This is a genomic window from Agriterribacter sp., assembly GCF_035497235.1.
In the GTDB taxonomy this organism is placed as follows: Bacteria; Bacteroidota; Bacteroidia; order Chitinophagales; family Chitinophagaceae; genus Agriterribacter.
Genome location: NZ_DATJEB010000010.1, coordinates 1 through 52,073 on the forward strand (window position 1 = coordinate 1; position 52,073 = coordinate 52,073).

The 52,073-nt window shown below is 42.4% G+C and carries 58 protein-coding genes; 24 read left to right on the forward strand and 34 right to left on the reverse strand.

Annotated features, from left to right (window positions below):
* The 4 genes from VL121_RS02295 to VL121_RS02310 all read left to right on the forward strand — a co-directional run.
* Positions 1 to 198: hypothetical protein (locus tag VL121_RS02295; RefSeq protein WP_325401728.1), on the forward strand; the 198-nt coding region annotated here is incomplete at its 5' end.
* A gap of 170 nt (positions 199 to 368) precedes the next feature.
* Complete coding sequence (locus VL121_RS02300) at positions 369 to 1,646, forward strand: Gfo/Idh/MocA family protein (protein ID WP_325401730.1); 1,278 nt, start codon at positions 369 to 371, stop codon at positions 1,644 to 1,646.
* Between the two features lie 33 nt (positions 1,647 to 1,679).
* Positions 1,680 to 1,802: a hypothetical protein gene (locus VL121_RS02305; protein WP_325401732.1), complete on the forward strand. Its 123-nt coding sequence runs from the start codon at positions 1,680 to 1,682 to the stop codon at positions 1,800 to 1,802.
* A gap of 158 nt (positions 1,803 to 1,960) precedes the next feature.
* Positions 1,961 to 2,149: a hypothetical protein gene (locus tag VL121_RS02310; protein WP_325401734.1), complete on the forward strand. Its 189-nt coding sequence runs from the start codon at positions 1,961 to 1,963 to the stop codon at positions 2,147 to 2,149.
* A 79-nt stretch (positions 2,150 to 2,228) separates the two neighbouring features.
* Here VL121_RS02310 and VL121_RS02315 read toward each other — a convergent pair whose 3' ends face one another.
* A complete protein-coding gene (locus VL121_RS02315; RefSeq protein WP_325401736.1) occupies positions 2,229 to 2,675 on the reverse strand; it encodes a cold-shock protein in 447 nt (148 codons plus the stop codon).
* Positions 2,676 to 3,062: 387 nt separating this feature from the next.
* On the opposite strand from VL121_RS02315, the gene VL121_RS02320 reads away from it, so the two are divergent.
* The gene (locus VL121_RS02320) at positions 3,063 to 3,671 is read left to right on the forward strand and encodes a DinB family protein (RefSeq protein ID WP_325401738.1); all 609 of its coding nucleotides are present in this window, start codon (positions 3,063 to 3,065) and stop codon (positions 3,669 to 3,671) included.
* 16 nt (positions 3,672 to 3,687) lie between these two features.
* Here the strand turns inward: VL121_RS02320 and VL121_RS02325 are convergent, their stop codons facing one another.
* Positions 3,688 to 5,295, reverse strand: coding sequence for an OmpA family protein (locus VL121_RS02325; protein WP_325401740.1), 1,608 nt, complete (start codon positions 5,293 to 5,295; stop codon positions 3,688 to 3,690).
* A 159-nt stretch (positions 5,296 to 5,454) separates the two neighbouring features.
* On the opposite strand from VL121_RS02325, the gene VL121_RS02330 reads away from it, so the two are divergent.
* Together VL121_RS02330 and VL121_RS02335 are read left to right on the forward strand one after the other, a co-directional pair.
* Positions 5,455 to 6,225 (forward strand): porin family protein, encoded by a 771-nt coding sequence (locus tag VL121_RS02330; protein WP_325401742.1) that lies wholly within the window; start codon positions 5,455 to 5,457, stop codon positions 6,223 to 6,225.
* Positions 6,226 to 6,452: 227 nt separating this feature from the next.
* Positions 6,453 to 6,887 (forward strand): hypothetical protein, encoded by a 435-nt coding sequence (locus tag VL121_RS02335; RefSeq protein WP_325401744.1) that lies wholly within the window; start codon positions 6,453 to 6,455, stop codon positions 6,885 to 6,887.
* Positions 6,888 to 6,993: 106 nt separating this feature from the next.
* Here the strand turns inward: VL121_RS02335 and VL121_RS02340 are convergent, their stop codons facing one another.
* The 5 genes from VL121_RS02340 to VL121_RS02360 all read right to left on the reverse strand — a co-directional run bounded on the left by VL121_RS02340 (position 6,994) and on the right by VL121_RS02360 (position 12,303).
* Positions 6,994 to 7,491, reverse strand: a complete 498-nt coding sequence (locus tag VL121_RS02340; RefSeq protein WP_325401746.1) for a CHRD domain-containing protein — start codon at positions 7,489 to 7,491, stop codon at positions 6,994 to 6,996.
* A gap of 148 nt (positions 7,492 to 7,639) precedes the next feature.
* Positions 7,640 to 8,149: a bifunctional pyr operon transcriptional regulator/uracil phosphoribosyltransferase PyrR gene (gene pyrR, locus VL121_RS02345; RefSeq protein WP_325401748.1), complete on the reverse strand. Its 510-nt coding sequence runs from the start codon at positions 8,147 to 8,149 to the stop codon at positions 7,640 to 7,642.
* 29 nt (positions 8,150 to 8,178) lie between these two features.
* A complete protein-coding gene (gene pruA / locus VL121_RS02350; RefSeq protein ID WP_325401750.1) occupies positions 8,179 to 9,810 on the reverse strand; it encodes an L-glutamate gamma-semialdehyde dehydrogenase in 1,632 nt (543 codons plus the stop codon).
* 119 nt (positions 9,811 to 9,929) lie between these two features.
* Positions 9,930 to 11,393, reverse strand: a complete 1,464-nt coding sequence (locus VL121_RS02355) for an aldehyde dehydrogenase (NADP(+)) (RefSeq protein ID WP_325401752.1) — start codon at positions 11,391 to 11,393, stop codon at positions 9,930 to 9,932.
* A 157-nt stretch (positions 11,394 to 11,550) separates the two neighbouring features.
* Positions 11,551 to 12,303 (reverse strand): TrmH family RNA methyltransferase, encoded by a 753-nt coding sequence (locus tag VL121_RS02360; RefSeq protein WP_325401754.1) that lies wholly within the window; start codon positions 12,301 to 12,303, stop codon positions 11,551 to 11,553.
* 131 nt (positions 12,304 to 12,434) lie between these two features.
* Between VL121_RS02360 and tamL the strand changes: the two genes are divergently transcribed.
* Complete coding sequence (gene tamL, locus VL121_RS02365; RefSeq protein WP_325401756.1) at positions 12,435 to 14,846, forward strand: translocation and assembly module lipoprotein TamL; 2,412 nt, start codon at positions 12,435 to 12,437, stop codon at positions 14,844 to 14,846.
* 14 nt (positions 14,847 to 14,860) lie between these two features.
* Here the strand turns inward: tamL and truB are convergent, their stop codons facing one another.
* The 6 genes from truB to VL121_RS02395 all read right to left on the reverse strand — a co-directional run bounded on the left by truB (position 14,861) and on the right by VL121_RS02395 (position 21,129).
* Positions 14,861 to 15,562: a tRNA pseudouridine(55) synthase TruB gene (gene truB, locus VL121_RS02370; protein ID WP_325401758.1), complete on the reverse strand. Its 702-nt coding sequence runs from the start codon at positions 15,560 to 15,562 to the stop codon at positions 14,861 to 14,863.
* A gap of 184 nt (positions 15,563 to 15,746) precedes the next feature.
* On the reverse strand, positions 15,747 to 17,090 hold the full coding sequence (locus VL121_RS02375; protein WP_325401760.1) for a DUF58 domain-containing protein: 1,344 nt from the start codon (positions 17,088 to 17,090) through the stop codon (positions 15,747 to 15,749).
* A 3-nt stretch (positions 17,091 to 17,093) separates the two neighbouring features.
* A complete protein-coding gene (locus VL121_RS02380) occupies positions 17,094 to 18,071 on the reverse strand; it encodes an AAA family ATPase (protein ID WP_325401761.1) in 978 nt (325 codons plus the stop codon).
* Between the two features lies 1 nt (position 18,072).
* Positions 18,073 to 19,299, reverse strand: a complete 1,227-nt coding sequence (locus VL121_RS02385) for a DUF4350 domain-containing protein (protein ID WP_325401763.1) — start codon at positions 19,297 to 19,299, stop codon at positions 18,073 to 18,075.
* Positions 19,296 to 20,165, reverse strand: a complete 870-nt coding sequence (locus VL121_RS02390) for a DUF4129 domain-containing protein (RefSeq protein WP_325401765.1) — start codon at positions 20,163 to 20,165, stop codon at positions 19,296 to 19,298. The genes VL121_RS02385 and VL121_RS02390 overlap by 4 nt, the downstream gene beginning before the upstream one ends.
* 1 nt (position 20,166) lies before the next feature.
* Complete coding sequence (locus VL121_RS02395) at positions 20,167 to 21,129, reverse strand: stage II sporulation protein M (RefSeq protein WP_325401767.1); 963 nt, start codon at positions 21,127 to 21,129, stop codon at positions 20,167 to 20,169.
* A gap of 79 nt (positions 21,130 to 21,208) precedes the next feature.
* Here VL121_RS02395 and VL121_RS02400 point away from each other — a divergent pair, with 79 nt between their 5' ends.
* On the forward strand, positions 21,209 to 22,009 hold the full coding sequence (locus tag VL121_RS02400; protein WP_325401769.1) for an RDD family protein: 801 nt from the start codon (positions 21,209 to 21,211) through the stop codon (positions 22,007 to 22,009).
* Between the two features lie 157 nt (positions 22,010 to 22,166).
* Here VL121_RS02400 and VL121_RS02405 read toward each other — a convergent pair whose 3' ends face one another.
* Positions 22,167 to 23,612 (reverse strand): sialate O-acetylesterase, encoded by a 1,446-nt coding sequence (locus tag VL121_RS02405; protein WP_325401771.1) that lies wholly within the window; start codon positions 23,610 to 23,612, stop codon positions 22,167 to 22,169.
* Between the two features lie 80 nt (positions 23,613 to 23,692).
* Here VL121_RS02405 and VL121_RS02410 point away from each other — a divergent pair, with 80 nt between their 5' ends.
* Positions 23,693 to 24,187 (forward strand): DinB family protein, encoded by a 495-nt coding sequence (locus VL121_RS02410; protein ID WP_325401773.1) that lies wholly within the window; start codon positions 23,693 to 23,695, stop codon positions 24,185 to 24,187.
* Here VL121_RS02410 and VL121_RS21635 read toward each other — a convergent pair.
* From VL121_RS21635 to VL121_RS02430, 5 genes are all read right to left on the reverse strand, one after another.
* Positions 24,124 to 24,345, reverse strand: a complete 222-nt coding sequence (locus tag VL121_RS21635; RefSeq protein ID WP_414635396.1) for a UPF0175 family protein — start codon at positions 24,343 to 24,345, stop codon at positions 24,124 to 24,126. The two genes, VL121_RS02410 and VL121_RS21635, sit on opposite strands and share 64 nt — an antisense overlap.
* Before the next feature lie 165 nt (positions 24,346 to 24,510).
* Complete coding sequence (locus tag VL121_RS02415; protein WP_325401775.1) at positions 24,511 to 25,149, reverse strand: hypothetical protein; 639 nt, start codon at positions 25,147 to 25,149, stop codon at positions 24,511 to 24,513.
* An 83-nt stretch (positions 25,150 to 25,232) separates the two neighbouring features.
* Entirely contained in the window at positions 25,233 to 25,763 is a 531-nt protein-coding gene (locus tag VL121_RS02420; protein ID WP_325401777.1) for a class I SAM-dependent methyltransferase, read from the reverse strand.
* A 38-nt stretch (positions 25,764 to 25,801) separates the two neighbouring features.
* Positions 25,802 to 27,190, reverse strand: coding sequence for a serine hydrolase domain-containing protein (locus VL121_RS02425; protein ID WP_325401779.1), 1,389 nt, complete (start codon positions 27,188 to 27,190; stop codon positions 25,802 to 25,804).
* 442 nt (positions 27,191 to 27,632) lie between these two features.
* Positions 27,633 to 28,427 carry an NIPSNAP family protein gene (locus VL121_RS02430; protein WP_325401781.1) on the reverse strand — a complete coding sequence of 265 codons (795 nt, stop codon included), beginning with the start codon at positions 28,425 to 28,427 and terminating at the stop codon, positions 27,633 to 27,635.
* Positions 28,428 to 28,523: 96 nt separating this feature from the next.
* On the opposite strand from VL121_RS02430, the gene VL121_RS02435 reads away from it, so the two are divergent.
* The gene (locus VL121_RS02435) at positions 28,524 to 29,015 is read left to right on the forward strand and encodes a YajQ family cyclic di-GMP-binding protein (RefSeq protein WP_325401783.1); all 492 of its coding nucleotides are present in this window, start codon (positions 28,524 to 28,526) and stop codon (positions 29,013 to 29,015) included.
* 559 nt (positions 29,016 to 29,574) lie between these two features.
* Here VL121_RS02435 and VL121_RS02440 read toward each other — a convergent pair.
* Both VL121_RS02440 and VL121_RS02445 read right to left on the reverse strand, forming a co-directional pair.
* Positions 29,575 to 30,132 (reverse strand): NUDIX hydrolase, encoded by a 558-nt coding sequence (locus VL121_RS02440; protein WP_325401785.1) that lies wholly within the window; start codon positions 30,130 to 30,132, stop codon positions 29,575 to 29,577.
* 2 nt (positions 30,133 to 30,134) lie between these two features.
* Entirely contained in the window at positions 30,135 to 30,914 is a 780-nt protein-coding gene (locus tag VL121_RS02445) for a (Fe-S)-binding protein (protein WP_325401787.1), read from the reverse strand.
* A gap of 155 nt (positions 30,915 to 31,069) precedes the next feature.
* On the opposite strand from VL121_RS02445, the gene VL121_RS02450 reads away from it, so the two are divergent.
* Positions 31,070 to 31,615, forward strand: coding sequence for a YceI family protein (locus tag VL121_RS02450; protein WP_325401789.1), 546 nt, complete (start codon positions 31,070 to 31,072; stop codon positions 31,613 to 31,615).
* Between the two features lie 70 nt (positions 31,616 to 31,685).
* Here the strand turns inward: VL121_RS02450 and VL121_RS02455 are convergent, their stop codons facing one another.
* Positions 31,686 to 33,008: a (Fe-S)-binding protein gene (locus VL121_RS02455; RefSeq protein ID WP_325401791.1), complete on the reverse strand. Its 1,323-nt coding sequence runs from the start codon at positions 33,006 to 33,008 to the stop codon at positions 31,686 to 31,688.
* 90 nt (positions 33,009 to 33,098) lie between these two features.
* Here VL121_RS02455 and VL121_RS02460 point away from each other — a divergent pair, with 90 nt between their 5' ends.
* The 4 genes from VL121_RS02460 to VL121_RS02475 all read left to right on the forward strand — a co-directional run bounded on the left by VL121_RS02460 (position 33,099) and on the right by VL121_RS02475 (position 37,185).
* Positions 33,099 to 33,593, forward strand: coding sequence for a phosphoribosyltransferase family protein (locus VL121_RS02460; RefSeq protein ID WP_325401793.1), 495 nt, complete (start codon positions 33,099 to 33,101; stop codon positions 33,591 to 33,593).
* A 73-nt stretch (positions 33,594 to 33,666) separates the two neighbouring features.
* On the forward strand, positions 33,667 to 35,415 hold the full coding sequence (locus VL121_RS02465; RefSeq protein WP_325401795.1) for a phospho-sugar mutase: 1,749 nt from the start codon (positions 33,667 to 33,669) through the stop codon (positions 35,413 to 35,415).
* Positions 35,416 to 35,427: 12 nt separating this feature from the next.
* Positions 35,428 to 36,342, forward strand: coding sequence for a sugar phosphate isomerase/epimerase family protein (locus VL121_RS02470; protein ID WP_325401797.1), 915 nt, complete (start codon positions 35,428 to 35,430; stop codon positions 36,340 to 36,342).
* A gap of 240 nt (positions 36,343 to 36,582) precedes the next feature.
* Positions 36,583 to 37,185: a hypothetical protein gene (locus VL121_RS02475; protein ID WP_325401799.1), complete on the forward strand. Its 603-nt coding sequence runs from the start codon at positions 36,583 to 36,585 to the stop codon at positions 37,183 to 37,185.
* A gap of 69 nt (positions 37,186 to 37,254) precedes the next feature.
* Here VL121_RS02475 and VL121_RS02480 read toward each other — a convergent pair whose 3' ends face one another.
* The 4 genes from VL121_RS02480 to VL121_RS02495 are packed head-to-tail and all read right to left on the reverse strand — an operon-like array spanning position 37,255 to position 39,215.
* Complete coding sequence (locus VL121_RS02480; RefSeq protein ID WP_325401801.1) at positions 37,255 to 37,803, reverse strand: DUF1415 domain-containing protein; 549 nt, start codon at positions 37,801 to 37,803, stop codon at positions 37,255 to 37,257.
* A 9-nt stretch (positions 37,804 to 37,812) separates the two neighbouring features.
* A complete protein-coding gene (locus VL121_RS02485; protein ID WP_325401803.1) occupies positions 37,813 to 38,064 on the reverse strand; it encodes a VF530 family protein in 252 nt (83 codons plus the stop codon).
* Positions 38,065 to 38,089: 25 nt separating this feature from the next.
* Positions 38,090 to 38,728, reverse strand: coding sequence for a hypothetical protein (locus tag VL121_RS02490; protein ID WP_325401805.1), 639 nt, complete (start codon positions 38,726 to 38,728; stop codon positions 38,090 to 38,092).
* Complete coding sequence (locus VL121_RS02495; RefSeq protein ID WP_325401807.1) at positions 38,718 to 39,215, reverse strand: RNA polymerase sigma factor; 498 nt, start codon at positions 39,213 to 39,215, stop codon at positions 38,718 to 38,720. Before VL121_RS02495 ends, VL121_RS02490 begins: the two co-directional genes overlap by 11 nt.
* Before the next feature lie 202 nt (positions 39,216 to 39,417).
* On the opposite strand from VL121_RS02495, the gene VL121_RS02500 reads away from it, so the two are divergent.
* The 3 genes from VL121_RS02500 (at position 39,418) to VL121_RS02510 (ending at position 42,177) form a co-directional block, all read left to right on the forward strand.
* On the forward strand, positions 39,418 to 39,846 hold the full coding sequence (locus tag VL121_RS02500; protein WP_325401809.1) for an SRPBCC family protein: 429 nt from the start codon (positions 39,418 to 39,420) through the stop codon (positions 39,844 to 39,846).
* Positions 39,847 to 40,105: 259 nt separating this feature from the next.
* Positions 40,106 to 41,137 carry a PAS domain-containing sensor histidine kinase gene (locus VL121_RS02505; protein ID WP_325401811.1) on the forward strand — a complete coding sequence of 344 codons (1,032 nt, stop codon included), beginning with the start codon at positions 40,106 to 40,108 and terminating at the stop codon, positions 41,135 to 41,137.
* Between the two features lie 83 nt (positions 41,138 to 41,220).
* Complete coding sequence (locus tag VL121_RS02510; RefSeq protein WP_325401813.1) at positions 41,221 to 42,177, forward strand: 3-keto-disaccharide hydrolase; 957 nt, start codon at positions 41,221 to 41,223, stop codon at positions 42,175 to 42,177.
* A gap of 84 nt (positions 42,178 to 42,261) precedes the next feature.
* On the opposite strand, the gene VL121_RS02515 is transcribed toward VL121_RS02510, so the two are convergent.
* From VL121_RS02515 to asnA, 3 genes are all read right to left on the reverse strand, one after another.
* Positions 42,262 to 42,858: a hypothetical protein gene (locus tag VL121_RS02515; protein ID WP_325401815.1), complete on the reverse strand. Its 597-nt coding sequence runs from the start codon at positions 42,856 to 42,858 to the stop codon at positions 42,262 to 42,264.
* A 164-nt stretch (positions 42,859 to 43,022) separates the two neighbouring features.
* Positions 43,023 to 44,261 carry a PQQ-dependent sugar dehydrogenase gene (locus tag VL121_RS02520; protein WP_325401817.1) on the reverse strand — a complete coding sequence of 413 codons (1,239 nt, stop codon included), beginning with the start codon at positions 44,259 to 44,261 and terminating at the stop codon, positions 43,023 to 43,025.
* 80 nt (positions 44,262 to 44,341) lie between these two features.
* Positions 44,342 to 45,343, reverse strand: a complete 1,002-nt coding sequence (asnA, locus tag VL121_RS02525) for an aspartate--ammonia ligase (RefSeq protein ID WP_325401819.1) — start codon at positions 45,341 to 45,343, stop codon at positions 44,342 to 44,344.
* Between the two features lie 121 nt (positions 45,344 to 45,464).
* On the opposite strand from asnA, the gene VL121_RS02530 reads away from it, so the two are divergent.
* Positions 45,465 to 46,091 carry an endonuclease III domain-containing protein gene (locus tag VL121_RS02530; RefSeq protein WP_325401821.1) on the forward strand — a complete coding sequence of 209 codons (627 nt, stop codon included), beginning with the start codon at positions 45,465 to 45,467 and terminating at the stop codon, positions 46,089 to 46,091.
* A gap of 123 nt (positions 46,092 to 46,214) precedes the next feature.
* On the opposite strand, the gene VL121_RS02535 is transcribed toward VL121_RS02530, so the two are convergent.
* Together VL121_RS02535 and VL121_RS02540 are read right to left on the reverse strand one after the other, a co-directional pair.
* Positions 46,215 to 46,568 (reverse strand): hypothetical protein, encoded by a 354-nt coding sequence (locus VL121_RS02535; protein WP_325401823.1) that lies wholly within the window; start codon positions 46,566 to 46,568, stop codon positions 46,215 to 46,217.
* A gap of 67 nt (positions 46,569 to 46,635) precedes the next feature.
* Positions 46,636 to 46,890 carry a short-chain dehydrogenase gene (locus VL121_RS02540; RefSeq protein WP_325401825.1) on the reverse strand — a complete coding sequence of 85 codons (255 nt, stop codon included), beginning with the start codon at positions 46,888 to 46,890 and terminating at the stop codon, positions 46,636 to 46,638.
* A gap of 236 nt (positions 46,891 to 47,126) precedes the next feature.
* Between VL121_RS02540 and VL121_RS02545 the strand changes: the two genes are divergently transcribed.
* Entirely contained in the window at positions 47,127 to 47,300 is a 174-nt protein-coding gene (locus VL121_RS02545) for a hypothetical protein (RefSeq protein WP_325401827.1), read from the forward strand.
* A 63-nt stretch (positions 47,301 to 47,363) separates the two neighbouring features.
* Here VL121_RS02545 and VL121_RS02550 read toward each other — a convergent pair whose 3' ends face one another.
* Positions 47,364 to 47,786, reverse strand: a complete 423-nt coding sequence (locus VL121_RS02550) for a hypothetical protein (RefSeq protein WP_325401829.1) — start codon at positions 47,784 to 47,786, stop codon at positions 47,364 to 47,366.
* Positions 47,787 to 47,978: 192 nt separating this feature from the next.
* On the opposite strand from VL121_RS02550, the gene VL121_RS02555 reads away from it, so the two are divergent.
* The 3 genes from VL121_RS02555 to VL121_RS02565 all read left to right on the forward strand — a co-directional run bounded on the left by VL121_RS02555 (position 47,979) and on the right by VL121_RS02565 (position 50,123).
* The gene (locus VL121_RS02555) at positions 47,979 to 48,818 is read left to right on the forward strand and encodes an oxidoreductase (RefSeq protein WP_325401831.1); all 840 of its coding nucleotides are present in this window, start codon (positions 47,979 to 47,981) and stop codon (positions 48,816 to 48,818) included.
* A gap of 127 nt (positions 48,819 to 48,945) precedes the next feature.
* Complete coding sequence (locus VL121_RS02560) at positions 48,946 to 49,215, forward strand: hypothetical protein (protein WP_325401833.1); 270 nt, start codon at positions 48,946 to 48,948, stop codon at positions 49,213 to 49,215.
* Between the two features lie 56 nt (positions 49,216 to 49,271).
* The gene (locus VL121_RS02565) at positions 49,272 to 50,123 is read left to right on the forward strand and encodes a sulfite exporter TauE/SafE family protein (protein ID WP_325401835.1); all 852 of its coding nucleotides are present in this window, start codon (positions 49,272 to 49,274) and stop codon (positions 50,121 to 50,123) included.
* Positions 50,124 to 50,136: 13 nt separating this feature from the next.
* Here VL121_RS02565 and VL121_RS02570 read toward each other — a convergent pair whose 3' ends face one another.
* Positions 50,137 to 51,021, reverse strand: coding sequence for a bile acid:sodium symporter family protein (locus tag VL121_RS02570; protein WP_325401837.1), 885 nt, complete (start codon positions 51,019 to 51,021; stop codon positions 50,137 to 50,139).
* Positions 51,022 to 51,039: 18 nt separating this feature from the next.
* Positions 51,040 to 52,073 (reverse strand): hypothetical protein (locus tag VL121_RS02575; protein WP_325401839.1); only part of this gene is annotated, 1,034 nt, incomplete at its 5' end.

The window sequence follows — 52,073 nt, forward strand, 5'->3', positions numbered from 1 at the left end:
GAACCGGAAAAGATAAAAGGCGATTTGATAAAGCGGCTGATAGAAAAGAGGGTTTTTTACAATAATAAAATATCGGGGCATTATACGGTTGGCGTTGAAGGGAGCGGTGTGATAAGTTGCGATACCGACAGGTTTGGATGCAGATTAAAACAGGAATTATATAACCACTCTAAATTAATATACAACAAACAATCATAAGGGGAACAAGTAACAGCCGTATTATTAACATAAGTGCTGATCAACGAAGCCTTGCCCAGAGTTTTCAAGACTATCAAAGCTGGTTGAAATAATTTACTCGCAGAATCGCTGGTATTCCTGCGCTATCCAAAATGTCTTATATTTAGGGTTCAATCCTAAACGTTATACAAATGCAGAGAAAGACATTTATAAAAAATACATTACTTGGAGCAGCGGCATTTACCATTGTGCCCCGGCATGTTTTAGGTGGCAGGGGCTATATAGCGCCCAATGATCGTATTAACCTTGGCTTTATTGGACTTGGTAAACAGGCAAGAGGTTTATTAAATGGAATGTCGGCTTTGCCGGAAGTGATGACCCTTGCTGCCAGTGATGTAGATAAAAAAAAGCTGGATTATTTTATACAACTTGCAAAAGCTGCCAATGCTAAAAAGGCAAATACTGATGTATCATCGTATGGTCATTACCGGGAGTTACTGAATAGAAAGGATATTGATGCGGTGGTAGTAGCTACTCCCGACCACTGGCATGCCCAGATAACTATTGATGCGGCAAAGGCAGGCAAAGATATATATTGCGAAAAGCCGCTTGCCTTAACCATTGCTGAAGGCAGGGCCATGGTTGAGGCGGTGCGAAAATACAGGCGGGTGCTGCAAACCGGCAGTATGCAGCGCTCTCAGAAATATTTCAGGCAGGCAAGTGAACTGGTGCGGAATGGATATATAGGACAGGTAAAAGAAATTAATGTGTCGGTTGGCGAGCCGGTAAAAGAATGCGATCTGCCTTCCCTGCCCGTTCCGGAGTACCTCGACTGGAATATGTGGATCGGCCCGTCACTATACCGGGGCTACAATCCCGTATTATCGCCACCTATTGAAGATAATTCCTGGGCCTGGTGGCGCGGCTACAAAGGTTTTGGCGGCGGGTATATTACAGACTGGGGCGCCCACATGTTCGACATTGTGCAATGGGCTTTGGACATGGACCATTCCGGCCCAGTGGAATTTAATCCGCCTTCAGCCCCGGGCGCTCAAAGTGGTCTGTCTTTTACTTATGCTAATGGAATTGTGGTTAATCATAAGCAATGGGGAGAGAGCAATGCCATCCAGTTTATTGGTACAGAAGGTACCATAGAAGTATCCAGATCTTTTTTACGCTCCAACCCGGCGAATATTGTTAGTCTGCAGCTTAGGTCATCCGACAAAAAACTATACCACAGCGATAACCATCACCAGGATTGGATTAATGCCATTAAAAAAAGAACAAGACCTGTTGCGGATGTGGAAATAGGACACCGTACAGCCACCGTGTGTAATGCGGTAAATATCGCATATGAGCTGCAAAAGCCGCTGAAGTGGAATCCCAGGAGGGAAAAATTTGATGACGACTCGGCTAACCTGATGATCTCAAGACCTTACCGTGCTCCATGGAATTTTAATGATTTTTAAAAGAAGTACTGGCTGCCGATCAAGCTGTATGTAATGACTTTGGGGATAAGGGTAAGCTTCCTATGCCGCCCGGAAGAAGATTTGCCATCCTTACCTGTGAAGACCGGCGAACTGATGGAAGTTAAAGAAGCAACAAAAGCAGGACGGGCAATATAAATAATCAGGACAAAAGATAATGTAATACCTCAACACCATTACGGATGCGCCTATGTGAAGCTGTGTACCTATCACCCTATGTGTTCAAAGAGGAAAACACATAGACACAGTGGGCACATAAAAACACAATAGCAAAAACAAAACCTAAAGAAACGGCTATGCTGTATAATGAGCCAAGAGATTGGCCGCATCCGGCAGGGCAGTACCTGGGTCGTGTTTTGCTGAAAGCTAAACAATATGTAGCCGCTGAAAAAGTATACAGGGAAGATCTGACTGTAAATCCCAATAATGGATGGTCGCTTACCGGACTGGCAGATGCATTACAGCAGCAGGAAAATATTCCCTGATGCCCGAATTATAATGGTGCTAATAACAGGTTGAACAACCATACTGGTAAAAGCAGTGATAAAAAGAAGAACTCAAGTATTAAGTAGAAAGCTTCACATTAACGGCATTAGCGCCTTTAGGTCCCATTTCAACTTCGAACGTTACTTTGCTGTGTTCTTTAACCGGTTCTAACAATGAATTGATATGCACAAAAACACTTTCCTGTGTTTCTTTATCCTTAATAAACCCGTAGCCCTTCGACTCATTGAAAAAAGTTACAATCCCCTTCCGGATCAAATCTGCCGGATCAATATCTGCCTGTTTGCGAACGCCAATTTCAATGTCTTCTACGTTAATCTTTACTTTTTTCCGTGGATCAGGAGGTGTAGATGAGAAATGACCATTTTCATCTACATAGGCGAGCATGTCATCCAAACTCTTGCCCGATTTTGAATTTTCCTTTCGTTCTTGTTTGCGTTCAGCTTTTTCTTTCTTGTTTTGTTGTTTTTTCTTTTCTCTTTCTTTTTTACTCCAGGTTTCTGCCATAAATATAATTTTACTTAATGTTTAACTGATTGTTTTTTCAGGTGAAGAGATTGCAGGAAAAGTAACGAAGCCTTTCACGTATCCTTTCAAAAGTACGAAATTTCCTGCTATTTACAGGCAGATGTTTGTAAGTCAGGCCTGGCCTTGGTTTTACAATTCGGCATGGCCGAATGCAGGTTGCTGCCCGGAACTGCTTTTAAAGGAAAAAAAAGTAATAGCTGCAGCAAATACTATTTACAGGCCGGTACACAAAGAACTATGTTTTAAAAAAGTGTATTGTTCCCTTATCGCTAATGAAATTTATATGTTCTTATTTTTAAATGTATTAACTTAACGGAAGGTTTTCTTTCGTATTTAGTCTTTTTATTCATCCACTCAATTTTTTTTATGAAAAAGATATTTTTGTTTGTTGCCTCAGTAATGGTGCTTTCATTTGTTGCTCCCGAAAAAGGCATTTCAAAAAAAGAGAGAAAAGATGCCGTCAAATTTTTAAAAGAAACGGAAATGGGAGTATATGCTTCTGTTAAAAACCTGAGCGAAGCGCAATTAAAATTTAAGCCTGCAGAAGATAAATGGAGCATAGAAGAATGTCTGAAACATATTGCAGCTTCTGAAACGATGTTATGGCAAGCCGCCAACGGTGCGATAGAACAGGCTGCCAACCCGGAAAAAAGAACGGAAATTAAAATGACAGATGAGGAAGTAAAGATTAAAATTGCCGACCGTTCACATAAGGTGAAGACCGCGCCCCCGCTTGAACCTCAGAATATTTCTTTCAAAAATGCGGAGGAAGCGTTAGCTTCCTTTAAAGAAAACAGGGCAAAACTTATTATCTACGTTAATAATACCGAAGCCGACCTGCGCAATCACGTTGCTGCATTTCCATTTGGCAGCCTTGATGCCTACCAGGTAATTTTATTTATTGGCGCCCATAGCAGGAGGCATACCCTGCAAATCGAAGAGGTGAAAATGGATCCAAATTTTCCAAAGGAGTAGTATTTTTCAATTGACACTAATTCTTTAAAATTTTAAATTCAACTCTTCTGTTCAACTGCCTCCCGTCATCCGTATCATTTGTGGCTACGGGTTTTGTTTCGCCATATCCCTGCGAAATGATCTTACTTTCGGCTATGCCTTTAGAAAGGATGTAATCCTTTACAGACCTGGCTCTGTTGTCGCTTAATGTAAAATTATATTCATCGGAGCCTTTACTGTCGGTGTGGGCGCTCATTTCTATTTCAATGGCAGGGTTCTCTTTCAGCAGCTTTACCACCCTGTCTAATTCTACGTAGGATTCAGGGCGCAGATCCCATTTATCAAAATCAAAGAACACATTGTTCAAGCGTACTACCTGCCCAATTTCGATAGGAAAAAGATACAGGTCTTTATGTATCTCTTTATATCCGGCTTTGGTTAAAGAGTCTAAGTTCAAGTTTTCTGACTGCGCAAAAAACTTATCCGCGGTTGCTCTTATGAGGTAATTCTTATCATAGGGTAACACTATTTTAAATGCGCCGTCTGAGGGGTTAGACACGCCGTTTCCTGCCTCTGTTCCATCTGGTAACGTTTCATATATAAGGGAAGCGCTCAGCGGTTGTTTGGTTTTTGCATTATACACATTCCCGCTCACCAATACCACGGGGTTCGGCTTTTCTTTCTCCAGCAATTTTACCCGCACAATATCGCTTTCGCCATAGGTATCTAAGTTAGTGGTTAAATAAGCGTATTCCCCACCGGCGTCCAGGGTAAAAAATGCATCCCAATCCGCCGTATTAACAGGGCTGCCGAGGTTAACCGGTTCACTCCACTTTTGCCATGATTTATCTAATCTTTTGGTCATCCATATATCATTATCTCCCAGTCCGCCCGGCCGGTTACTGCTAAAATATAAGGTTACGCCATCCGCAGCCAGGTAAGGCGTCATTTCATCATACGCAGGTAAATTTATTTTCTTGCCCAATGTTTTGGGTTCAGTCCATGTACCATCGGTTGTTAAAAAGCATACGTACAGATCATTATCCGGACTGCCTCTTTCAGGGGTCATATACAATAAAAGCGTTTGCCCATCGTGGGCCATGGTAGCGCCGGATTGGCGACCTTTATCATATTTTTCAAAGTTTTTAATGTACAGCATATCAGGCGCGCTCCAGGTGCTGTCGGCCTGCAGATGGCTCATACTTACCCCTTTACCCAGAAAAGCGCCTTCGGTAAAAGCGCCGCGTATTAAAATCCTGTTGTTGTCGGGCGATATCCAGTACACGGCGTTATAATGGGTGCTGTTTAAAGGAGCGCGCATGTGCCGGGCTTCACTCCAGTTGCCCAGGCTATCCCTTTTGGAATACCATATATCCTGCGAATTGGGTACAGAACGGAATTTTGTGTTGGCAGGATGGTTTTGGCAGATGAAGAACAGCAGATTGCCATCTGCCGATATGGTTGGCCTTAGTTCCGGTAAATCGGAATTGATATTAATGCCCAGGTTTTCGATTTTAACGATAGTGGAAGCGGTAATGATGTTGGCTGCCTGGGGTACTAATACTATTGCGCTGTCGAAAGCGGTTTGTGCGGCAATAGTTTGAATATACGAATACGCCAGAAGAGTAAGGATGGTCTTTTTCACGATACCGGATTTACTATAAAACGTAAATTTTGCATAAATAATATAAACGCGCTATAGCAGGTGGCGCATGGCTATGCGTTCATGTGCAGAAGATTAATTCAGGCACAGTTGTTTCTTTCTTAATTTAGAAGGTAGTTTGACCATATTAAATTAATCAATATGAAAAATTATATAGCAGTATGCATTATTGGCTGTTGTGTTTTTTTATCAGGGTCATTATTTTCCCAAACCATATCGGCAGGCGTGAACGGGGGTATTAGTATTCCCCAGTTAAAAAGCAGCGGAGACAATGAAATCAGCAAGGATTATTCATCAAGGCTTGCTGCTACTTTTGGACTGTTCGCTGATGTGGGCATAACGCAACAGTTCTCTGTAAAAGCGGCTGTTAATTACGCCGGGCAGGGAGGAAAAAGACAAGGCATGCAGCCGGTTACCGCTATCCCCCAGGCATTGTCGCAAATGCTGCCACCAGGCGCCGTGCTGTATGCCGATTTTAAAAATGAATCTGTTTTAAACTATATCGAAATTCCGGTTACGGTAAAATTCACATGGGGCAGCACGCTAAAGTATTACCTCAATGCGGGGCCTTATATTGGCATTTTACTGAACGCTTCTCAAAAAACAAATGGCAATAGCCGGCTTTATTTTGATAAAGGAGGTACACAGCCGCTAAGTATCCAGGGACAGCTATTGCCTTCCCAGTCTTTTAAGGCTGATACCGATATAAAGAAGGATATCAATCCGGTTAATTTGGGTATTACAGGAGGAATCGGATTAGCCTATCCGGCTGGCAGTTCCGGTGAAATAATACTGGATGCAAGAGGAGCTTATGGTTTAACAACTATCCAAAAAAATACAGATGCCAATGGTAAAAGCCGTACAGGAGGTTTGTTTTTAACACTTGGTTACGCGTATACGTTGCCTCATTAAAAGAAACTGGCACTCCCTCTTACTTAATAACAAACGGTTAACCAACTGCCATTACGCTTGTTGCGTTAAGGGCTTCAGGCGTGTTGCTACAACTGATCCGTACATACCCGGATGCATGCATCGGGGCAGTGCCTTGTTTTTTTGTAAATTTATATTGTCTTTTTTCCGCTGCCGTTTACCTGCTTAAATGATGTCACAATGCTTCTTCACTTTAAAAAATAAACTATATGGAATACGAAAATTTTCAAACCCCGTTTTCTAAAGCCTTCTTAACCGGGCTTTTTGTAGGTATTATAAGCACTTTCATTTGCTTAACCTATAACCTTGTTTACCGGGCCGAAACAGGGTTTATGCCAACAGATATCATTAATGTAGCCTCTATTATTTTTGGAGTGAACATCCTTTTTATTGTGGTTGGACTGATTTATTTTGCACTTACAAAAGCATCAGCAAAAGGTGAATTGGTTTTTATCATTCTGTTTTCCCTCCTTACTGTGTTTTTGGCCTGGCAGGCAGAAGGAGTGAACCGTTCTGTAAATCATGAGATGACCGTGCAATTCAGGGGTTTGTTATTAGGCGTTATTATTATTATGGGCATTGGCGCTTCTTTCCTGGTTCCTTTCCTGTTTCATAATAAAAAGTTTGAAAGAAACGTGTTATAGGTTAATGTAATTAAACACGCTCACGTACTAAAGCAAGGTATTTACTTGTACGTTTTTTTATAAAAGTGCTGGTATAGTATATATCAGCACTTTTTTATGTATCATATTAACGAACCTGTCCTCTTATAATACCGGCAGGATTAAAATTGGAATGCGCATTTACATATGCTGGCTCATTTAAAAGAAAATTATATTGTTCATCGGTAAGTTCTGTTACTATGTTTTGCCCGAAATCAGCCGCGGTATGGCATAAGAAAATTCTAACAGGGCCATTTACACCGGTGGCGCCGGCATGTATATGGGCAAATCGTAAAGCATCGCCGCTTTCCAAACCCTGTACAATGACTTTAGAATACAATTTTTTACTGGCGCTTACCCTTAAATGTGCAACGCCTTTTGTTGTGGTGGAAACAGCGGGAACTTCATTGTTTCCACTGAGCTGAATTACCATGTTGAGCACATAGGGGCCGCCACCATTGGCTTCTTTGTCGGCCATTTGCATAGCATTTGCAGCACCATCATCGTGCATTAAATTACTCTTTGTACAGGAGAAAATCGCTATACTTACAAACATAAGCATGTAACCAAACGTGTTCTTTTTCATGATGCAATCTTTTAATTGTTAACAAATAGAAGTAAGATGTCATTCATAGAAAAGGAATAACACAGGAATGGAACATTTAAGTTACAATAAAATGCTGCCATGTGTAAGTACAATCATTATAAAATCGTGAATAAACAATGTTCCGATTTCAATACAACACCACTTCTTCCTTATCCCATTCTACTGTTACTTTTTGCGAAATAATGGAATCTATGGCTTTGCCGCAATAATCGGGTTGTATGGGTAATTCGCGGCTGAAGCGGCGGTCAATCAATATGCAAAGCTCTACCTGGCGTGGCCGCCCGAAAGTAAGTAAAGCGTCTAAGGCCGCCCGTATGGTTCTGCCCTTATGCAGCACATCATCAATGAGTATTACTTTTTTTTCTTCAATAGAAAATGGAATATCTGTTTTATTGGCAGCATGCAGCTCGTTGCGCACATCATCGCGGTAAAAGGTAATATCCAGTTTGCCATATTTTATATCAATAGCAGGGTAGAGCTTCCGGATGTGAGCGGCGATCCTGTCCGATAAAAAAACGCCGCGGGGCTGAATGCCGATCAATACGGTATTAGACAGATCGCTATGCCGCTCAATGATCTCGTACGCCAGGCGCTGTATAGTAAGGTTTAACTGGTAGGGATCGAGAATGATTTTCAATGCATGAATATTTTAACAGCGAATGTAATTTATTTTTCACCTAAAAAGGGGTATGCGTAATCTGCCGGCGGAGTAAAGGTTTCCTTAATGGTTCTTGCACTCAGCCAGCGATACAGGTTAAGCATGCTACCGGCCTTATCGTTAGTGCCGCTGGCCCTGGCGCCGCCAAAGGGTTGTTGTCCTACCACTGCGCCTGTAGGCTTGTCATTAATATAAAAGTTACCGGCCGCATGGCGAAGCTTATCCGTGGCCAGCTCTACCGCGGCCCTGTCACGGGCAATAACGGAACCTGTTAAACCGTAGGAAGAGGTTTCGTCAACCAATTGCAGGGCGTCTTCAAACTTGCCGGCATGGTATACATAAATGGTTAATACCGGGCCAAAAATCTCTTCGCACATCGTAACATATTTGGGGTCTTTTGCTTCAATAATTGTGGGCTGAATAAAATAGCCTTTGCTTTTATCGCATTTGCCACCTGCCAGTATTTCTGCTTTTTTGTCTTTTTTTACGTTATCTATGTATGTCTTTATTTTATCGAAAGCCTTTTCATCAATAACCGCATTAATGAAATTGGAAAAATCTTCCACCGTTCCCATTTTAAAGCTTTTAATTCCGGCTACCAGTTTCTTTTTCACTTCATCGGCAATATTATCAGGAATATAGGCTCTTGAGGCGGCCGAGCATTTCTGCCCCTGGTATTCAAAAGCCCCGCGCAATAAAGCGGTTGCTACAATATCCGCATCAGCGCTTTTATGAGCAATCACAAAGTCCTTTCCGCCTGTTTCCCCCACAATACGCGGGTAGCTTTTATAGGAAGCGATATTTTCTCCAATCGTTTTCCATATCGTATTAAATACGGCCGTAGAACCTGTAAAGTGAACCCCCGCAAAATCGCGGTGCGAAAAACAAACTTTCCCGAGTACAGGCCCGTCCACGTATATTAAATTGATCACTCCATCAGGTAACCCGGCTTCTTTTAAAATACGCATGAACATCTGCGCGGAAAAAACCTGGGCGTTGGCCGGTTTCCACACTACCACATTACCACACATGGCTGCCGAAGTGGGCAGGTTGCCTCCGATAGCGGTAAAATTAAACGGCGTAACTGCAAGCACAAATCCTTCCAGTGAGCGCCATTCCATACGATTGTGTACTCCAGCGGAGCTAACCGGCTGCTGCTTATATATTTCACTGAGGTAATGTACATTAAACCTTAAAAAATCAATTAGTTCACAGGCTGAATCTATTTCTGCCTGGTAAGCATTTTTGCTTTGCCCAAGCATGGTAGTGCCGTTCATAAAAGAGCGGTATTTTGTTGCCATGAGATCAGCGGCTTTCAAAAAAATATTCGCCCTGTTTTCCCAGTTCATATCGGCCCATGCCGCTTTGGCTGCCAGCGCGGCGTCAATAGCCTGCTGCACATGCTTTTCATTGCCTTCATGAAAATAGCCTAATACATGACTGATCTCATGCGGCGGATGAATAGCCACGCTTTTACCGGTTCTCACTTCTTTACTGCCGATATACATAGGTATATCGGCCGTTTCTTTTTTAAGTTCCGCCAGTGTTCTTTTTAAGCTGATCTTTTCCGCACTGCCTGCTGTATAGTTCAGCACAGGTTCATTGACCGGTAAAGGATAGCTGAAATAACCTAAGCTCATAACGGTATGATTGATGTAATGAACAGATGAATTGCAAAGATAAAGCAGAATAGGAGTGGGAGTTCGTTTGTTGTTTGTTACACTTAATATAAATTTATATTAATATTAATATCATCTGTTTATATCGCTGCATTGGTCCATTCATTATTCACTATTCTCCATATATTTTGCGGATTGCCGTTCTTCAATGCATCGGGTAGCATGCTGTTTTTAAAACCCTGGAAACAAACCGGGCGTACCCAGCGTTTAATAGCGGTAGTGCCAACCGAAGTAAATCTCCCATCGGTAGTGGCAGGGTAGGGGCCGCCATGTACCATGCTGGCGCATACCTCAACACCTGTGGGTACGTCATTTAAAATAATTCTTCCTGCAAGGGTGGTTTGCAGATCAATTACATCCTGGTGAGCAGTAATATCGGCGTCTGTAGCCATAACTGTGGTGGTTAGCTGCCCTTTCAGTTGTTTCAGCACCACTATTAATTCTTCTTTACTATCGCAGCAAACGGCTAAGGAATAAGGTCCAAAAACTTCTTCGCGGAAATGCGGGTTTTGTAAAAAAATATTTGCTTTTACTTTTGCTACTGTTGGAAAAGCCTCTCCCTCGCCGGGAGCTTTTGCCGCCTGCCCTATTTTTTCTATTCCTTTTTGCGACAATGCCGCATCCAGCCCTTTACTGTAAGCCGCATGAATGCCGCTATGCAGCATTTTTTGCGGAAGGGTTTGTGTAATCTCATTACCCAGCAGGGTTAAAAAATTGTCCAGTGCATCGCTTTGTACAGCAAGCAGTAATCCGGGATTGGTACAAAACTGTCCCATGCCCAGGGCAATGGATGCAGCATAGCTTTTGGCTAATGCTGCAGAATTTTGCTGCAGCGTATCGGGCAAAAATACTACCGGGTTAATACTGCTCATTTCCGCGAAAACGGGAATGGGGGTTTCGCGCTGGTTGGCATATTCCCATAATGCTTTGCCGCCACTGAATGAGCCTGTAAAGCCCACAGCGGTTGTGTTGGGGTGTACAACCAGGGCCTTACCTGCTGTGCTGCCTGAACCTAATACATGTTGCACGGTATGGGTATGTACCCCTGTTTTTGTAATTGCTTTTTGCATGGCTTCAAAAACCAATTGTGAGGTTTTGGCATGCGCTGAGTGTCCTTTAATAACTACTGAGGAACCCGATGCCAGTGCGCTTGCCGTATCGCCACCTGCAGTGGAGAAGGCGAATGGAAAGTTACTGGCCCCAAAAACCACCACGGGGCCTGCGGGTAACAGCATTTTACGGGTATCGGGTTTGGGTGGCGTTCTGGTTGCATCTGCCGTGTCAATAGCTGCTTCTACCCAACTACCTTCTTCAATAAGACGGGCAAACATTTTTAACTGGTTGGTAGTGCGGCTCAATTCTCCGTTTAAGCGGGGGAGGGGAAGATTCGATTCTTCATGTGCCACGGGTATCAGCAACTCCCTTGCCGCTTCTATTGCCGCGGCTATTTCATTTAAAAAACCGGCGCGTTTAGCCGGGCTCAGTGTCTTATAACTATTAAACGCGTGCCGGGCGTTTTGCATTACCATATCAATATCGTTCATTCCTTATTTTTTGATGCGCCAAGATACGGCATTTTAGGGAGTGGTGGTGGGTAGTCAATAGTGAGTTGTAAAAAGTGAGAGAAGAAGTACCCGGCCGATCCTTAGTAGTTTTTGGCTGAACGCTGATAGCCGAATCTGACAGCTGACAGCCCATAGCTCAAACCTGTTTTACCAGATGCGATAATATGATGCCGGTTGCCACCGCCGCATTTAAAGATTCCGCCTGTCCTGTCCGGGGAATAGTTATCTCCTCTTTGCAGAAGCCCAGTAGTTCCGGATGAACTCCTTTCGACTCATTGCCCATCAGGATGGCGCCATGCGCCAGGGGAGAGCATTGATATATTGATTTCCCCTGTAGTGTTGCCGCATATATATCAGTGCCGGCATTGGCTTTGCACCAGTCTGTAAGGAGGGTATATATTACGTTTACTCTCAGTAAGCTGCCCATGGTAGATTGAACGACTTTGGGGTTATACAGGTCAGCGCATTCGGGGCTGCATAGTATGGTGCTGATGCCAAACCAGTCGGCTATGCGCACGATGGTACCAAAATTACCGGGATCCTGTATGCCATCAAGCATTAAAAAAAGACCGGGGTGAATAGTAGTCTCCGGCTGATCTTTCTTTTTTCTTACAATGGCAAGCACCTGGTTGGGCGTGCTGCGGGAAGATATTTTTTCAAGATCTGATGCGTCTGCCAGAAAAATACATGATGGGTTTACTTCCTTCAGACAGGTATTGTTATTGCTTAGCCAATTTTCAACAGCGTACAGCGCAAGTATTTCGCCCGGCGCCTGCAACAGAAATTCTTCCGTAATTTTGGGGCCTTCAATTACGAAACATCCTTCTTCATCCCTTAATTTTTTATGGTATAAACTTTGAATATATTTGACCCTTGATTTGCTGAGCATCCTTATTTTTATTTATGTCTGATTCACCAACGAAACGCCCAAGTAAATTTTTTTTCACAAAAATAATGTATACAAGGCGTTCCATCCGGCAAAATATCAGCGCTGAAATCGGCAAATTAAAAAATATACGGATGAAAATACATTCTTCTTTCTTTAATCATTTCTATTTCATTATAATCATTTTAGGACTGGCATCATCATGCACAGTAGTAAAAAAATACCGCCCCTATAAGCCCTTTGTTTTTGAGAACCAAATAGCCATTAATGGTAAAATAGGTTCCGCCGAAAAAAAGGAACTGGAAAGCAAGCTGGAAGCCCAGATTGAGGATAGTGTAAAACCCATTTTCAAAAGTGTTTTATTTATCCGCCATGTGTTAACCGGACCGGCAGTATTCGACAGCAACTATGTTAAGCGGTCTGTTGAAAACATGGGTAATTTGCTGCATAATAACGGCTATTACAGGAGTAATGTATATGCGGAATGGAATAAAGTGGATACGGTTATCCGCAATGAAAAACCCGATCAGTACCGGCTGAAAGTGCGCTACCATGTTAATACCGGGAATATGTTTCGCATAGATTCCATAAGCTATCATTTTACCGATACCACATTGCAAAGGCTGGTAAGTGAAAACAGGGATAAATCACTCCTGAAAAAATCGGATCCTTTCAGCAAACAAAAAATTGATGAAGAGTTGAACCGGCTGATAGACGTATTCCGCAACAATGGCTATTACCGGATCAACCGGGAGATGATTAAAGCGCAGTTAGATACCGTGAACGTGTCGCTGATAGACGCGTCTGCAGATCCATTTGAACAAATACGGCTCCAGGTTGAAGCGCAGCGGAAGAGCCAAAACCCAACGATAGATATTGCTATTTTGGAAATACCCTTAAAAGACAGTTCCATTACACAATTATATAAAGTAGGCAATGTTGTTATTTTGCCCGATGAGCCGGCGGAATTGATGACGGGTACGCAGCGAAATTTACAGTTAACGAAATATGGGGGTTACAGCATTTATAGCCGTTATCATCTTTTTAAACCCTCTTTTCTGGTAAAAAGAATTGCATTGAAGCCGGGCGAGTTGTTTCGTGCATCCGATTTCAATAAAACATTGCTCAACTTTAACCGTATTGAGGCCTGGCAAAATGTAACCATTAACGCGCGTCCCACCGATTCCATTGAGCCGGTAGTGGATTTTTTTATCCGGATGGTTCCTGCAAAAAAATATTTTTTCAGCGCCGATTTCGAAGGCTCAAGTATACTTTCTGCTCAAAACCAATTGTATAATGCGGGTAATAAAGGACTGGCACTTAATTTTCAGTTAAGGAACAGGAATGTTGCCCGCCAGGCACTACAATTGGAAAATGTGCTGCGAACAGGTATTGAGTTTACGGATTTCCGCAAGATACTTTCTACAGAGGTGGGGTTAAGCAACAGGCTTATTTTTCCGCGTTTACTCACCCCCTTTAAACTAAAGAACCAGGCAGATTTTTTGAATGCCAGAACCTATGTAAACTTAGACGGGTCGTATATAGACCGGTATAAATATTATAAGATCAATACGGTAAACGCATACCTCGGGTATGAGTTTCAGAAAAGGGCCAATATTAACTGGCAGATCAGGTTTCCGAATGTTGAGTTTACGCGCATTTATAATATTGACCTCGGCTTTGAGGAGTTGATCCGCGATTATCCGCTCCTCTCATATTCTTATAACAACGGGCTTATCATGGGGATTAACGGAACCTATACCCGCAGGTTCAATGCTGCCAATCCGCGGATATTTAATTATTTGAGATTGTATGGTGAAGAATCGGGATTGCTTATAGGTGAGCTGTTTAAAAAGCAAACGGCAAACAGGAAACCGCTTGGCCAATTATACCGCTTTATAAAATTAAGTGCCGATTTCAGGCATTATGTTACACATGCCAAGTCCATGTGGGCGTACAGGGTATTTGCCGGGTACGGGCTTGGTTTTGAAACAGAAAACCGGCAGGGAGATATTTCCCTCCCTTTTTTCAGGCAGTTTTTTGCCGGTGGTCCCAATAGCATGCGGGGATGGCAATTGCGTAAACTGGGGCCGGGCTCCAGTATTTTTTATGATACACTCAGGGTTCGAACGGTTACAACCGACCCACCGGGTGTGGTGGAGAAAAAATTTGACGACAGGTATGCCGATATACAGTTAGAAGGAAATATTGAATACCGGTTTGATATTTTTCCCGTATATGGCTACTGGCTGCGCGGGGCTTTATTTACCGATATCGGCAATGTTTGGGTAAGGAGATCTTCAAGCCCCGAATTTAAATATGCTGTATTTGATGTGGGCAGGCTGTATAAAGATATTGCAGTGGCCGGCGGCGCGGGGCTGAGGTTAGATTTTAAGTTTTTTTTATTGCGGTTCGACTTTGGGTGGCGGTTAAAAGATCCTTTGTATGCATCGGATGAATTTATAAAACCGAAAAATAATGGCTGGTTCATTACTTCTAATATGAGAAGCCCTGTGCTTCAGTTTGGTATTGGGTATCCTTTTTAAATGCGCAATACAGGCTATGTGTTATTTTGGTGCTTCAGCGCTTCCGCCATTTGCTGAAACATCTCCAGCGTCATAGCGTCTTCCAGCGTAAATTCTCCTATTCGTGTGCGGCATAAGCTGCTCAGGTGAGCGCCACAACCCAGGGCGTTGCCATAATCGTGTGCCAAACTGCGTATATACGTTCCCGTGGAACATACTACTTTAAAATATACTTTGGGCAGTTCAATACCTGTGATGGTAAATGCTTTTATGAACAATGTTCTGGGCTCCAGTTTAACGGCTATACCCTTCCGGGCCATTTCGTATACGCGCTTACCGTCTTGCTTTATGGCGGAATGTGCCGGAGGAACCTGCTGAATGTGCCCGGTAAATTGTTTCGTTAATTCATGTAACTGGTTTTCAGTAATATGTTGGTAGTCCTTAAAGTTCTCCGGTTCACTTTCCAGGTCGTAGGTAGGCGTGGTGGCGCCCAGCGTAAAGCTGCCGGTGTATTCCTTTTCCCGGGCCATGTATTCATTTATTTTCTTTGTAAACTTCCCGGTACACACAATCAGTAATCCTGTGGCTAAAGGATCGAGGGTTCCGGCATGACCTACTTTTTTTATTTTTATAGCAGAACGTATTTTTCTCACTACGTCAAAAGATGTCCAGCGTAGTGGTTTATTGATCAGCAACACTTTTCCTTCGGCAAACGGGTTATTTGGTTCAGACTGCATGCGGCTTGAAAGTTTGGCGCAAAGATATGGGGGAAGGGATATGAAAATGTGAAAATATGCAAATGTGGGAATGCGGGAAATAGAGCAATTGACGTGTGACTTGAGTTTGACCTTTTTTCATATCTCGGCTTTGAATTTTATTTGGTTCTTATTATTTGCTTTTGGGTTTTTTTCTTCGGTGCGCTTATAATGCCTGCCTTGCTTTCAATTCAATATACTTATTAAGGATATTTATGCTTACCTGCTGAGGAGTAGTTAACATAGAAAGTATACCATGCTGCTGCAGCTCTTTTACGATCAGTCTTTTTTCAAAAGCGAACTTATCCGCAATGGTTTTTATATAAATATCTTCGAGGTTTCCGGCCGGCTTTTCCCTGAGCGCTTTCAGTTCCGTATTTTCAAAAAACACCACCAGCAGCAAATGATGTCTGGCTATTTTGCGCAGGTAGGGCAACTGGCGCTGAAAGCCGGGAATAGATTCAAAATTGGTAAAGAGAATCAGCAATGCCCTGCTTTTTATTTTACCACGGATATGTGCATACAGCGCTTCAAAATCGGTTTCTGAAAAATGGGTTTGCTGGCGGTATAAGTTTTCCAGTATCATTTCCATTTGTATGCCTTTTCGGTCTGCCGCCAAAAAAGTTTCCGGGTGGCTGGCAAAAGTAAGCAACCCGGCTTTGTCGTGTTTCAGCAAAGCTACATTGGTTAATACCAGCGAGGCATTAATGGCATAGTCTAAAAGCGTCATGCCTTCGAAAGGCATTTTCATATTACGCCCCTTGTCAATGAGACAGTAAATATGCTGACTTTTTTCATCCGTAAAGGTATTTACCATCAGGTCTCCTTTACGTGACGTAGCTTTCCAGTTCACATTCCTGTTATCATCGCCGGATACATATTCCTTAATTTGTTCAAATTCCATACTGCTGCCTGATTTTCGCAAACGATGGATACCTGTTTCATTCAGGCGGTTACTTACAGCCATTAGCTGGTATCGTTTCAATTGCTGAAAAGATGGATAGGCAGGAATTACCTGCTGCTGTTCAAAAATATACCGGCGTTGCACCAGTGCCAGCGGACTGGTTACAAAAGCATTGATATTACCAAAAGCATACTCGCCTCTTTGCATCGGGCGCAATGAATAGGTGAGATGGTACTCCTTCCCGCCTTTCAATACCGCTTTCCTTTTCCAGTTTCTTTGCTGGAACTGAAACGGCAGTTCATCAATAAGTTTAACGCTTACAGTAAATGTATAATGATTTTCAATCTGCAGGTGAATCATATTGTCATCGCCGTTACTGAAACGCCCGGCAGTGACCCGCCTGCCATTGAGTGCTCGCGGCTTGGCATACAATACAATAGCATCTATCAATACAAGAACAGTCAGGGAAACCAAGAGCAAACGGGCCGGAATAAACAATACCGGAATAAAAAAAGAAAGGATAAATAACAGCACAACAGCAGCCAGCAACAGGTATACGTTGCGGGTAAGCATAAAGGAGCGGTATAGCGCCACAAGATTTTTCAATAGTTATCGCGGTATTTCCAGTGCGTGAATAATTTCTTTTATGACATCATCTTCCGTTGCGCCCTCCATTTCTTTTTCAGGCGTTAAAATAATGCGGTGGCGCAATACCGGAACAGCCATTTCTAAGATGTCTTCCGGCTTTACAAAGTCACGGCCCTGCATAGCTGCTATGGCTTTGGCCGACATCATTATGGCTAATGAAGCCCTGGGAGAGGCGCCGAGGTAAATAGATTTGTGCGATCGGGTAGATGTTACCAGGCGGGCGATGAACTGCAATAGTTTTTCTTCAATCAATACCAGTCTTACTAATCGCCTTAGTTCGCTGATCTGCGTTGCCGATAAAACAGCATGTAGCTGTGCGGCTATTTCTTCCCCCGGAGTTTGATGAAACCGGTTTAATATGGCAATTTCTTCTTCTTCAGTAGGGTACGGAACGGTTATTTTAAAAAGAAAACGATCTAACTGCGCTTCAGGTAAACGATAGGTTCCTTCCTGCTCCACAGGATTTTGTGTGGCCAGCACCATAAAAGGCTTTTCCATTTGGTGCGAGTAGCCATCTACCGTTACCTGCTTTTCTTCCATTACCTCAAATAATGCCGCCTGTGTTTTTGCCGGCGCCCGGTTAATTTCATCCACCAGCACAATGTTACCGAAAACAGGTCCGCGTTTAAACTGGAAGCCGCCTTCCTTCGGGTTAAAGATGGAAGTACCCAGTACATCGGACGGCATCAAATCGGGCGTAAATTGTATGCGTGAAAAATGCAATGCAATACATTTAGCCACCAGTCTGGCGGTTAAGGTTTTGGCCACGCCCGGAACACCTTCTATCAATACATGCCCGTTGGCAAGCAGCGCCGCCATAATTAATTTGACCATGTCGTGCTGCCCAACAATTACCTTGCTTATTTCGCTGCGCATTTGCGCTACAATTTCATGCAGTTGCGAGAGATCCGTTCGGGGCTGAAATACATTTTCTTCCATGCTAAGTAATTTTATAAAAGCGTTCTAATAACTGATAAAACTCAGCTACCTGCCGGTCGTGAACAGCAGGCACTTCCTGTATAAAGCGAATATAGTCTGTTATAGATTGAATGGTATGCACACTGCATCCTGATTTTTGAGAAAGCCGTGTAATAAAATCCGCATCCATATTTCCTGCGGCCATATTAAAATGGCGGAGAACATATTCTGTAAAATAAACGCTCATTTTCTGGCAGAGGTTTTTATTATCTCTTTTCTGAAAGTATAAGCGGCCAATGGTTTTTACAAAGTCTAATGAGTCGTTGCCCGGTGCGGTAACAACAGGTATCATACGCTGATTTCTTTTTATGCCGAGCAATATATATATCACCAATCCCGTAAGCGCAGTGAGTAAGGCCATACGAAAGGCCGGTTGTTCCATTAATACACGAAGCGGGGACGGACTATTTTGTCCGTTGCCCTGGGGCTTGTGAAGGTAGTATTCGTCCCATATCACGGTTGAAGCCTGTGCATCCATAGCAGAGAGTAACTGGCTGTAGTAGCCCATGTTTTCTTTATGGAGCAAAAAATAATTACTGAACGCGAGCGGCGCGGTGTGAATGAAAAAATTGCCATCACCTACACGTAACCGGATATAAGAAGGCTTGCTTTTGGCCGATGTACCCAGCACGTACGACATGGAAGAGTCGAAAGTATTAAACCAGGAATTAAATTTTCTGCCGGGATAAGCATACCGGTTATGCGTTGTAGAAAAAGGAGGATGCATAAGCCCCAGGTCGAGAGTATCTAATTCAGAAAAGTTTTCGAATACCGGGAAACCTGCATCGGCATAACTCAAATCCAAATGAAAAAAACGCTGCGCATCATTGCTCAGATCGTACGATGAGATGAGTACATCGTTGCCTCTGCCTGCAAAATGGAACAATTCGGTCAATTCGTCATTGCTGGCATTAAAATCTTTGCAAATAATAATCATAGCCTGCCTGCCGGTATCATAATCCAATACCGTTTCATCCCAATAGCCCGGCACTTTTTTATTGATGGTTATTTTTGCCTGTGGAAATAAATGAGAAATATTTTGGTAGGCTACATAAGTTCCGTAAGGGATCTTATCTTTTTTATTCAGGGTAACCCGGTGATCGAAAATGTTTTTATTTCCTCCTGTTAGCAGGGCTAATAGCAGTAAAAACAATAAACCGCCCAGCAGGTATGGTATTGTTTTTTTCAAATAGATATCCCCGCTTTTTGGTAGAGTGAAGAAAAATCGTGCTGAATGTTTTCATACTGTTCCCTGCTTACCGGTATTTCTCCATACCATGCATATTCGTAGCTGCGGGTAACCCGAAAAAAATCCTTATAAAAGGTCTGTGTATATAACCGGGCAAGATATTCGCTATTAGTGGTACCGGTGGCATAGTGGATCAAACCATTTTGAGAAAAGATTTTTAATAAGTGCAGGTAAGAAAAACGTATGGCTAACCGGTAGTCACCTTCCGCTGCAGCCAGGGTAATGGCTTCCTGCAGGTTAGCCGTAAAAATATTATCTACGCCGTCTTCCTTTACCTGCGAAGACAAGGCAATGGGTTTGCTTGATCCAAATATGTTCATTTTATTTTGTATAAGGAACCATATCACAGTGGCTGAAAACAGGGTGAGCATGAGCAGCCACATCAACTGCCTGAAAACAGGTGAACGGAGCAGGCTAAAAACAATATTCCAAAACCTATCCCACAATGAATTGCTGCCGCTGTCTTTCTTTTGGGCTTGCATGTCTTTATTGGCATACCAGAAGGCCTTATCCGCTTTCAGTGCCTGCGTAACCGAATCGGGAACAAGCCTGTTTTTTATGGCAGATGAATCATATAATGAAGAGTGATATTCCTTGCCGGAAAAAAATAAGGTATCCTGCTGCGTTCCATCATAATCGCTGTTGGCTGAGTAGCTGGTCAGGCTGTCCAACATGGTTTCTATACTGTCTTTCTCCACTGTTGCCACCATACTGTCAGCCTGCTCCTGGCCATAACAGGAAACAGGGACAGCAGTAAAAACGGCGCCGGTAAATAACAGGTATATATAAATGAGGCGCCCGATCACATCATAAGATTTTGCGGTTAGCCAATAAACGCTTTTGCAATTGTACAGGATAAATAATATAATACCAGGTAATGTATGCGGCAGACAAGAGCAGGATAGAACCGCTCAACCACCAGGGCATTGTATAATAGCGGGTGATGAATCCTTCAAAAAAAGCCGCTACTATAAAAACAGGAATCAGACTTGCCAGTATAATAACGCCATCTTTAGCCCCTCGCATAAACGCGTCTGATCTTTTACCCGTTCCGGGAAACAACCAGCCCTTGCCTAATATAATGCCGGCGGCGCCCGCTATTACAATAGCCGATATTTCAAGCGTACCATGAATAAAAACAGTGAGTACAGATTGCATACCCAATCCTTTCGCAAAAAACATTTGTTCAAATGCGCCCAGCCGGATACCTTCCGTAAGCAGCGAAATAATGAGTGGAATGCAAAGCAGGAGCCCCTGTGCAAAGTAGCCGAATGCCACAAAAAGATTATTGATCATAATACCCAGCCACATCAGCAATGCGCCACCTTCGGCATATACGCCAAAAGGTTTGCCGTTTTCAATATTCTCTTCTGTCATATTCACGTAGCTGTCGCCCAGCATTTCACGTACAAAAGTTTCATCATGCTGCGATGAATAAAAGCCCGTTATAAAGAAGGTAATGAAAAGCGCTGCGCAAAATAATAATACACCATGATGCCTGCGAACAGTAAGCGGCACAGTATATGTCCAGAATGCTGTAATACGGCTGCGTTCTTCTTTCCTGCTCTGGTAAATGTTCATGTAGGCCTGGGATGCCCTTGCGTTTAAATACCGGGTTACCCTGCTGTACGGGTAAAATGTTTTGGCGTACGACAGGTCGTCTACCAGTTGCGTGAATTCCACAGCGGTTTCATCGGCATCTTCTGCGGGCATATGCTGGTTTTTCAGCCACCTGTCTTTATGCTTTTTTATGAATAAGGCTTCGCGCAACAGTAATTAAATTTGCTCCAATTTAAATAAATACTTAACATCGTTTAAGAACTGACCCAAATATATATTATTGCATACTATGGGTAAGATTTTTATTCCTACCAATTTTAATATTGACCTTGAATTTGAAAGTGCTCCGTTTCATACCCGGATGATCGCATGGATCATTGATTTTGTGCTGCAAATATTTTATATCATCATTGCTTACAATGTATACGCTTCCGCCGCCGGTAATTACGCGGGCAATATTTCGGGGTACAACATGTGGGCCCTGCAGCTTATTATATTGCTGCCCGTGTTCACCTATCATTTTTTTTGTGAGTTGTTCTGGAACGGGCAGAGCGTAGGAAAGAAAATATTGAGACTACGGGTGGTGAATGATAACGGCGGAAAAGCTTCGCCGGGGCAGTACATGATCCGGTGGCTGCTCCGCTCGTCAGATCTTTCCGTTCCTGTTATTATTATTGCTATTGTATTTGGATGGATTGGCGCATTAAAAGCGTTGTGGATAACAACCCTGATGTTTATTGCGGACCTGATCCTGGTGGCTGTGCACAAAAAATCGAAAAGGCTTGGTGATCTTGCGGCCGGAACACTGCTCATTAAAGCCAATCCCAAAGGAAACTTAGAAGATACCATCTTCATGGAAGTGAGCGATAATTATGTTCCTGTATTTCCACAGGTAATGCGCTTAAGCGATAGGGATGTAAATACCATTAAAGGTATTTTGGATACCGGCCGCAAACTCGGTCATACGCAAATGGTGGAAAACGCTTCAGACCGCGTGAAAAATGTTTTAGCCATTCAAAGTACCATGCCTGCATTTGATTTTTTAGATACTTTGTTAAAGGATTATAATTATTTATCAACGAAGGGGTAGGCGTAGGCGGGTTAAAGGGTGCAGGGTAGAAGGGGTAAGGGTATAGGATGTGAGGAATAAGGTATAGTATCTGCTTACCACACTTCTCCTCTCACATCTATTTTCTCACCTCCCCCTACCGAAAGCTGATTGTTATTTTTTTAAACCACAAACTCCTCTATTCCACCTTTCCCGTATCCACCTCCCACTTATCGGTTCTGAAAGGGGTTACAGGCAATCCCTGTCCGCCTGGGCCGGCTTCTTTGCTGAAAATATTGGCTATTGCCGTATTGCTGAATGCAAAACGAACGGCTACAGGGTTTTTAATTTGTTTATTGGAGAGTATTACATGATCTCCATCAATCTTTACATCGGCAGGTAAAAAATGCTGATCATCGCCGGCAATATAAAATTCGGTGGCTTTCTTTTCTCCTTCTTTTATAATCAATCCCTTGGGTGCATTGTCGAAATACACCGTTACCTTATTTTTATTTACTTCCATGTTTCTATACACGGGGCTTTTATAAGGAAAGTCTTCTTTGTAATAGGTTTCCGCCAAAGCCCACGCAGCCAGTCTTGCGCCCACATCCTTCTTGTTATGCGGATGAATATTCTTAACATCATCCACCAGGTCTGTTATAACAGCCATGCCTGTATTGGGATGAGTAAGGGTTTGTGCTTGCGCCTCCCTTAACAACGCGCCTATATTTTTGTTGCCATATGCAAAAGGAGCTATCTGCACGTAATAGAATGGAAAATCTTTCTTCCAGTCTTTACGCCAGCTATCAATAAGGGTTGTCATCAGTTGTTTATAGGTAGATGCAGTGGCTGCATTGCTTTCTCCCTGGTACCAGATAGCGCCGGCGATATTAAAAGAAGTAATAGGAGCGATCATAGCATTATACGCTCTCCCCGGTGCGTTGGGCCACCAGTTGGTTGTCCCTATTTTAGCGGCTGCTGCTTTCAGCTCAGGGTCATTTTCCACCAGTTGTTCCGGTGTCCACACTTCAGCAGGTGTACCGCCCCAACTGGTATTGATCAATCCTACCGGAACATTTAATTGTTGCTGCAATTGTTTTCCAAAATAATAAGCTACTGCGCTGAAACCTTTTAATGTTTCCGGGTTACATTCCTTCCATGTTGCGGCACAATCTTCCTGTGGCGTTAGTGCCGTAGTTTTAGGAATATGAAAGAAACGGATATTGATATTAGCGCTGTTAGGAAGTTCGGCATCTATCTGCGGCAAACCATTCAGGCTGCTCCATTCCATATTCGACTGGCCTGAGCAAACCCATACTTCACCAATCATTACATTGCTGAGCACAACCGTATTACTGCCTTTAAACGTAATGGTATAAGGACCACCCGCTGCAGGCGTTTTAACCGCCATATTCCATTTGGCATCGCCCGATGCAATAGTGGAATCAATCATTGTACTCCATGATGTAGTAATGAATATTTTTTCGCCGGGAGATGACCAGCCCCAAAGCTTTACAGTGGATTGCTGCTGCAATACCATGTTATCGGAAAGTACAGCCGGGAGGCGGATATTGGCGAAAGCACCGGGGCATACGCTCATGAAAATGAAACTGAGTAAAGAAAAGCATATAAGCCTTATATTCATATAATGTATTTATGCGCAAAAGATAGCAAAGAAAAGAAGCATCACCAAAATCAATTATATCTTTGCATAAAAATTTTGCAATGGGAATAAATACAGGACTCATAAGCGAACTTACATACGAAGCATCCAACACCCGCAAAATGCTGGAACGGATACCGGAAGACCAGTTTGACTGGAAACCACATGATAAGAGTACATCGCTGGGGCGGCTGGCCTGCCATATAGCGGAATTGCCGCGATGGATCAATTATATGATGGCAAATACGGAGTTTGATTTTACAAAGGATATTTTTGATCGCGTTAGGGTTTCTTCAAAAGATGAAATAATGGCGGCTTTTGATACTATCATACAGCAGGCGGTTGCGTTATTAGCAAAAGCTACAGATGAAGAATTGAATATAAAGTGGACGTTGAGAAGAGGTGAGATGAAAAGATTTGAATTGCCCCGTAAAGCGGCTATCCGTAACATGGTGATGAATCATATTATTCATCACCGCGCGCAGTTATCAGTTTATCTTAGGTTATTGAATGTGCCGGTGCCGGGCATGTACGGACCTTCGGCGGATGAAAAATAATTTACATCTCCTGAAGGGTCTGATGCCGGAAAATTAGAGATCGAAACATCATAATTGCCTAATAATTCGGCACATGTTCTCTTTGTTAACCCTGCAACTTCAGCCGCTTGTCCAAGTGAGCGCTTCCCCTGCTCATAGAGCTGGCTTGCAACAATCATTGCAAGTTGTCGACTGTCTATGTCTATATTGTCTGGCAGATACTTACCTCAAATCCGAAGGATACAACAATAAATTCAGGATGGTGTTCATACCTGATACTCCATGCCAATTCCTTAGCACTACGCTCATTGACGGCTGATCTGGTAGCTGAAACCTCAACCCATCTACTTATCTTTTACATATCTAAACTGCCTACCGTTCAGCAGCGGATGCTGTCCCACCAGCATGTTATTGGTGAGCAGTAAGGTAAAATCTTCAAAGAAAACTTCCGCAATCCATTTTTCAAAGGCGAACTCGAAATTGTTCTGTATTTTATTGGTTACAATGTAAGTAAAGGGATGATCGGGGAAGAGTGGCGAAAATACCTGGATGGAGTCTACTTGATTTTTAGGAAACTTTACCATGCCGTCATCGCCGGTAAATAATTTTTGTCGCCCTCTTGCCGTATATAATATGCATTCTATTCCGCGTATTATACCGGGATTATTATCTGTGAATTTTATGGTTACAAAATTATCATTGACCCTCCTGGCAGATAAAAGTTTAAAATCTCTTGCAGGTTTCCCCCGGCTGTTAAATACGATGGTATTTTTTTCCTGCACCCATCTTCCCGAACCATATCGGTCGAGCCCGCCATAGGTAAAAAAAAATGTAAAAGTATAATTGGGTTTTAACTGAAAGCCGCTGGTGGTTTCTTTTACGCCTTCAAGAAAATAACTCCCTGCCACATCGCTGGTTTGCTGGGCCAACAGCGGAGAAATAAAAAAGCAAATACCGAATAATAACGAAACTATTTTTTTCATGATGGGGTATAAAAATAACATCTTTTCTCTTCGCATTTGTTGCAGTCCGTTTTCTTAACATACTTATAAATAAATAGAGGGCATTATCTTGTAACAATCGCCGAATACAAATGGGCATGTCCATATACAGAAGGGTGTTCGCTCAGCAGCCGGACCGTGTTAAAACCCGCATCCTGGAATAAGCTTTGTAGCGCTGTAAAGCTTACCGGAAAAGGCACCCATACCGGTACGGGTTGATCTGTATTGTATTCCACAATTAAAAACCGCCCATCATTTTTTAAAAAGGTGGAGGTTTTTTTTATAAAGGCATCTTTGTCTTGCACATAATGCAATGCATTGGCCATAAGTATTCCATCAATTGTATCAAATGGCAGCCCGTCCATGATAAAATCAGCGTTGTATTTTTTAATGCTTACCTGATTATAGCTGGAAGGTATTTGTTGCAATGCAGTAGCATTGTTGTCTATAGCATACACAAAGCTGCCCGGAGAAAGCAGATTTGCAAGCGCCAGCGTAAAAGTTCCGTTGCCACATCCAAGGTCGGCCCAAACCATTTGTTGTGCAGAATGGAAGTATTCATTATCAAGCATGGCCGCCGCCTCATCTATCCGCATACAGCATAATTTGTTTTGATCATGTCAATATCAAATATTTACCGGATGGTTGAAATGATTTCTTTAAGCAACTTGTTCTCATCTGTTACATGCAGGCCTAAGCGAACTACTATTAATTTTTTTGAAGGGATGATGTAAATATCCTGACCTCCAAAACCATCTGCAAAATACATATCGGCCGGCACATCAGCATACCATCGCTGCGTAAGATCGTTTTTATTAAAGCCATTTAACCAAAACTGGTATCCATACTGTTGAAGCGTATCTGCGGCTGATGGCTGAACCGTTGCTTTCACCCAATCTTCCGGTAATATTTGTTCATTGTTCCATTTTCCATTATTGTAGTAGAGCAGGCCAAAGCGTGCATAATCTCTTGCCGTTGCATAGCAAAAAGAGGACCCCACGTAAGTGCCTGATGCGTCTGGCTCCAGCACCACCGAATACATGCCAGCCTTGTAAAAAAGCCACTCGCAGGGAAAAGCGTGATAGTTCTTTTCACCTGTAGCCTGGCGAATGATCCTGCTTATAATATTACTATTGCCGCTGGAATAATTGAATACGCTGCCGGGAGCGTATTTCAAAGGCAACTGCACCGTGTAAGCAGCAGCGTTCCCTTTTTTAAAAAGCATAGTAGCAGCGCTGCCCGGCTTCCTGTAATTCTCTTCATAATCCAATCCGGAAGTTTGCTGCAACAATTGCTTTATGGTAATCCTTTCCCTGCCGGTTCCTTTCCATTCCGCCACAGGCGCAGGCGCATTCACATCCAGCTTTCCTTCTTTTACAAGAATACCGGTTAACGCGGCTGTTATGCTCTTGGCAACCGACCATCCCGGCATAAGCGTATTTTTATTGTAGCCATCGGCATATTTTTCAGCTATCAGTTGGCCGTCATACACTACTACTACCGCTGTTGTATGCCGGGGCTTCACCGTTTTATAATCATCCAGTTCACGTTGAAGTATGGCATCCAGTTGAATAATATTAATACTTCGGGGTAAAGTATCCGGCAGTTGATCGCCGTTTGGCCAGGGGATGCTGTCTGTATATTGTACAGGCTTTACCGGGCGCCTGAATTGCTGTGCCCTTATTTGGGCTTCGCTGCTGTCATTCACTAATGTGGCGCCCAGCCCTTCCCGGTAAATGGCTTTTCGTTTGGCAAATCCCCATACAGATCCGGTTACCGATGCGTCCCGTTCATTTAAAGTATAAGTTGCTATAGAAAAAGGAAAGGCTGAAAGCTCTTCCTCAATAACCGTTTGAATTTCCCGGTGCTGCAGGTAAACGGCCGAACAAGCTATTTTGGCTCCATATGCGCTTATGACAGGAGTAGCCAGGTATACATACCGGGCTATAAAAACAAGTAAACCCATCAGCAGCAAAAAAGCGGTTCGCCCAATGATCTTTTTACCCGGCATTATAAAGCGCATACTGATTATGGATGGTTCCTGCTATAGGGGAGTACATCAGATAGTTTTAAATCGATCAAATTATGTCTGTATATTATTATAGCGCTGTCTAAAAGATAGTATTTTGCCACAAGGTCGCTCACCTGCGTGCCCGGTAGGCAGGTGAGCGAAGAAAATAAAACTCAGGACTTTGTGTCTTAGAGTCTTAGTGGCATATCATCTATACCGGCCCTTTTGAGACAGCCCTGCATTTCACGTTTGACAGAGCACTAACAATAACCCAAAAGATAGTAAATGATTACAAAAACAAGGACGCCACCCAAACATCCGCCGCCCCATTTGTAAGCGCCGTATCCTGCAAGTAAAGTTCTAAGCCAGTTTTGCATAAAATTTATTTTCAGTAAGTGCATATAAAATTGTGCCAGTGCAATAAATATTGCTATTAAGGATAGGTATTCATTTTTTAATAATCTGAATAATTTGTGGGACGCGTTAAAATAGTTTCATTCCTTGACACATTGTTTTTATACTCCGGCTTTGCAGAAAGGGCTTTCCATTCGGCATCATCCCTGAATGTTTGCCAGTGGGCCTCCCGGTCGGCTATATTTTCAAAACTGGTCATATACATCAGGTTGGGCATGCGGCTTCCGGCAATTACCTCACCATAAAAAACGGCATTGAACTGAAGCCTTTTAAAAAGAGGGATTTCACCGCCTTCATTAAACATGTGTACCTTATTCCAGTATAATTTTTCAGTAGGGCTTTCATAGCTGCGCAGTTCGTATACCCTTTCCTTTTTGTTTGATTTTAACTCCGGCACGGCCGATCTCGGCGCCAGGTTAAAGGCACGCAGCAATATGGATTCCATCCGGGTATATGGCGCCGCGTTGTAAGCTGCATCTGTATAAGTCTTTGCCGCATTAATATAACCGGCATCTTTTTGTAATTGTTGCGGCAGCGTAAGTAATTGTTCCATTGAAGTAAGCGGAACAAGTACGTATAGTTTTTTGTCAGCGGCAGTATCATTACCCAGCGGTTTAAAAGCGCCCACACTTTTAATACCTGCTTTATGCAACGCGGGTATATAGGCTTCAGACAGGTATTTGTCTAATGTTTCTTCCTGGGTAGTTGTAGTAAAATGGTATAATTTTATCTCATAAAACTCCCTGTTGTTTTTTTTATTTTGAGCAAAAGTGCTGGTAAAGAAAATGGTACCTAAAACAGATGACAATAATAAATACATGCTTTTTTTGATCATGACAGTTTAATTTATGCTCCCAAAATAAACTAAAAAATCCAATGCGGGTTTTAAGGGAATAGATATATTACATTTGTAGTTGAAAAATTAATCATTATGCCTTCATTTGATATGGTAAGTAAGGTAGACGCCCAGCTACTGGATAACGCTGTGAATGTTACGAAAAAAGAGATCACTAATCGCTTTGATTTCAAGCATGCGCATGTTGTGATTGATCTCAATAAAAAAGAATTTAAGTTGAATATTGAAACAGATGACGATATGAAAATGCGCCAGTTAATGGATGTGCTGATCAGCCGGGCACATAAGCAGGGCATTGCCCCGGAGGCTTTTGACCTGTCGAAAGAAGGGGCGCAAAGTGGTAAAACATGGAAAAAAGAAGTAACGGTGAGGAACGGGCTGAAACAGGAAGATGCCAAAAAGATCATTAAGCTCATTAAAGACTCCGGGTTAAAGGTTCAGGCATCTATAAATGATGACCTGGTAAGGATTACGGCAAAGAAAATTGACGACCTGCAGGCTGTAATCCAGGCTTCCAAAACATGGGAACTGGGTATACCGCTGCAGTATGAGAATATGAGATCATAAAATTTCAGATTTGAAATTTCAAATCTGAAATTTTGTGCACAACTCTATCAAAATCCTGCAAAACCCTCTTCCTTTGGTGCATAACGAGGTGCATTTCCGGTGCATAGTAAATCCACAAAAAACTTGCAAATAGGTGAATCTGTGAAGTATCTTTATTGCACAAACGTTACAAGTAATATTGGAAACAGTAAGAAAGTAACAGGATGAGCGGAAATCCGTCAGAAGATGGAAGCCCATCACGAAAGCATCGGGTAAGTAAGTGTGAAGGCGCAAGCCAACATACCGAAATCACTTGATGCTTTCCTTTTAGGAGCTATAGGCTATGAGCTATCAGTGGATTACTAATGACAATGTCAATGCTCCTTTTTTGCTCAAAGCTGATCGCTGACAGCCTTCGGATTTGAATTTTATCCGCCACAGCGGACAGGCCTGCCTGCCGGTAGGCAAGTTTGTTTCTTGTGATTTGTTTTTTGGTGCTTTGCGTTAGACACGGTCTGACCCTCCTTTGTCGGATGCCGACCGCATCTTTGGATTTCGTTCTTCCGGCTCCAGATTTAATTTAATACGCCATATGCCCCAGTTTATTTAAAGCATAAAAAAGGCAGGTGGTATGAAGTGCCTGCAGTATTTTATTTTCTTTCAGCATTTGTTTGATCTCCTCAATACTAAATAAGTATACTTCTATTTCTTCATTGTGATCTAATTGCTGCTCCTGCACTTTTTTGCCGCCGCGGGCAATATACATGTGCATGAGGTTATTATTGGTGGAAGGGTTGGGAGATATTTTCCCCAGGTATTCGTAATTACTGAATGTATAACCGGTTTCTTCCAGCAATTCGCGTTCAATAGCCGCCTGCAAAGAAGGATCGGTATCATCCACACAACCTCCGGGAATTTCCATGATGGTTTCGCCTAACCCGTGCCGGTACTGGCGCACCATTACCACCTGGTTGTTTTCTGTAAGCGCCACGGCTGTTACCCAGGTAGGAAACTCATACACGTAATAGGGGTCAATGATCTTTTGCTCCGGCGTTTCACATTTGTCTTTGCGGATCGTAAACCAGGTGGCTTTATAAAGGTATTCCGAAGATAAAATTTTCCATTTCAGGTCTTTCATATTTACTGCATTGACGCATTGATTAATTCGGCTATATCCAGAACTTCCACATCCGCTTCTTTTTCATTGCTCTTTACGCCATCGGTAAGCATGGTATTACAATACGGGCATGCCGATGCAATTACCGTGGCGCCGGTCTGCAGCGCTTCATTCGTTCTTTCAAGGTTAATTCGTATAGACCCCTTCTCTTCTTCCTTCCACATTTGTGCTCCGCCTGCGCCGCAGCACATTCCTTTGCTGCCGCAACGTTTCATTTCCACCAGTTCGGCGTCCAGCGCTTCCAGTACCTTACGCGGCGCTTCGTAAATGTTATTGGCGCGGCCCAAATAGCAACTGTCGTGGTAGGTAATACGTTTCCCTTTGAAATTTCCGGATTCCTTCATTTTAATCTTCCCCTCATCAATTAACTGCTGCAGAAAAACAGCGTGGTGTATCACTTCATAATTACCTCCCAGTTCGGGATATTCATTTTTCAGGATATTAAAACAATGCGGACAGGCAGTAACAATTTTCCTGATCCCGTAATTGTTTAACGTTTGGATATTCTGGTAAGCCATCATCTGGAACAAAAACTCATTGCCTGCCCTTCTGGCCGGGTCGCCGGTACAGGCCTCTTCTTTTCCAAGAATAGCATATTTTACCTGCACTTTATTAAGAATACTTACAAAAGCCTTCGTTATTTTTTGTGCCCGCTGATCAAAACTACCGGCACAGCCTACCCAAAATAATATGTCAGGGCTTTCCTGGTTGGCATACAATGCCGACATTACCGGAATCTTCATGCTGAATTTAATTTTAGTTTCAAAGCTAAACGAAATTTATCACTATACTATTTTAACGCGCTATATGTTATGCGTGTATGATGCTTTGAATATAAGCAGAGTATTAACAAATCTCTTAATATCTTTGAATGCGCTTAATAACCCACTACAAAAACATGAATCGGATACTTGCTTTTATTATTGTTTTGTTTACAACGAATATAAGTTTCGGACAGCATTTTACACCTACGGATGAAGGATCGGAAATTGGGTTTAAGATCAGGAACTTTGGAGTGAATGTTAGTGGCAGCTTTAAAGGATTAGAGGGGAAAATTATTTTCTTTCCCGATAGCCTCAGCGCCTCACATTTTGATGTAAAAATAGATGTCAAAACCATCAATACCGGTATTAATCAGCGTGATAATCATTTGCGGTCGGAAGACTATTTTGAAGTAACCAGGTATCCGCATATTCATTTCGTATCTACACAAATTACAACAAGCACCAACAAAGCGTACCTTTTTGTTTTCGGAAAGCTTACCATTAAAGATGTTACCAAAGAAATTTCCTTTCCGTTTAAAGTAACGCCCAAAGCGGATGGCTATATTTTTGAGGGAGAATTTACATTAAACCGCAGAGACTACAATGTAGGCGGCAGCAGCATAACCATGGGAGATAATGTTATACTGGACCTTAAGGTGCTGGCTAAAAGCGATAAATGAATAGGGGCGTTACAGGTTTCAGGTTGCGGCGGTATTTCCTTGCAACATGGACCCTGCAACTTGTAACAGCTTACTCCGTTTCCCCCGCCCATTTATCTCTTTCATCGGGACTGAACTGCCAGGGTGCAAAGTTGTTTTCTATATTGCTGAACATCGCGTTCCATTCCTGGGGAGCGTTGCTTTCTTCCATGACTAATGAGCGGCGCAGTTCCAAAATGATTTCAAGCGGGCTGATACTTACCGGGCATTCTTCAACACAGGCATTACAGGTGGTGCAGGCGCGCAGTTCCTCAACCGTAATATAATCATGCAATAATGTTTTACCATCATCTGTAAACGTTCCGTTCATCCGGATGTTTTTTCCGGTCTCTTCCAGCCGGTCTCTTGTATCCATCATAATCTTTCGCGGAGATAAAGCTTTTCCGGTGGTAGTAGCCGGGCAGGCTGCGGAACATCTGCCGCATTCGGTACAGGAGTACGCGTCAAGTAAATTTCTCCAGGTTAAATCAAATACATCCTTAGCGCCAAAACTGGCAGGGGGAGCCGCATTTGCAGGAGCCTGTTCCGGCTGCATGGCGTACAATACCTCGTTCTGAACAGCAGGCATATTATTCATTTTTCCTTTAGGCAGCAATCTTGCATAATAGGCATTGGGAAAGGCCAGCAGGATATGCAGGTGCTTGGAATAAGGCAGGTAGTTCATAAAGGCCAGGATACCCAGTATATGCAGCCACCAGCAGCTTCTTTCTATAGCTACCAGCGTAGCTTCATTCAATGTGCTATACAAAGGGGTGAGCATACCCGATACCAAAAACCGCTCTGTAGGGTTTTCCGCATAATATCCATATCCTTTGCTTTGCAATACCAGGCCGGTAGTATTCATGGTTAAAAAAAGCAGCATCAGCGCAATCTCTGTAAGTAATATATAATTCGCATCGCTGCGGGGCCATCCGTCTAAATCTTTGCTGATAAATCTTTTTATTTTTATAATATTCCTGCGGATAAGAAAAACAGCGCAGGATACAATGACCAGCAGCGCCAGTATTTCAAACGCATTAATAAGGAAACCGTACAAGCTGCCCAAAAATGCTGCAAACAGCCGGTGTGTTCCCAATATGCCGTCTAATATAATTTCCAGCACTTCTATATTGATGATGATAAAACCGGCATACACAAAAAAGTGAAGTACGGCAACGAGGGGATTCCTGAACATTTTCTTTTGTCCAAAAGCCAGCAGTAGCAGGTTTTTCCATCGGGCGGCAGGTTGGTCGCTGTAATCTGCATCCCGGCCGGAAAGTATATTTTTACGTATACGCGAAATTCTTTTTGCAAACAAGCCAATGCCCGCGGCAGCGGCGGTAATAAAAATAATTTGAGAAACAATATGGATCATAACATAGTTGTAACGCTAAGATAAGATGTTTAGTACGAATTGTTTTATTCATTAATACCGCTTAGTTTTGATAAGATTAATTCATGAAGGATGAAAAACTACATTCTTACTAAAGAAAAAATAGACAAGATACTAAGGCGGGTGGCATTTGAAATAGCGGAACGCAATACGGGCGAAGACCAGATACTATTGGCCGGCATTAAGGAAAACGGGTTGGTAATTGCCCAAAAGCTGCAACAACTGCTAACGGGTATTTTTAAAGGACAAATTGAAGTGATGGACATTACCGTAGATGATAAAAGACGTCCGGGAAAGATTAGGTTAAGCGATGAACGGAACTTTAACGATGCCGTGGTAATAGTAGTGGATGATGTGGCCAATAGTGGTAAAACCATGCTCTACGCGCTGAAGCCCTTTTTACAGGATCAGCCCAAAAAAATACAGACCCTGGCCCTTGTAGACAGAACGCATAAAACTTTTCCGGTGCATACCGATTACGTAGGTTACGCTGTAGCCACTACTTTACAGGAACATATATTTGTTGAGGTAGAAAACGGGCATATTACCGGTGCCTGGTTAGAATAATTTTGAACATTTCCTTATTTCCCCCGAAATTCGATGCGCATACATTTTTGATTGCAAACTATAATGATATAATATGGACGCCAAAATTAAAGAACGGGTAAATGCGTGGCTCAATGGTTCTTTTGATGAAGCCACTAAAAACGAAATAAGAAAAACACAGGCAGAAAATCCTGATGAACTTACGGAAGCCTTTTACCGCAATCTTGAATTTGGAACCGGCGGATTAAGAGGTATCATGGGCGCGGGTACCAACCGTATTAATAAATATACCATTGGAATGGCCACACAGGGCTATGCCAACTATTTAAAGAAAACCTATGGGGATGAAGCAATAAGCATAGCCATTGCGCACGATAGCCGTAATAACAGCCGCCAGTTTGCAGAAATTACAGCTCATGTAATGGCTGCCAATGGTATTAAAGTGTTCCTGTTTGAATCGCTGCGGCCTACACCGGAATTGTCATTTGCTATTCGCCGTTTGGGTTGCAAGGGAGGCGTGGTATGCACTGCTTCACATAACCCTAAAGAATACAATGGCTATAAGGCCTACTGGAACGATGGGGGACAATTAGTGCCGCCACACGATAAAAATGTTATTGCCGAAGTAGATAAAATTGCTTCTGTAGATGAAGTGAAATGGAGCCTGCCTGCCGGACAGGCAGGTAGGGGAGAAGCGCTTATTCAACTCATTGGCAGGGATATGGATGAAGCCTACTGGCAGATGGCAAAAGATTTAAGCGTTTACCCGGATGTAATTGCCAAACAGCATGATCTCAAAATTGTATACACGCCCATACATGGTACAGGCATTATGCTGGTACCCGAATTACTGAAAAGGTATGGTTTTACCAATGTTACTATTGTAGAAGAGCAGGCGAAGCCGGATGGTAATTTTCCAACGGTGGTATATCCCAATCCGGAAGAAAGTGAAGCCATGAGCATCGGGCTAAAAAAAGCGAAAGAGCTGGATGCCGATATTCTTTTGGGAACCGATCCCGATGCCGACAGGGTAGGCATTGCCGTTAAAGATCATAAAGGGCGCTGGGTGCTGGTGAATGGTAATCAAACCGCTGTGCTTGCTTTCAACTATCTTATAGAAGCCCGCAAAGCCAAAGGCATTGCGAAGCCTAACGATATGGTAGTAAAAACCATTGTAACCACAGACATGATCAACCGCATAGCTAAAGAAAATAAGGTAACCTGCTATGATGTACTCACCGGCTTTAAATGGATTGCGGAGCTGATCAAAGAAAAAGAAGCCGGTGAAGATTATATTATCGGCGGCGAGGAAAGCTATGGCTTAATGGTAGGTTCAAAATTAAGAGATAAGGACGCGGTAAGTGCTGTTGCCATACTCAGCGAAATGGCCGCTTATGAAAAAAATAAAGGAAGAAGTCTTTTTGAAAAACTGATTGACCTGTATGTACAGTATGGATATTATAAAGAGCATCTTATTTCCATTACCAAAAAAGGCATGCGCGGGCAGGAAGAGATTGCTGAAATGATGGAATCTTTCCGGAAGAACACACCTGAATCCATTAACGGATCGCGGGTAGTGCAGTTGCTGGATTATGAATTGCGAAAAGGGAAGAACCCGGTGACAGGAGAGGAGTGGGAGATCAAACTGCCGAAATCCAATGTGCTGCAGTTTATACTGGAAGATGGCAGTAAGATTTCCGCAAGGCCATCGGGCACCGAACCTAAAATAAAATTTTACTTTAGTGTGCATACAAAACTTGCGGGCGCGAATGATTTCGAAAAAGTGAGTACTGACCTGGATCAGCGCATACAAAATATTATTACAGATTTGAAGTTGAAGTAATACATCCTTTTCATGAGCCGGTTTACACGAAGAAAATTCCTGCACAGCTCCGCCGCTTTATTGGGAGCAACCATAGCCGGGTTTTCTTTTGATATTGAAAAGAAGCAGCCCTTGTTGTCTTTCTCCACGCTGGGGTGTCCGGACTGGAGCTTTCAGCAAATTGCTGATTTTGCGGCAAAGCATACCTATAAGGGTATTGAACTAAGAGGTATACAGCGTGAGCTGGACCTCACTAAATGTTTGGCATTCCGTACCGCGCAAAACAGATTAGCCACCATTTCATTAATGAATGAAAAAGGACTGGGGTTTGTAGGTTTGGGATCCTCTGCTACCCTGCACTTTGCGGATGGAGCAGAAAGAAAGAAGAATATAGATGAAGCCCGGCGGTTCATTGATCTTGCACAGCAAATCAATTGCCCCTATGTGCGGGTGTTTCCCAATAATTTCCCCAAAGACCAGGATAAAAACGAAACGATAGATCTTATTGCAAAAGGCTTACTGGAGTTGGGCAACCATGCTCGTGGCAGCGGGGTAACCGTATTGATGGAAACCCATGGCGACCTGGTTAAAACAGATGACCTGGAAAGGATCATACGATCGGCCGAACATGCGCATACAGGACTGGTTTGGGATATAGCTAATATGTGGTCGGTAACGCAGGAGCCGCCAGTGCAGGTATATCAAAAACTAAAAAAACATATCCGTCATACCCATATCAAAGACGGAAAGTTAGCTGATGGGAAGCTGCAATACACGCTTTTAGGCCAGGGTGAAGTTCCTGTAGCTGAAGCAATAGGCGCGCTGGTTAAAGGAGGGTATAAGGGATATTACAGTTTTGAGTGGGAAAAATTATGGCATCCCGAAATTGCGGAACCTGCAATTGCGCTGGCTGATTATCCTATATCAATTCAACAGTACTTTAAATAATAATTCTCCCTGCATTGAAACGCCTGTGATCCGGCCTATTGGTTAATTTCTCTATCTTTTATTTTCCCAATCGTAGCATTCCTGCTATTGAGCGATGAAAACTCACGTTTTACCGAATAGTGATAATAAAAAAAAAATATGCTTTTATATTTGTGACCTGAATCCTATTTCTATGATCATTTAATAAATGATCCGGTAATAGAACGGAAAAGCCTTTTTGTTTCAACCAAATTTTACGTAATGAAAAAGCTTTTACTTTTAGGATTCACCTGCGCTCTTTTTTTTATCATGTCTGCCCGGGCACAGGTCATCGAAAAAAAAGTTCCTTTCCCCACCAAATCGCCGCAGATAGCGGTAAATGTTCAGGGTACTTACAACGGTTTTTCTTATCCCGCCACTGGTGGAATAGGTTTAGATATTAAGCTCATGCTTAATGCGCAGCAAAATACCGATGCCTATAACCAGTATGTTTTTACCGTAAAGGGAACGCATACTATTGCAACAGATGGCCCGCTCTGGGGCTCGTTTGATGACGGGAAGTTCAATAATGTGAGCGCTATTATTCTTATGGCGGGATACCGGTTTAATTTTGGAGCGCCGCGTTACCTCCACCAGGATTTTAAAAGGGAAACAGGCGGTTGGTTTCTTGAATTCGGCGGTGGTGGTGCGCATTACCGCTATTCTAAAACCAAGCTCCGGCCGGTGATCTCCACTACTGTAGGGTGTGCTGTAGCGCCGCATCTCGATATTATAGGATCATATACCTATAGCGGCACATGGCTAACCAGCGAAAGAAAATTTCCGCTGGCCGTTTTTGGAATGGGTGTACAATATAAATTATAGTGAAGCCTATCTAAATGCTGTGGTGTATGAGTTTTATACCCAGGGGAAATAGTAGTTATTTTTTTGAAATCAGAAACTGTTCGCTAATAGTTGCTGCATATAACGAAGCCCTTTTTCTTTTGTAAACGCAATGTTGCGTTCCGGCACCTCATTAATACCCGGGTAGTTGTCTACAGCCCTGCTTACACTATCTTCCCTTAAAAAATGAAGCATGGCATAGGGAGAGCGGTTGGTATAGTTAGAAGGATCGTCATTTGTACTTCCCGCAAATACATACTTTGGGTGAAAGCTGGCCACCTGGTAAATACCTTCATAGTTTTCCTGGCGGAGCAATTGCTCTGCCCGCTCCACGAGGCTGAGATACACATCAAATAACCGAAAGCTGTTGGGCAGTATTAAGAAAGCGGTTTCTATATCACTGGTATCATCCAGCAGGTGTAACATCATTAATGCGGCTTCCAGTGCGGTTGCTGTATTGGCATCGGGTATTACCTGGTAATGAATGGAACCACGTTTCAATTCTTTTGCGGCAAACGGGCAAAAATTACAACTTACCACTACATCCGTGATCCACTTTTTTGTTTGTGCTATGATTTGTTCGCTATAAGGGTCGTTCATTTTAAATTTTCAGGTCATGGATTTAATATACAGCGCTTCCACTTTTTTTCTTGCCCAGGGCGTTTTACGCAAAAATTTAAGGGAAGAATTGATGCTGGGATTACTGGTAAAACAATTGATCCTGATCATACTGCCCAAATCTTCCCAGCCAAAATGATGCACCAGTTCTTTGAGGATCATTTCAAGTGTTTTGCCATGAAGGGGGTCGTTAGACGGCATGAAGAAGATTTGTAGCAAAGATAGCTGTAATTTTAAATTCATGAAACCCCGTATTACTGTATTAACCTTAGCTGTTGCCTAATTCAGCAGATAAAGCCTTTAGCTCGTTCAGCTCTTTCAAATCATTTTCAAAACCTTCCTTTTTCCTGTTTTTAAATGCCCCCAGTTTAAATGCTATAATATAAATAACCACGGTTATGGTCATACTAACAGCCGTTTCAATTAATGCCTGCCCCAGTGATTTATTTTGCAGTTTGTGTGGTAAAAAAGATAGGCCTGTTAAAACCCCTGCCGACACGATAATACTACCAAACCATCTCTCCATTTTCCTGTTCTTCTCAAATTCAACAATTGTTTTTTTAAGAAAAAAATCAAGATTCACATGGTTCACATTCACATTAAAGCTTTGCAAACTTCTGAAAAGGGAAACAATAGCCAATAGCACGCCGATTGTTAAAATACCATACGGAACAAACTGCAGCGAATACTTAAAGTCAAAAGGGTTTCCGGCAAATATAGCTGCAAGGATCACCAGATTCATTATCATTAAAAGCATATAAAGCATATTATTACGCCTGATCTTTTCAATTCTTGAGCGCGATCTTTCTTTTAGCATACTGTGTATAAGCTGTTCATTTAGCCGCTGCGATAATGCAAGTTTTTGATTGTACCGCTGCCAGTCTGCTTTAATTTGATCAATATTCATTGAAATTGGTTTTTATAAGTTGACTTAATTTATTTTTTATCCTGTTTAATCTTACGCCTACATTGCTGTTGGAAATGCCGATAATATCGCTTATTTCATCATAGGTTTTTTCATCCAGGTACAGCATGACAACCGCTTTCTCTATTTCCGTGAGTTTTTCAATTGCCTGGTTAAGTGCACTCTGGCCTTCTTCGTTTTCCGAAGTATCCAATATGTCCGGAATTTCAAACTCGAGCGGGGTTATTGATTGCTTTTCCGGGTTTTTCAACTCTTTTCGGAAATTGGATATGGCTGTGTTGAGTGCCACTCTGTAAATCCACGTGCTGTTGGCTGAAGCTTTCCTGAAACCGGGGAAAGACTTCCAGAGTTGCAAAACCACTTCCTGGAACAAGTCCTTACGGCTTTCGGGATAGCTGCAATACAGGTTACAAACCTTGAATATCAATGCGCGATGGTTATTTATCAACTCAATAAATTCTTTTTCCATTCTAATTTTCCACTTTAATTCATTAGTCGTAAATTCAATGAATTTCTTACAAGTTTACCTCTTAATATTGAGCCTGTTTTGCAATGGGTTGGATGATTGTCGTAAACAACCCCAATAATGTCGTTTTTGCACACCGTTTGTTTCGCAGGTTTTTTGGATGTTTGTACTGGAATTCAGATACAAAAACCGTTAAACTAAAAAAATGGCATCCAATAAAACAATCCTTATGGTGGAAACTACAATTAATGCACCGGTAGACAAGGTGTGGGAATACTGGACAAAACCCGAACACATTACCCGGTGGAACAATGCCTCCGATGACTGGCACACGCCGCGGGCAGAAAATGATTTACGCACAGGTGGCAGCTTTACTTCGCGGATGGAAGCCAAAGATGGAAGCATGGGCTTTGATTTCGGAGGGGTGTACGATGAGGTAATATCCAACGAATACATCGCATACACGCTTGGCGATGGGAGAAAAGTGAAAATCAATTTTTCAGTGCAGGGGAAACAAACCAAAGTAACGGAAAGTTTTGAGGCGGAAAGCACAAACCCGGCTGAGATGCAACAGGGAGGCTGGCAGGCTATCCTCAACAACTTTAAGCAATATACGGAAACAACAGGCAAGTGATATTTTCATCCGATTCAACTTGTGATCCGGCATATATTGTACATTATGCAAACGCCGGCCGCAGAATATTAAATAATATAAGGGAGAACGCTTAGGTTCATGCTGCTGGAAGAATGGATTAGCTTTGTACAATTTGAGGTAAGCAACAATTATGTGGCAGCAACCGTTGTACGTATTATGACGCCACCATTACAACACAAAGCAGTCAGCATAATCATCCCTTTTTGGACGATCCTTTTTTGATGTATATTCATCAATCATGAACGACTTGATAAGCTCAGAACCTGAAATGTTTACTTTTTTTGAGAGAACACCGGACCTGGTATGTATAGCAGGAAAGGATGGTTTTTTTAAAAGAGTAAATCCTGCGGTTATTGATACACTTGGCTATTCGGAAGCGGAATTATATGCTCACCCAATTGAGTTTTTTATCCATCCGGAAGACAGGGAACTTACAGGCCAGAAACGAACAGACCTGTTAAGTGGAAAGGCGCTCCTTAATTTTCAAAACAGGTATGTTACCAAACAGGGAAATACCATTTGGCTTGCATGGACATCCATTTATTTTCCGGATAAAGAAGTTGTATTTGCCATTGCAAAAGATATTACTGAAAAAAAACAAATTGAAAAGCAGCTTGAAGAAAAGTATGCAAAATTTAAGAGTTTAGCTACTCATTTTAAAAGCAGTATAGAAGAAGACAGAAAATTCCTTGCTGTTGAATTGCATGAGGAACTGGCCCAACTGGCTTCTGTTGTAAAATTGGACCTGGAAGATATATACAGCAGGGAACCGGAACTGTCTGTGTCGTCAAAAAGTAAGATAGAACATGCATTGGCGGCATCTCAACTGCTGATCAGTACAATGCGTAGAATTTCTTTTTCCATTAGTCCGCATATGTTAGATGACCTTGGGCTCAATGAAACATTGAAATGGCATTGTAACGAGTTTTCCATTTTAAACGGCATACCCTGTTTGTTTGAAAGTGCATACGATGAAGAAAGTTTAACCCGGGAAATTAAAATGGACTTCTTCAGGATTTGCCAGGAAGCGCTTAGTAATGTGATGTATCATGCGCAGGCCGGCACTGTAAAAATCAGCATTACAGAGGCCGCCGGTCACATCGGGCTTATAATCATTGATGATGGTAAAGGATTCGATAAGGAAAAGATAAAGCAGGATCCGGGGCTGATCAGGATGCGTGAACGGGCAGCTTCAGTAAATGCTGCACTGGTTATTGATAGTGAAGTTGGGAAAGGTACAAGTATTGCTGTGTACCTGCCCAAAACTTAATCTTTGCTCTTCTTCTGCAGCATATCTGCATCATATCTTTTTCTTTAGTACATTAGCGCATCAAAAAAATATCAACTATTTATATGAAGCATATTTCTCAGTATCTCTTTCTGCCGGTTATTTTTATGCTGTCGGTAGCGTCTTTGCCGGCCAAAAGCATCATTTCCTCCCAAAAGCCAGCCGATCCTGCCATTGAAGGACGCTGGGATATTACGATTGAAGACGGGGGTAAAAAATTTCCGGCCTGGCTTGAAATTATGCACTCGGGGCATAAACGCCTGGTAGGACACTATGTAGGAATTACGGGAAGTGCCCGCCCTGTGTCTGTTATTCACTTCACCGATGGTAAGTTAAGTTTCAGCTTACCCCCGCAATGGGAGGAAGAAGATAATGATCTTTCATTTGAAGGAAGCTTGCAGCATGACGCATTAGCCGGCACTATGATTGCCGCTAATGGAAAAACCTATAACTGGTCGGCCCGCCGGGCACCCTTACTGGTAAGAGATAAAGCACCTGTATGGGGAACACCTGTAAAATTATTTAATGGCAAAAATCTTACTGGTTGGAAAGCACTCGGAGAAAATCAATGGGTTGTAGAGAACGGCGTATTGAAAAGCCCGCACTCCGGCGCTAACCTGATCACTGATAAAACCTTCAGCGACTTTAAGCTACATGTTGAATTTCGTTGCCCCAGTGGCAGCAACAGTGGCATTTACCTGCGCGGCCGCTATGAAGTGCAGATAGAAGACAGCAAAGGGAAACAACCGCAAAAGGATTTACTGGGAGCGGTATATGGATTTCTTACACCAAGCGAAATGGCCGCTAAAGATGCCGGCGAATGGCAGGCTTATGATATTACGCTGGTTGGCAGAATGATTACTGTTGTACTGAATGGTAAAAAAATTATTTGTAACCAGGCAATACCCGGTATTACCGGTGGCGCGTTAGACAGCAACGAAGGAGAACCGGGTCCTTTATACATACAGGGAGATCACGGGCCAATTGAATACAGGAATATTATATTAACGCCCGCTAAATAGCGGCTGTAAATAATCAGGCGCAGCTTTTTCTTTGTACCTGTACAAAGGAAAAGCTGCGTTTTGTTTTGGTAAAGACGAATGGATTTACGCTCCTGCTTTAATGGGTTTACCGGGAACGGTACAAATGGCCGCTTTATGCAATATTAAGTTTTCGGCTGTACTGTCAAAAGAAAGCTCAATCCACCCATTGTATAGCTTCTCATTTTTCTTTACCTGTACCGGCAGGTATTTATGATCAGTTGCTTTCCATGATCCCGCCCAAAAAGGTGCGCCGGTGAGGGGAACTATTTTTTCTGCCAGCACTATAGCCGAAACCTCATACCATTGGAAGCCGTTAACCACATCAGCTATGGCTTCTCCCTTATTAAAGACCGGTGATTGATCTTCATTGTCGTTTAGCAAATAAGCAGCCTTAAGGGAATACGCATAAAACTGTTTACGATCGCGTTTTAAAACAGGATCGCCAACAAGAAGGGTAGCAAAGAGAAAGTCTGCTGTACCATCTTTATTAATATCAATGATCATGGATTGTTCAAATAACAGCTTCGTGTTTTGCAAATTAAGGTATTGCATTACGGCATTGCTTTCAGGTACAATGGAATTGTTTTTGCGACAGGAGCTGAACGCTGCAGTGAGTAGCAGGAGCCATATCCATTTTTGCAGGGAAAAAAAGTTGGTCATTTTTTTAAGCCGGAAAGATATCGCACGTAGCCCTGTTACCCCGGTACAAACTGTATAAACTGCCTCTTTTAATGAATGAATTGCTGTGCAGTGCCCCGAATACCGGATAAAAAAATCCCCGGTAATTGTTGCCGGGGATCAGGAGTAAATTAATTTGCAGCGTATTATTGTTTGCTGATCTTATACATATTTCCGCCATCTGTAACCGCGTACAATACGCCATTACTTTGAGTAATATCACGGAATCTTTCTTTTTTATCTTCCAGTAATCGTTCTTCACCTACTACTTTATTGTTTTCAATCACCAGCCTTACAATATGCATGCTGGAAAGTCCGCCAATGAACAAGTTGTTCTTCCATTCGGGAATACCATCACCAGTGTAAAATACCATGCCACCGGGCGAAATCACAGGATCCCAGTAATATACAGGTTGTTCTAATCCTTCTTTTTGCTGGATAGAGTCTCCCACTTTTCTGCCATCATATTCAATTCCGTATGTTATAACCGGCCAGCCGTAATTTTTACCAGCTTCAATGATATTCACTTCATCACCGCCGCGTGGACCAAATTCAGCTTCCCATAATTGTCCGGTTACAGGATTAATATCCAGGCTCTGCGGGTTCCGCATACCATACGCGTAAATTTCAGGCATAGCGTCTTTCTGTCCTATAAAAGGATTGCCGGGCGCCGGTTTTCCTTCCTTAGTGATTTTAAACACCTTTCCAAGACCGGCGTTGAGCCATTGTGCCTGTTTTCTTCCTTCCAGTATGGATCTTTCACCGGCACTTACAAACAGGTTGCCGTCTTTATCAAATACTAAGCGGGAACCAAAATGCAGCTTACTGTCTAATGCGGGTGTGGCGCGAAAAATAACAGTTGGGTTTTGAATAGTAGTTTCATCGGCAGATAACTGACCCTTTGCTACAGAAGTAAGGTTACCCTTACCCTGTTTTTCAGAAAATGACCAGTAAATGGTTTTGTTTTGCGCAAAATCGGGATCCAGTGCAACGTCAAGCAAACCGCCCTGACCGGCATCTTCTACTTTCGGGAAACCCGTAATTTTTTTAACCAACGCGCCATCGGCACTATGAATTTCCATATAGCCCGATTTTTCTGTTATCAGTAACCTCCCATCAGGCATAGGCACTACAGCCCAGGGCCTACCCAGGTTTTCAGCTATCTTTTCAACTTTATAGGGTGTGGTGGTCTTTACTCCGCTTACTCTTGTCTGGCCTTCAAAAGCAGGCTTATAATCAGAATTGGGAGCTTTCGTTTCCACGGGTGTAAGTGTTGTAGTATCCGCAGCAGGAGCGCTGGCTGTGTTTGCTGACGAGTTGTTGCCGGAACATCCGCAAAAGAAAATTGCAGCAGCAATAACTGAAAAACATGCGAAGGTCTTCATGTGCATAAAATTGTCTTTGGTTTTGTAAGATGTAAATATAATCAAAGTGCCGGTTTTTATGTTGCCTGTTTAATAATTCATTACAACAAAACAACTCCCTTCTCTCGCATCTTTTTCTTTTCTTCCGAAGGCCATACACTTACCTGCACTTCCCCAATATGCGATTTTCTTAATAAAAACATACACAATCTTGATTGACCAATACCTCCGCCAATGCTTTCGGGCAATTTTCCGCTTAGTAAACTGCTATGGAAAGGAAGGGTTGATTTTTGTTCACATTTTTTTTCTTTTAACTGTCTGACTAATGCATTTTTATCTACACGAATACCCATAGAAGAAATCTCAAATGCAGACTGTAAAAGAGGGTGCCATACAATAATATCTCCATTTAAACCTTTGTATCCTTCTTCATTTTCAGTGCTCCAATCATCATAGTCTGCTGCACGGCCATCATGAGGATTACCATGGGAGAGTTTGTTGCCAATACCTATAATAAATACTGCTCCGAATGCTTTTGCAATAGCGTTCTCTCTTTCTTTGGGTGAAAGGGCGGGGAAACGTTGTAACAACTCTTCCGAATGAATGAAATGTATCTTTTCCGGAAGCTGAGGCGGCATATCGGGGTAATATTGATATACAATTTGTTCTGTTTCTTTTAAAGCATTAAATATAGCGCTTACCGTTTCTTTCAGGCATAACAAAGTTCTATCGGTAACATCAATATGCTTTTCCCAGTCCCACTGATCAACATAAATAGAATGTATTGGACTGTAATCTTCATCCGGCCGAAGCGCACGCATATCGGTAAGAATTCCCCTGCCGGTATCTACATTCAGCTCTTTTAACCGCACACGTTTCCATTTGGCCAAAGAATGAACAACCACGGCGCGTTGTTCATTCAACGATTTAACAGGAAATGAAACAGGCCGCTCAATACCATTCAGGTCATCATTCAACCCCGTTCCATCTAACACAATAAGCGGAGATGACACTTTTGTCAGGTGTAAGTAATCACAAAGAAACCGGCTGAAAGTATCTTTAACCAGTGTTATTGCCGCTTCCCGTTGCAGGATTTCATTCATCACTATATTTTTTGGAACGCAAATGTCGGGTTTTAATTTTAATTTCAATATTTCGCTGCCATCCTTTTACAGTATTTGCCTTTCCTGTATTTTGAGTAAATTTACCTTCTAAACTTTTACTATGCCTGCCGCTATTAACTGGCCTGAAGCTGTTAAACCACTAATCAAAAAATATAAAAATAAAAAGCATCCGCTGGATCATGAAAATTTGTACCAGTTGGTGGTTATGGTGGTATTGTCGGCGCAGGATTCGGACAGGCATATCAATGAACTTGCCCCCCAATTATTTGAAGCCTTTCCTGATATGCAGGCGCTTTCCAAAGCCAGTTCCGAAACCTTAACCCCGTTTATAGGATCCGTACGCAACTTTGGCAATAAAATAAAATGGCTGATGGAAATGAGCCAGCGGATTCAGGAAGATAAAAATATACCGATGACACTGGATGAACTCACCGCTTTAAAAGGTATTGGCAGAAAATCGGCTAACGTTATTTTACGTGAATCGGGTAAGCCGGCAGAAGGTGTGATTGTTGATCTGCATGTAGTACGGGTGGCTCCCCGGCTGGGTATTGCCTCGGGCAGCGATGCCGGGAAAATTGAAAAGCAACTGATGGCTGTATTACCTCAAAAGGAATGGGATGCAGGCATGGCAATGTCTTTTCTGGGAAGAGAAATTTGCAGGCCGCAGCCTAAATGCGAGTTATGCCTGATGCATACCGTTTGCGCCTACTATAAAGCAAATAATTAATCGGTATTACAGGGAAAGAAGAATTAATCAGCCATCTCAGTAATAAAAAGTATAACTGGTTTTTAAAGCAATATGCCGGTGCAGGGAACCCGCAACAATAAACACATAGCGGCTATTACCGGGTTATTCAGGCTCGGCTTCAAGTGCCACTTCGGTGAGGGGGGTATTGTTTTTAATACTCAATTGAAAATTATTATTCAGTGAAAACTCAAGGTATTGTCCTGCAATAATTTTTTTGGTCAGCACATCTTCCCGCAATAGTTCCGCCAGTTCTTTGGCAACGGCAGCCTGTTTAATAGCCAGGTTAATGCGGCCTTTGTTTAGCTGTAGCTGCGAAAAGCTGAACTTTATTTTACGCCCGCCTGTTGCCCGCTCAAAATCGGTATGGTTTAAACTCAACTTTTGTTCTGCGCTGGCAGAACGTTTTAAAAGAATAGCAATAACGGGAAGATATTTTTTCCATGTTTGTGTGAACATATACTGGTATTATTTTTCTTTTTAAAAACAGTTGGGTATCAAACCTGCTTGTATGCGCTGCAACTGTTTATTGATTATCACTTAAACGGGTAAACTCGGCTCCATTATAAATACGCGCCAGGCTGTTGTCTTTTGTTTTTTCCCACTCCTCAACTTTTGAATCGGATACAATCCGCCAAAAATTTTTTGACTTTAATTCCTCGTAATCGTCCGTGCGGATAAACAAGCCCTTCACAGTAGCTCTTTGTTTAAAATGAATATTCACTTTTGCATTCTTCTTGGGCTTGCATTCAATGAATTTTTCAATCTTATCATTCGTCATACTTAAATTATTTAGTTAAAAAAAAGGTCACTTCCGGCAACTGCATATCATGCGTGTTGTTACACTGTACTGCTTCAGTGATCCGTTTCCTGCAAATTTTATCGGTTTCATGCCGCTCTCTACTTGATAACACTACACTTACCTGCACGCTGTAACTTAACCCCGCATTTTATATGTTTTCATATCAGATAGAAACTAAATATAACTTGAGCAGCCCGCTGGTGTAAAAGAAAAATATGAGAGCAGAGATTGTTCGCTTACAAAAGATTAACTCAAATAATGAAGCAAAGATACGTTTTATTTACGATTTAACCGCTTTTAACGCAGGAAGATGGTCTGTTATCGCTGCTCCTGCGCTGTATATCAATAAAACATCCTCCCATAACAACCTGTTGGCTGTGCCTGGCTAAAAAGTGGAAATAATTGAGGAAGACAGCGCTGAAGTATAACACGCGGCAACAATGCGCCGGCTTTTATGGCCATGCTTTCCACGGAATAACGCTCAGCATTAAGAGCAAAGCGATACCATAAAAAATAATAATACTGTTATATTTCCCACTGTTGCTGCTTAGCCGCTTAATCCTGGAGTAGCCAATGGTAACCAGCACAATGGCTATCAGCATCATCAACGGATGCTCTATTATATATAATCTTGCAACTTTTTCTTTCATGGCTTCACCCGAAAAATTAGAAACGCCCAATGGCGATAAAAAGTAAAGCACTATGCCCAGCACAAATTGAAGGTGGGTGCATATCAATCCTATTAGCGCTATTTTCCGGCTTCCGGCAGTAAAGGGTTTTTTGCGTGATGCAATTGCATAAAAAACAGCCACAATTAACGCTGCCAGTACCAAATAAGCTAATCCCGAATGAAAATGCTTTAATCCCGTATACATGACTGAATAAGTTTATTTGCAGCGAAAATAACCCGTTTACAGGTAAGTTCTGCTATTAGTTCATAAAAAATTAGTGCTGGTTGTTGGTACAACTCCTTTACTAAGTAATCCGGATCAGCTTTCTTTGTACGAATACCTAATTTTGATAACCATTACCAGATTGAAAATACAATTAAAAATAAAATAAAGATTATGGATAAGGTTTGGTTTATAACAGGCTGCTCCACAGGCTTTGGCCGCGAATTAGCCAAATGTGTATTAAAGCTGGGGTATAAAGCGGCAGTTACTTCCCGTAATGCAGATGATGTAAAGGACATTGTAACGCCTTACACAAATTCCGCTATTGCCATATCGTTGGATGTAACAAAGCAGGAAGAAATACATGCTGCTGTTACAGGGGCTTTACAGAAATTTAAACGAATTGATGTACTGGTTAATAATGCGGGCATCGGTTATTTTGGAGCAATAGAAGAGAGTGAAGAGGATGAAGTACGCCGCATGTTCGAGATCAATTTTTGGGGGCTGGCGCATGTTACCCAATCGGTGCTTCCGGTTATGCGCGGGCAGCGCAGCGGACATATTATTAATATATCCTCTATAGGTGGACTGGTGGCATTTCCGGCTCTTGGTTTTTATAATGCCACCAAATTCGCCGTTACTGCCTACTCTGAGGCCTTAGCCAGGGAAACTGCCCACCTGGGCATTAAGGTTACAAACGTTGCACCAAGTGGTTTTCGTACTGATTGGGCGGGAAGATCGGCTAAAGACAGCGCAATTGTCATTGATGATTATGCGGCTACCGCAGGGGCAAACAAAAACACGGTGCGCGGATATAGCGGCAGCCAGAAAGGTGATCCGGTGCGTGCTGCAAAAGCAATGGTAGAAGTTGTGGAATCGGAAAATCCTCCGTTGGTGTTATTGCTGGGTTCTGCTGCTTTAAAGAATGCGAAACATAAACTGGCGGCATTGCAAAACGATTTTGACAACTGGGAGAAACTGACCAGGGGAGCGGATTATCCGGAAGGGGAATAAAGGGATCAGGTAGCAGGTAGCAGACTGGACATAAAACCTGGTAAACCGGCAAAATGAAAAACTTAACATTGGAAAGGCCGGGCTAATATTATATTTGAGTTATATTTATATTAAATGAATAAAGCCTATGCGTGATAAAAAAAATTCAGGAAAAGAACTCCGGAAGCAGGTATTCAAAAAAATGGAAGCCGCGCTGGAAGATATCAGGGGGGAAGCAGATGCCAAAAAGTTTTCAAAAAAAATAAAGAAGGTTAGTGACTGGCTGGCAGGAGAAATTGCTAAAACCGCAAAAAAGCCCGCAACACCCAAAGTTAAACCTGCTACAGGTAAAGTAAAAGTTTCAGGTAGCAGTAAATCTCCCGCAAAAAAAACAGTAACAAAAAAGGCTAAAGGGTAACAAACCTGTTTTCAGAAGATACTTTTTATCTTTGAGCGGTATCTATTAATAGCGGCATGTTTGACCTGGTGATTTTCGATAGCATTTCTGTATTGTTGCTAACCGGCTTTGTTATTGGCGCCATCGGTACTTTAATAGGAGCAGGGGGAGGTTTTATTCTTGTGCCTTTATTATTGATAACCCATCCCCGGTTATCACCCGAAATGGTTACCGCCGTATCTATTGTTATTGTTGCCGCCAATGCCATTTCCGGATCGGTAGCATACGGCCGCTCTGGGCGTATTGATTTCAGGGCCGGCGTATTATTTGCTTTATTTACTATTCCCGGATCTGTGCTTGGTGTGTATTCTACAAAATACATTTCACATACCGCTTTCAATATTATTTTCGGCATACTGCTGCTCTCCTTATCTGCTTTTCTTTTGTTTAAAAGAAAAGATACGGATCATTTGCAGCAGCGAGGTGCAGATAAAAAGAAAGGACAGCGGCTTGCAGTACTCACCGATAATGAAAATACAGTGTACCGGTATACGTATAACGCTTATACCGGTGTGGCTATAAGTGCTGTTGTAGGCTATCTTTCCCCCCTGCTGGGTATTGGCGGCGGCATCATACATGTGCCGGCAATGGTACACTGGCTCCGCTTTCCCGTTCATATTGCTACAGCCACTTCTCATTTTATTCTGGCGGTTATGGCTACCGTTAGTGTAGTAGTGCATGCCCTGCAGGGAAACTATAATGACCCTTATATATTCCGCATGGTAATATGGCTATGCATTGGCGTAATAGCGGGTGCACAATTGGGCGCCTGGCTTTCCCATAAAATAAAAGGAATGGTTATCGTAAGGGCCCTGGCGGTTTGTCTTGCCATAGTAAGCATCAGGCTCTTATGGGGAATAATAGCATAAAGTATGATCTTGTTTAAACGGTTACTAATTTCGCCTTTCTGCGGTTAACAAGCGAAATGAATAATCCGGCGGTAATAAACATGATAAGGCTGTAAACCACAGCCGGTATAGCCATGGTGGCATTGCCCAGCATAAGCGGGCTGCTGGCAATAGCAATGGCCAGCGTGCCGTTTTGTATACTGGTTTCAATACTAATGGTAATTTGCTGCGCAACAGGCAGGTTAAAAAACCGGGGGATATAATAACCCAGCAGCATACCCGAAATATTCAGCAGGAGCGCTGCCGGTCCGGCAAGTACCATAGATTGCACAATGGTTCCCCTTTCCTGGTAAATAGCAGCCAGGATAACCAGTATCAGAAAAACAGCCGACATGATTTTTACCGGCTTTTGCGCACTTTGGGCGAAACCGGGCACCCAGGCTTTTACCAGCATACCAATGGCAGCAGGAACAAGGGTAATGGTTACTATTTTAAAAATGGAACTCAGCACATCAAGATGAAACTCGGAAGCAACACCCATATAATGCTGTATGGCAATATTTACCATAATGGGAATGGTAAATATTTTTACAATACTTGAAATTGCCGTTAACGAAATGCACAGCGCCGTATCGCCGTTAGCCAGGTGAGTAAGCAGGTTGGACGTTGGCCCGCCGGGGCACATGGCAAGAATAATGAGACCGATAGCCAGTTCGGGACTGCTTTTTAATAACAGGGCGGCAATGGTAAAGCCTAAAACAGGCAATAAGATCAACTGCGTAAAAGAACCAATAATAATGGCTTTGGGGTACAGGAATATGCGTTTAAAATCCCTGATCTTCAAAGAAAGACCAAGCCCGAACATAATAATGGCCAGTGCAAGCGGTAATAAAGCGGTTGAAATGATACCGGAATTCATGGTAACAGGTTATAGGGTTTAAACAATCGTAGGGATCAAGATACATACTTTTTTGCCATTCGTAAAAACCGGTAACATAAAAAAATACTGGAACTGGAAAGTCCCGCAATAAACCCGATCCAGATGCCTGAAGCGCCCAACCCGGCATGGAAGGCCAGCCAATAACCAGCCGGAATACCCACTACCCAATAGGCAATGCCAATGAGCAGCGTAGGCACTTTTACATCTTATAATTGGTTTAGCTAATTCTATGATAGGTATGTCATCCGATTCAACAATTAAATTACCTCCTATCTTCTGGCTCTCTAAGTCTTGATTTTTTGCGCCCTTGGTAAATTTTAAAGACTTATCTATTTTTTGAAGCAAGCCACTACTTATAACATTACCCCATAACATCAATTGTCTGACTGGCGAGAGGTTCAAGTTGTAAACGTACTGAGCTTCATAGATGCCGTTAACTACTGAATATTGCTCCGCCCTTCTTGCGTAAAGCATCCCATTTGATAAATACGCATCAATTATAAAGATATCTTTGTCCGCTCTATAATCTTTTGTTGGGTCTGATTCATATTGCAGCCTTCTAGTCAATTCAATGCCTATATCGTCCTTCCTGTATGGACTTATCAAATTTAAAATACTGGCGCTCGTTTGAAGTGGCGTGGCAAAATTAAACTCGCCATTAAAAGAATATAACCCGTTCACTTCTTCATACTCTTCATCTTTGCCTCCTGTTTTAATTTCTGAAAAAATACGTTCATAATCTATTGACCTCGATACATCCAGAACCGCACCTAATTTTAAAGATACTTTTTGAATATAAATGTCATCGTATTTCTTAATCCTAAAAACTTTTTTATTGTTTATAGTTTGAACAGTTCCGACTAAATTTTTCTCTTTGCTGAATGCTTCAAATGCTTCTTTGAAACTTGTGTTTAGATGTGTTTCGTCATCTGGGAAACCTCTAATCATTAACCCATTCAAAACTGCTAAATAGGCGCCCTCGCCATCTTTTTCATATCCTAAATCTTCACGCCCGAAGTAATCAGAATAGA

Bases quoted from the DNA above. Each gene is read 5' to 3' on its own strand.
- VL121_RS02530 (WP_325401821.1), top strand. From the start codon at position 45,465: ATGCCTGCCGCTATTAACTGGCCTGAAGCTGTTAAACCACTAATCAAA.
- VL121_RS02505 (WP_325401811.1), top strand. From the start codon at position 40,106: ATGAACGACTTGATAAGCTCAGAACCTGAAATGTTTACTTTTTTTGAG.
- VL121_RS02450 (WP_325401789.1), top strand. From the start codon at position 31,070: ATGAATCGGATACTTGCTTTTATTATTGTTTTGTTTACAACGAATATA.
- VL121_RS02405 (WP_325401771.1), bottom strand. From the start codon at position 23,612: ATGAATATAAGGCTTATATGCTTTTCTTTACTCAGTTTCATTTTCATG.
- VL121_RS02380 (WP_325401761.1), bottom strand. From the start codon at position 18,071: ATGGAAGAAAATGTATTTCAGCCCCGAACGGATCTCTCGCAACTGCAT.
- VL121_RS02555 (WP_325401831.1), top strand. From the start codon at position 47,979: ATGGATAAGGTTTGGTTTATAACAGGCTGCTCCACAGGCTTTGGCCGC.
- pruA (WP_325401750.1), bottom strand. From the start codon at position 9,810: ATGAGCTTAGGTTATTTCAGCTATCCTTTACCGGTCAATGAACCTGTG.
- VL121_RS02310 (WP_325401734.1), top strand. From the start codon at position 1,961: ATGCTGTATAATGAGCCAAGAGATTGGCCGCATCCGGCAGGGCAGTAC.
- VL121_RS02470 (WP_325401797.1), top strand. From the start codon at position 35,428: ATGAGCCGGTTTACACGAAGAAAATTCCTGCACAGCTCCGCCGCTTTA.
- VL121_RS02415 (WP_325401775.1), bottom strand. From the start codon at position 25,149: ATGAAAAAAATAGTTTCGTTATTATTCGGTATTTGCTTTTTTATTTCT.
- VL121_RS02515 (WP_325401815.1), bottom strand. From the start codon at position 42,858: ATGACCAACTTTTTTTCCCTGCAAAAATGGATATGGCTCCTGCTACTC.
- VL121_RS02355 (WP_325401752.1), bottom strand. From the start codon at position 11,393: ATGAACGATATTGATATGGTAATGCAAAACGCCCGGCACGCGTTTAAT.
- VL121_RS02330 (WP_325401742.1), top strand. From the start codon at position 5,455: ATGAAAAATTATATAGCAGTATGCATTATTGGCTGTTGTGTTTTTTTA.
- VL121_RS02320 (WP_325401738.1), top strand. From the start codon at position 3,063: ATGAAAAAGATATTTTTGTTTGTTGCCTCAGTAATGGTGCTTTCATTT.
- VL121_RS02560 (WP_325401833.1), top strand. From the start codon at position 48,946: ATGCGTGATAAAAAAAATTCAGGAAAAGAACTCCGGAAGCAGGTATTC.
- VL121_RS02485 (WP_325401803.1), bottom strand. From the start codon at position 38,064: ATGAATTTAAAATTACAGCTATCTTTGCTACAAATCTTCTTCATGCCG.
- VL121_RS02315 (WP_325401736.1), bottom strand. From the start codon at position 2,675: ATGGCAGAAACCTGGAGTAAAAAAGAAAGAGAAAAGAAAAAACAACAA.
- VL121_RS02430 (WP_325401781.1), bottom strand. From the start codon at position 28,427: ATGATCAAAAAAAGCATGTATTTATTATTGTCATCTGTTTTAGGTACC.
- VL121_RS02410 (WP_325401773.1), top strand. From the start codon at position 23,693: ATGGGAATAAATACAGGACTCATAAGCGAACTTACATACGAAGCATCC.
- VL121_RS02455 (WP_325401791.1), bottom strand. From the start codon at position 33,008: ATGATCCATATTGTTTCTCAAATTATTTTTATTACCGCCGCTGCCGCG.
- VL121_RS02490 (WP_325401805.1), bottom strand. From the start codon at position 38,728: ATGAATATTGATCAAATTAAAGCAGACTGGCAGCGGTACAATCAAAAA.
- VL121_RS02475 (WP_325401799.1), top strand. From the start codon at position 36,583: ATGAAAAAGCTTTTACTTTTAGGATTCACCTGCGCTCTTTTTTTTATC.
- asnA (WP_325401819.1), bottom strand. From the start codon at position 45,343: ATGAATGAAATCCTGCAACGGGAAGCGGCAATAACACTGGTTAAAGAT.
- VL121_RS02480 (WP_325401801.1), bottom strand. From the start codon at position 37,803: ATGAACGACCCTTATAGCGAACAAATCATAGCACAAACAAAAAAGTGG.
- VL121_RS02435 (WP_325401783.1), top strand. From the start codon at position 28,524: ATGCCTTCATTTGATATGGTAAGTAAGGTAGACGCCCAGCTACTGGAT.
- VL121_RS02360 (WP_325401754.1), bottom strand. From the start codon at position 12,303: ATGCTCAGCAAATCAAGGGTCAAATATATTCAAAGTTTATACCATAAA.
- tamL (WP_325401756.1), top strand. From the start codon at position 12,435: ATGAAAATACATTCTTCTTTCTTTAATCATTTCTATTTCATTATAATC.
- VL121_RS02565 (WP_325401835.1), top strand. From the start codon at position 49,272: ATGTTTGACCTGGTGATTTTCGATAGCATTTCTGTATTGTTGCTAACC.
- VL121_RS02545 (WP_325401827.1), top strand. From the start codon at position 47,127: ATGAGAGCAGAGATTGTTCGCTTACAAAAGATTAACTCAAATAATGAA.
- VL121_RS02550 (WP_325401829.1), bottom strand. From the start codon at position 47,786: ATGTATACGGGATTAAAGCATTTTCATTCGGGATTAGCTTATTTGGTA.
- VL121_RS02340 (WP_325401746.1), bottom strand. From the start codon at position 7,491: ATGAAAAAGAACACGTTTGGTTACATGCTTATGTTTGTAAGTATAGCG.
- VL121_RS02445 (WP_325401787.1), bottom strand. From the start codon at position 30,914: ATGAAGATTCCGGTAATGTCGGCATTGTATGCCAACCAGGAAAGCCCT.
- VL121_RS02425 (WP_325401779.1), bottom strand. From the start codon at position 27,190: ATGCGCTTTATAATGCCGGGTAAAAAGATCATTGGGCGAACCGCTTTT.
- VL121_RS02535 (WP_325401823.1), bottom strand. From the start codon at position 46,568: ATGTTCACACAAACATGGAAAAAATATCTTCCCGTTATTGCTATTCTT.
- VL121_RS02570 (WP_325401837.1), bottom strand. From the start codon at position 51,021: ATGAATTCCGGTATCATTTCAACCGCTTTATTACCGCTTGCACTGGCC.
- VL121_RS02305 (WP_325401732.1), top strand. From the start codon at position 1,680: ATGACTTTGGGGATAAGGGTAAGCTTCCTATGCCGCCCGGAAGAAGAT.
- VL121_RS02460 (WP_325401793.1), top strand. From the start codon at position 33,099: ATGAAAAACTACATTCTTACTAAAGAAAAAATAGACAAGATACTAAGG.
- VL121_RS02335 (WP_325401744.1), top strand. From the start codon at position 6,453: ATGGAATACGAAAATTTTCAAACCCCGTTTTCTAAAGCCTTCTTAACC.
- VL121_RS02510 (WP_325401813.1), top strand. From the start codon at position 41,221: ATGAAGCATATTTCTCAGTATCTCTTTCTGCCGGTTATTTTTATGCTG.
- VL121_RS02465 (WP_325401795.1), top strand. From the start codon at position 33,667: ATGGACGCCAAAATTAAAGAACGGGTAAATGCGTGGCTCAATGGTTCT.
- truB (WP_325401758.1), bottom strand. From the start codon at position 15,562: ATGCAGTCTGAACCAAATAACCCGTTTGCCGAAGGAAAAGTGTTGCTG.
- VL121_RS02520 (WP_325401817.1), bottom strand. From the start codon at position 44,261: ATGAAGACCTTCGCATGTTTTTCAGTTATTGCTGCTGCAATTTTCTTT.
- VL121_RS02420 (WP_325401777.1), bottom strand. From the start codon at position 25,763: ATGCGGATAGATGAGGCGGCGGCCATGCTTGATAATGAATACTTCCAT.
- VL121_RS02440 (WP_325401785.1), bottom strand. From the start codon at position 30,132: ATGAAAGACCTGAAATGGAAAATTTTATCTTCGGAATACCTTTATAAA.
- VL121_RS02400 (WP_325401769.1), top strand. From the start codon at position 21,209: ATGGGTAAGATTTTTATTCCTACCAATTTTAATATTGACCTTGAATTT.
- VL121_RS02495 (WP_325401807.1), bottom strand. From the start codon at position 39,215: ATGGAAAAAGAATTTATTGAGTTGATAAATAACCATCGCGCATTGATA.
- VL121_RS02500 (WP_325401809.1), top strand. From the start codon at position 39,418: ATGGCATCCAATAAAACAATCCTTATGGTGGAAACTACAATTAATGCA.
- VL121_RS02300 (WP_325401730.1), top strand. From the start codon at position 369: ATGCAGAGAAAGACATTTATAAAAAATACATTACTTGGAGCAGCGGCA.
- VL121_RS02540 (WP_325401825.1), bottom strand. From the start codon at position 46,890: ATGACGAATGATAAGATTGAAAAATTCATTGAATGCAAGCCCAAGAAG.
- VL121_RS21635 (WP_414635396.1), bottom strand. From the start codon at position 24,345: ATGATTGTTGCAAGCCAGCTCTATGAGCAGGGGAAGCGCTCACTTGGA.